Origin of the sequence: Clostridium intestinale DSM 6191 (assembly GCF_900130055.1) — a bacterium.
GTDB classification, from domain to species: domain Bacteria; phylum Bacillota; class Clostridia; order Clostridiales; family Clostridiaceae; genus Clostridium_T; species Clostridium_T intestinale.
Genome location: NZ_FQXU01000004.1, coordinates 519,042 through 576,712, shown reverse-complemented (window position 1 = coordinate 576,712; position 57,671 = coordinate 519,042). Strand labels below are relative to the sequence as shown.

Sequence of the window (57,671 nt, the reverse complement as noted above, 5' to 3'; positions counted from 1 at the left end):
AATTTCTGCTTGTTGAAGATTATAGGCTTTGGCTCTAGCTTCTTGATCTTTTTTTCTAAGTTCTAAAAACTTAGTATAGGATGCATTATAGCAATATATAGTGCCCTGAATTACTTCAAAGGTGGAAGCAGTTACTTTATCTAAAAAGAATCTATCATGGGATATAACTAAAATAGTGCCTTTATATGTAGATAGGTATTCTTCTAACCATTCTATTGCATCTAAATCTAAATGATTTGTAGGTTCATCTAAGAGTAATATGTCTGGGTTTCTTAAAAGCAGTTTTACTAAAGCAATTCTAGTCTTTTGTCCCCCACTTAAAGTAGATATATATTTATTAAAATCATTTTCTGTAAAGCCTAATCCTTTTAAAATTCTCGAGATTTCACCCTTGTATGTATATCCACCTCTGTGAGAATAAATATCTTGTAGAGTTGTATAGTCATTAATTAATTTGTCATGATAAGAAGAGTTAGATTCATCATAGGGTTCTTTTAGCCTTTCTTCTAAGGTTAAAAGTCTTTCTTCTATATTTAATAGTTCTTGAAAAACTGTTAAAGTCTCATCATAAATTGTGTTTTCTTCAGAAAGTTCTAGATGCTGAGAGAGATAACCAAGGGTTTTATTTTTATCTAAAAACACATCACCTGAATCGGCAGAAAGTTGACCAGTTAAAATCTTAAATAGAGTAGATTTACCTTCACCATTTCCACCTATAATACCTATTTTATCCCCTTCATTTATAGAAAAACTTATTTTTTTTAAAACAACCTTCGTTCCATAACTTTTTTCAAGATTTTTACAACCTAAAATAATCATAGTTAATACTCCTTTATGGAAAATAAAAATACTTATACCATTATACTATCCTCACATGATTTAATCAAACAACACAATATTAGTAGATAAAAAAATTAAGCATCCAATAAAAAGAATATTGGGTGCTTAATTTATAAAAAACTTTATTATGTTCTTAGAAGTTTATTTCTATGTTTATTTTTCTTCAAAATAATTAATAAGTGATTTATTATGATGTTCTAATGTTATTGAAATTATTTTTTTAGTAAATAACTTAATCATATGATCAGGCATTTTATAGGATCTAAAATTAGAAATAATACTTTGATAGTCATTTTCTATTATATCAAAAACTGTATCAGTTTCTTTTGAGTTATCTTGACGGAAATCTAAGTCATCATCTTCATCTAAACTTCTTATTAATGAAAAAGTATTAGGAATATCAGTTACTATAGTATTTGGGGCAGAGCTTGAGAATACTTTGCCATTAAACTCTCCTATTAAATCTTTAGATTTTGTTATGGTAGAAGAAAACCCTTTGGAAAACATCATTAAACTTAATGGATCTCTAAACACTTCAAAAACAAGGTCATCACTCATATATTTATCTGCTGGAACCATTGTATACCTCCTTAGAAACTTATTTTATTATTAAAGATTATGAAATTAATTTATTTATTAGAACTTTTAATTCAACAAAAGTTTTTCATAAGAATATGATGTTTATAAGGAGGTAATGAGCATGTATCCTGAAGATAAAAGAATAAGAGAAACCTTTATTGGTATAGAGGAAACTGTAAGAATAAACAATGGAAAATTCACAAAATCAATAAATTTTGATAATGCAGCTACCACTCCTGCTTTTAAAAAAGTTCTAGAAAGTGTAAATAATTTTATACCTTATTACGGAAGCGTTTCTAGAGGGGAAGGGTTTAAATCTAAAGTAAGCACAGATATATATGAAAAGTCTCGAGAAAAAATTCTTGAATTATTTTCTTTATCAGGTAGGACAGATTATGAAGTAATATATGTAAAAAATGCAACAGAAGGACTAAATAAGTTATCAAATAGATTGATAACTTCCCCAAATGATTTAGTTATAAGCACTAGAATGGAACATCATTCAAATGATTTGCCATGGAGAGGAAAATGCAGATTAGATTATATTGAGGTGGATGAATACGGAAGATTATCAGTAGATGATATAGAAAAAAAGCTTAAAGAAAATGAAGGACAATTTAAATATTTAACTATTACTGGAGCATCAAATGTAACTGGATATGTAAATCCGGTTAATAAGATAGCTAAATTAGTTCACAAATACGGTGGAAAAATTATAGTTGATGGAGCTCAACTTATTCCGCATGAAAAAGTTAATATGGCAGGGTTAGAGCCTGGGGAAGAGATAGATTACTTGGTATTTTCAGCTCATAAAATGTATGCACCTTTTGGAATAGGCGTTATTGTAGCTTTGAAGGAAGGGCTTATACATGGAGAGCCTGATTATAAGGGTGGTGGAACTGTAAATTTTGTAACTGATGATAATGTTATTTGGGGGGAAGGATCTAGTAGAGATGAAGCTGGAACTCCAAATCTTTTAGGTGTAATAGCTTTACTTGCTGCAATTGATGAAATTAATAAAATCAGTTACAGGACAATAGAAAAAAGAGAAGAGTGGCTAACAAGAGAACTATTAAGAGGATTAAATAATATTGGTAATATTGATATATATGGATATCCATATTATGATGGCAATAGATTAGGAATAGGGGCTTTTAATGTAAGAGGTTTATGGCATGGGCACGTAGCTAGTCTTTTATCTGAGCTTGGAGGAATTAGTGTCAGAAATGGATGTTTTTGCGCTCAGCCATATGTTCAAAGATTATTAAATATAGATAATGAAACTATTGAAGAACATTTTAGAAATCCTCATAGAATAAAGGAAGGTATGGTAAGAGTAAGCTTTGGAGTTTATAATACCTTAGATGAAGTATGGAGGTTTTTAAATACACTAGAGTATATTGCAAAAAATTATAGGTAAAGGTGATGGATTAATCCATCACCTTTTAAAGTGGGTTTATTTGTTAAAAGCTTTATACTTTGGAAGACTATTCTCAAAGTGTAAAGAAGGATTACCTGAAATCAAAGGATTTAAATAATCTAGGGCTTTTTCAGTTACATGATTTCCAGCCTCATTGATCCATTCACTTGGGAAATACTTAACTTTATTAGCAACTTTAGTAGTCTCTATAGGGAAAGTTGAGTATTCGTAAGGAGTATTAGACTCTCTTTTTATAGCAACCATCATACCTGTTAAGCCCTCTAGAGCATACTTTAATGCATCATAGCCTACTTGGTAAGCTTCGTCAATATCAAGGTCAGAAGCTGAATGCATAGAACATCTTTGAAGTATTCCAAGCTCTAATGCTTTAACTCTAGTTGTTATACCAGCATCAACAATGGTGGATTTTAAGTAATTTCCTACACCACCTAACTGAGCATGTCCAAAGTTATCATGTAAGCCAAGTGGGTTAATTTGAGCTAAAAAGTCACCTTGTTCATTTATTAAACCTTCGGATGCAACCACATAAACTCTGTTCTTTTCCTTAAAACGAGTGTTAACATCTTCTAGAAATTTTCCTACAACGAAAGGTTTTTCAGGTAAATATATAAAATCAGCAGCTGAAGAACCATTCTCTTTAGCTAAAGCAGCAGAAGCAGCTAGCCATCCAGTATCTCTTCCCATAGTTTCTAAAATGAATATTCCGTTATTCATATAAACAGAAGCATCATAATTAGTTTCTAAAACTGTAGTAGAAATAAATTTTGCAGCAGAACCAAATCCAGGGGTATGATCAGTATACATTAAATCATTATCTATAGTTTTAGGAATACCTATAAACTTTATATCTATATTATATTCTTTTCCATAGGCACTTAATTTTGAAATTGTGTCCATAGAATCATTTCCACCTACGTAGAAAAAGGCCTTTATATCTAATTCTTTAAATATTTCCATTAATTTTTCATATTCTTCAAGGGATTCTGTGTGACTTTTTAATTTATATCTACAAGAACCTAAGCCAGAAGATGGGGTGTACTTAAATATATCTAATTTACTTTGTGATACATCACTTAAGTTAATAAATTTTTTATTTAAGATACCTTCAATTCCATGTAGTCCTCCATAAACAGTATCAAATGCATTTAAATTATGGTTTGCTTCAACTAAACCTACAACACTAGAATTTATTACTGACGTTGGTCCGCCAGATTGTGCAATAATACAATTAGCCATTTTTTCCTCCCTATATTAAATGGTATATCACTCTAAATGTGCTATACTATTTCTTTTAAATGTTATCCTATTATATGATATATGTATTATTATAATATGTCAAAGGAATTTTGTTGAAAAAACTCAGAATTTACATAGTTAATATAAGAAAAAGAACTAAATGTGCTATACTATATAAAATTAATAGAAATTAAAAATATTAAAAATTTCGAGAATAATTATGTTAATGTGAAATATTATATAAAGATAGTATTAATGAGGAGATTAGACGGAAATGGAGAAGGTTTTAATTATTGCATTAGCTTTAGCAATGGATGCGTTTGGAGTTTCTCTTAGTATAGGTATAAATTGCGCAGTAAAAAGAAAAAATAAATTTTATTTTGCATTATCATTTGGAGTGTTTCAGTTTTTATTATCATTAATGGGAGCTGTAGGGGGATACTTCTTCAATAATTATGTAGCAGACATACCTAATATATTAGGAGGAGGGGTTATCGCAATAGTTGGTGTTATGATGATAAAGGAGGGAATGGAAAGTAAGGATGAGTGTATTTTATTAAATCCTAAAATGTATATAATATTAGGACTGTCTGTAAGTATAGATGCATTAGTAGTAGGATTCACAGCACTACATGATATAATAAATCCTGTGCTTATACTTATGGATACACTAGTTATAGGTGGGGTAACATTAATACTTTGTCTCTTTTCTTTTTACTTATCTAGATATGCTAAAAGGATAAGCTTTGTAGCTAAATATGCAGATTATTTAGGTGGAATAATATTAATGTTTTTTGGAATGAAAATGATGTTTAATATGTAATCATAATAATAAAAATTTGAATACAATGACATATACTTATGATATAATGAAAAGAAAAGTAACAATAGAGGGAACGTATGAATTGGGAGAATTTGTTAAAAGATAAAAAAATAAAAGTTACTAGAGCTAGAATAGATATTTTAAAAATACTACAAGAATGCCAAAAAAGTATGACAGCAGAACATATCTACTCTATATTTTGTGAGCATAATAAAGATGTAAACATATCGACTATATATAGAAGTCTAGAATTATTTGAGGAAAAAAATATTGTAGACAAAGTGTTCCTTCCAGAAGGTGTTAATGGTTTTTCATTAAAGAAGGATGATCACAAACATAGATTAAAATGTGAAATTTGTAATAAGGAAATATTAGTTCATTGCCCATTTAAACAAATAGAAGAACTAATTAACTCAGAAGCCAATTTTAAGATAACAGATCATTCTATAACCCTAAAAGGAATATGTGAAGACTGTAATGATAAAAACAATAAAGGAAAACATAACTAAAGGCACAAAATTATTTTGTGCCTTTAACTATTATATAAGTACTTGTTGAGTATATATTGTATTTTTAAAATCATTTATAGTATAAAGATTAGCACAGCAGTCTTTAACGTTTATTATATGAGTAGAATAAGCTAAAGCTTTAGAAATATTATGTTCAACAGAAAGAATTGTAATCCCTTTTTCTTTATTCAAAGTTCTAAGTAGTTCATAAAGTTCTTGTTGAGTTTTAGCATCTAATCCTGAAGAAAGCTCATCTAGTGCAAGTAGTCCTGGATTACCTAATAAAGCTCTTCCTATAAAAATTCTTTGTTGCTGTCCTCCAGATAAGGAACCTATGAGACTATTTTTAAAAGCGGTCATATTAACATATCTTAAAACTTCATCTATGGCTTTATTATCTTTAATACCTAGAGTTTTAGCGTGAACTTTTAATAGTTCTTTTACAGTAATAGGGAAACTGCTATTAAAGCTGTCCATTCGCTGAGGAACATAACCTACAGAGTAATTAGAAGTATTTATAATACCTTTAATAGGTTTTAGTAGTCCTAATACTAACTTGAGTAAAGTAGTTTTTGCACTACCGTTTTCACCTATTATAGATAAAAATCCACCTTGGGGAATATTAAGATTAACGTTATTTAATATATAAGGATCTTTTCCAGTATAAGAAAAGAAAAGTTCTTTAACTTCTAGCAAAATTTATCAGCTCCTGTATTTATAATTATATATTAAATTATATAACTAAATGCGAATTGTTTGCAACAATAAAAAGTTAATCCACAGAAGCAATATTTTCTAATTTCCAGTATTTTTTTTCAGTTTTAGATAAAGAGACTCGATAAGTTAAATATTTATGAGGTGATTTATCATCTAAACCTGAGGCAATAACAACAGCAGTTTTATCATCTGAATAAAGTACATTCATTTCCTTAACTCGTAGGAGCCTGTTATCTTTAGAGTAAGAGGATGTCATATAGTAATCTATAGAATAATAGATGTCCTTGCATTTACTTCTTATATATAAAGCTTTAAATGTAACAAATAGAGTAATTAACATTATTGAAGTTATTAATATTTTTAATAATCTTCTTTGAAGTCTAATTTTTTTATATTTATGAAACTTATAAATCCTTTTTTTCTTTCTAAGTTTTTTTGAATATTTTCTTTGGACTTGAACCTGAGAATTTAACATAATATCCACCTCCTTTTAATATATTACCAAATAATGGAATAAAAATAAATGAATAAATCTTAAATATTCCAAAAAATGTAAAATAAAAATACAGTTGTTGCATAGAAGTGGCAAAAAACAATATAATAGAATCATAACATTTGTGAAAGGTAGGTATTTGAAGATGGATTTTTCGGCATTAGTATTAATGGAAAAAGATAAAGATACAGGTCACCTTATAAAAGAGATAGGAAGTTATGCGGTTAATGAAGGTGCTGTGTATGTTAATAAACTATATGTAATAGATGGAGAAGTAAACTTATATTTTCAGGTAAATAAAGATGTAGAGGATTGGGAATACTCAGCAGTATATGATCTTTTTGATGTTGAGGCTTTTGAAACCTTAGGATATGACATTGAAGAAGTTGATGATGAGTTTAATCCAACTTGGATGATATCATTTCCTTTTGATGAGGAGCATGAAGAAGTAAGAGCTATATTAAATGAATTGTGTACTTTAATTAAGGATAATATAGAAAAAGTTTTTGAAAATATACAAGATAAAAAAGCAGAATATGAAGAATAATAACTAAGAGGTGAAATTTATGAGTGAAACAAAAAAAGTTAAACTTAGAGAAGAAATTCCTAGTGAATATAAATGGAAAATAGAAAAGGTCTATGAAGATACCACTGCTTGGGAAAATGACTTCAAATCTTTAAAGGAAGAGGGAATTAAACTTAAAGATTTTTCTGGGAAGTTAACTACGGGAGAAAAGATATTAGAATATTTAAAATTAAATGAAGTAATATCTAGAAAAGCAGAGAAATTATTAATTTATGCTCACTTAAGAAGTGATGAAAATACAGCTAATTCGGAGTTTCAAGTTTTAAAAGATAAGATAGATACATATCTTTCAGAACTTGGTAGTTATGGAGCTTTTTTTGTACCAGAGATATTAGAATTATCAGAAGAGTTTTTAATGGGAGAAATAAATAAAATCCCAGAACTAAAAGTATATGAGTTTTTATTTAAAGATATACTTAAGGAGAAACCACATACTCTTACAAAGGAAATGGAAGAGTTAATGGCTTCAGTTTCAGATTGTTTAGATGCGCCATATAATATCCACAATATGCTTACAAATGCAGATATGACCTTTGGAAATATAAAAGATGAGGATGGTCATGATGTTGAGTTAACAGAAGGTAACTATTCTTCTTTCGTTAGAAGTAAAAATAGGGAAGTAAGGGAAAGTGCTTTTAAAACTCTATATACTTCATATAAAGGACTTCAAAACACTTTAGCAACAAGTTTAAGTGCATCATTAAAAAACTTTATATTTGGAGCTAAAACTAGAAACTATAAAAATTCTTTAGAATATGCTCTAAAACCTAACGACATTCCATTAGAGGTTTATCATAATGCACTAAATACAATCAATAAGAACTTACCATTACTTCATAGATATATAGGACTTAAAAAGAAGTTACTTGGATTAGATGAAATGCATATGTATGATTTATATGTTCCTGCTATAGAGGTTCCAAAGGAACACATAGAATATAAGGCTGGAATAGATATAATATTAGAAGGATTAAAACCATTAGGTGAAGAATACTTAAGCATTTTTAAAGAAGGAATAAATAATGGCTGGATTGATGTATATGAGAATAAAGGAAAAAGAGGCGGAGCTTACTCTTGGGGTGCATATGATACAATGCCTTATGTACTTTTAAACTATAACTATGACATTAACGATGTATCAACTTTAGCTCATGAGATGGGTCACTCTATACATTCATATTATTCAAGAAAATATCAACCACACTTTTACTCCTCATATACAATTTTTTGTGCAGAGGTTGCTTCAACTACCAATGAAGCTTTACTAATACATCATCTTATAAACAAAGAAACTGATAAAAATAAAAAATTATATCTAATTAATCAAGAACTTGAGCAAATAAGAACAACAGTGTTTAGACAATTGATGTTTGGAGAATTTGAGCTTATAACTCATGAAAGTATAGAAAAAGGAGAACCTTTATCTTCAGAAAGTCTTAATAAGATATGGTTAGATTTAAATAAGAAATATCACGGAGAGCATATGGTGGTTGACAATGAAATAGAAAGTGAATGGAGTAGAATTCCGCACTTCTATACTGATTTCTACGTATATCAATATGCTACAGGTTATGCAGCGGCATCTGCTTTTGCTAATTCTATACTAGATGGAGAAAAGGATGCAGTAGAAAAGTATATAGGCTTCTTAAAGAGCGGTGGCTCAGATTATCCAATTAATATACTTAAAAAAGCTGGAGTTGATATGACTACACCAGAACCTATAGATGCTACTATGGAAAGATTTAAAGAATTATTAGATATGCTTGAAAATGAAATCAAATAAGAATTTTAGGTGCTGCATAATTTGCAGCACTTGTTTTTTATAAAAAATATCTATAAACTTAATTTAATGATAGAATGGGGTTAAGTAAAAACAGTCTATAAGAAGTTGAAAGGAATTTATTAGATGAAGAATTTTGAAAAAAGATTATTTGATACTTTAGTAAACCAATATAATTTCTACATAAAAGAGATTGAAAATGAACACTTAAAGTGGGTAGCGAAATTAAAAATTGATAATGGGGAACTTGCTGTAGGAGTAGTAGATAAAACTTATAAGGATTTAGAAATAGCTGTAGAGGAAGGTTTTTTTATTAGAGTTATATATGGTAGTTATGATGGAGAACCTTTAAAACAAGGAGATATATATTTTTCTCCAGAAGAAAAGAGAGTAGTAGCTGCTTGGAATAATGAGACTCCGTTTATACAGATGATAGATTCTATTTATAAAAAAACATCTCGAGATTCAGAAGATAAAAATTCTACTATAACCTTTGGACTTATAGCAATTAATGTTATAGTGTTTTTAATATCAGCTTATTTTTCAAAAAGTATAGTTAATATAGATTATAGTGTTCTTTATATAATGGGGGCCAAATTTAATTATGCAATATTAAACTATGGAGAGTATTGGAGACTTATAACATCAGCTTTTTTACATGGAGGGATTGTACACATAGCTGTGAATATGTATTCTCTATATTATGCTGGAAACCAAGTAAGTAGGATATATGGTAATAAAAAGTATTTACTTATGTATTTATTAAGTGCTGTAGGCGCTTCAACTTTATCTATGGTAAATAGCCAGTCACTTTCAGTAGGGGCTTCTGGTGCTATTTTTGGGTTGCTTGGAGCAATAGCTGCTTTTGCATTTAAAGAGAGAAGTAGAATAGGTAAAGGGTATTTAACGAATCTGATATCTGTTATAGCAACCAATCTAGTAATAGGATTTATGCTTCCTAATATAGACAACTTAGGACATTTAGGCGGATTAATTGTTGGTGTTTTATTAGGGTTTGCATTATATAAAAATCAAACAAGGAAGTAAAGAATTTAAGCACCAAAGAAGCAAGGAACTTAAGAAGTAAACAAGTAAAGAACTTAAGTTCCGAAGAAGTAAAGAATTAAAGAATTCTCCTAAGAAACATGCAAAGACTTGGTAGAAAAGTAAAAAATGCAGAAGAACTCTCTGTACAAAAATTCTTCTGCATTTTATTTAAGCCATAGCAACTAAATCATCGTAGTAAATAGTTTCTTCTTTTAGTAGCATTCTAGCTATCTTATCAAGCTGATCCATGTTTTCATTAAGTAAAAGTTTTGTATCCTCGTAAAGCTCTTCTAAAAGGGTTTTAGCTTCTTCAATTACTACATTTCCATAGGAAGTAGAAAGTGAACCTAAAGAGGACATTTTTAATAAGCCTAAGTTTTGTCCCATTCCATACTCAGATATCATAGACATAACTATCTCAGTTGATGAATTTAAATCTCCATATGCTCCTGTAGTAATATTATCTTTCCCAAAGATTAATTCTTCAGCAGCACGTCCAGCTAGTAAAACCATTATTTTATTTTTTAAATTTGTAATAGTTTGATAAGCTTTATCCTTAGGAACTGTTAAAGTATATCCTCCGGCACCTTTTGTGGTGGGGATAATAGTAACCTTTGATACCTTATCTTCAGGCGTTTTTAATAAAGAACAAAGAGCATGTCCAGCTTCGTGATAAGCTGTTATTTTTTTCTCTAAATCAGTTATATGAGATCTATTTTTTTTCTCATAACCTGCAATTACTATATCGTAAGCTGAATTTATATGCTCATTAGTTAAAAATTCTGTTTCTTCCTTTGCTGCTAATATAGCTGCTTCGTTAGTTAAACTTTCAAGTTTAGCACCAGAAAAATAAGCTGTTTTTTCAGCTATATCCTTAATATTTAAATCTTTATAAGGTTTATTTTTTAGATGTAGATTAAGTATATGCTCTCTGGCAGTTATATCTGGAAGAGAGACTTCTATATGTCTATCAAATCTTCCAGGTCTTAATAGTGCAGGATCTAATATATCTAATCTGTTCGTTGCAGCGATAACTACAATACCTTCTTTTTCAGTAAATCCAGACATCTCAGTTAATAAGGCGTTTAATGTTTGATCTCTTTCATCTGTACCAGAAGAGTTTTTAGAACCATCTCTTTTTTTACCGATAGCATCAATCTCATCTATAAATATTAAAGCTTTTCCTTTATCCCTTGCTTTTTTAAATACAGAACGTACTCTTGAAGCGCCCACACCTACATACATTTGCATAAAGTCTGAACCGCTCATAGCATAAAAAGGAACATTACTTTCTCCAGCAACTGCTTTTGCAAGTAGTGTTTTGCCTGTTCCGGGTTCGCCATATAAAATGACTCCTTTAGGAATTCTAGCTCCATAACGTGCATATTTGTCAGGGTTTTTTAGAAAATCTACCACATCTTGAAGACTTTCTTTAGCTTCATCGTTTCCAGCAACTTTTGAAAAATCATATTTTGTCTTCATATCAGTTGAAACATCTTCAGGAGAAAATGAAGATCCTATAGGTAATCTCTTAGTATTAACAGAATATAATACTATAAAAAGTATTGAAGCAACTAAAGTTAAAGCAGGGATAGTCTTAACCAAGGGGGTGCTACTTTGTCTTTTTACTATAACTCCGTTACTTAGAAGTTCTTCCTGAAAATCAGGACTTTGAGGGTTAGTTGTTATATATTTTTCACCAGAGTTTAAAATTACAAGGATATTATCTGTGTTATTTAATTCAACTTTTTGAATATTTCTACTTTGAAAGTCTTCCTTAAAGTTTAAATAGGATTTTTTTTCATAAGAGTTAAAGCCTAAATCTACATATATAAGAGAAACTATAGAAAGTAAGGCTGTTATTAATGGTATTATAAGTATTTTCTTCTTTAGTTTATTCATAATTGCCCCCCAGTTTTTAGAATATTAACGATTATATACTTTAAATTATATATTTTTAATAGATATTGTCTAATGAATTACATAAGTTTTGGTAATGTAAGTTATGGATAATTGACCAAATATGAGTTATACTTAATTAAGTTAAAATGTGTAATTGTAGGGGGAACCATGAACATATCAGAAGTAAAAGTAAAACTTACAAAAGAGGATTTGTTAGATTTATTAAGAGAGGTAATTGATTTAAAAGGATTGATTATAAACTCAATAGAGCTAGATAATAAAATAGGAATAAAAGGTACATATAAAAAATTATTTAATATAAAATTTTCGATTTTCTTTAATATAGTGGAAGTAAGGGAGCAGGATTTAGTTATAAAGTTATCAGAATTAAAAGCTCTTGGAATTCCAGCAATAAAGCCAGTAAGAAAGTTGATCCTTAGAAAAATACTTACTGATTTTAAAAAGTTAGGAATCGAAGTTGAAAATGATACTGTAATTATACACTTAAATGAGTTAATTAAAGATTTTAAATTCTTAAGATTAGGTTCATTAAATATAGTTCAAGATAAAGATAGCTTAGCAGTAAATTTATATAACTCAAAAATTGAAGTAAAGAAGTTAATGGATAAAAGTCTTGTAGTGAAATCAGAAGTTATAGAGGAAATATCTGAAGTAAGAGAAGAAGTAACAACTTTAGAAGAGATTGAGAAAATTGAAGAGAAAGTGGAAGTTGTTTCTACTGAAGTTATAGTAGAAAAGACAAAGGATTACTATAGTGATGGAAGAGATTATGTAGAGAATAAGATTCCTGAAAGGTTTAAGTCTGTTGAGGATTACATATTATTAGTTCCAGATATACTTGCATTAATAGTAAGGCTTATGAAAGACAACAGAATTAATAATCAAACAAAGATAGCAGTTGCAGCATCAATTGGTTATATTGTTGTTCCTAAAGATATTATTTTTGATAAAATACCTATAGTGGGAAGTATAGATGATATGGCTGTAGTATTATTTGCATTAAATAAGTTAATAAATGATGTTCCACTAGAGATTATATTAGAGAATTGGGCAGGTAATGAAAAGAATATAATAGTTTTGAAAAATGCTTTAGAGTACGTAAAGAGATTTACTAAAGCAAATAACTTGGATAAATTTTATTCAGTAGTTGAGGCTTTGACTTAGTAAGGAGGATAAAATGGGAAAGTTTTATGCTGTAGCACAAGGTAAGAGTAATTTACCTCTTATTCTTGAGAGCTGGGATGAATGTAAAAAAGAAGTTATAGGTTGTAAAGGGGCTATATATAAAAGTTTTGGAAATAGAAAAGAAGCAGAAAATTTTATAGCACTTCATCTAGGGGATAAGGTTGAGGGTGAGGAGCCTGAAAATGGAGTTTTTATATATGTTGATGGTAGCTTTATGGAAGCTAAAAATAATTATTCTTATGGATTAGTAGTTGTAAAAGATGGTGAAGTAATTCATAAGGATAAGGGTGTAGGTTATAAAAAAGAAGATATTTCTCTAAGAAATGTTGCGGGAGAAGTTATGGGTTCCATGAAGGCAGTTGAATATGCCATTAACAATGATTATAAGGAAATTACAATATGCTATGATTATCAAGGAATCGAATGTTGGGCTAAAGGAACTTGGCAGAGGAATAAGGATTTAACTAAATATTATCATGAATTTATGAAAAAAAATATGCACCTTATACAGGTGAACTTTAAAAAAATCAAAGGGCACAGTGGCGATAAATATAATGATTTAGCAGATAAACTTGCAAAGGAAGCACTAGATAATACCAACAATTAATCCAAAATTTTCAGTGAGTATTAAATTTATTACTGCATATACTATAATCGACAAAAAAAAATAAAATATTACAGTGAGGTGCAGTAGTATGGGAAAATTTGTGAGCGGAATAACTACAGGGGCAATAGTAGGAGCAGCTTTCGGTATGATGGTCCTACCACAACTAGATAGAAAAACACAAAAAGCTTTTAGAAAAGCTGGCAAAAAAGTCATGAATGCGGCAGGCGATACCTACGGAGACATGATGGGATGGATGAAATAGTTCGAGAGATTCTCTCGAACTTTTTTTTTGACAGAATTAAATCTTTTTCATAGAATTTTGTAGAAAATTTAAATTTTAACAGGTAATTTTTTTATAAAATATATTAAAAAATAAGGTTATATGGTATAATTTAAATAAATTTTTAGAATAAATTTAATATTTTCGTAATGCTATAGCAATGATATAAGAGAAGGAAGAGTGATTTATGGAAATTCTTTCATTAGGGGAAAAAATTAAAAGAAAAAGAAAAGAGTTAAATATGACTCTAAAAGATTTGGCAGGGGATAGAATAACTCCAGGACAGATATCTTTAGTTGAATCTGGGCGTTCAAATCCATCAATGGATCTTTTAGAATATTTAGCAGATGCTTTAAAAACCTCTGTAGAGTACTTAATGGAATCTGAGGAAACTCAAGCAGAGAAGATATGTATGTATTATGAGCAGGTAGCTGAAGCATATATACTATCTGGAGATTATTTTATGGGAGAGAAGTATATAGAAAATGGATTATACTATTCTGAAAAGTATAATCTTGAATATAGAAAAGCTAGAATATTGTTTTTAACAGGCAAAATTCATATGTTGAAAGATGAACTGGTTGCAGCTCAACAATACTTCTTGTCTTCTAATGTAATCTTCATAAAAAATAATAATTTTGAAGAGGTAGTTAAGACATTTCTTTGTTTAGGAAAAATAACACTAAAGTTAAAAGCATACCATTCTACAAGCTCCTATTTAAAACAAGCAGAAAAAGTTTATATAGATAATAATATAGGTAATGATCAGTTGCTTGGAGAAATATATTATTATATGGCAAATTCGTTTTTTAAGACGGATAATATTAAGCAGTCAATAGATTACGCTTTTTTAGCTAAGGAAAAATTCCAAAAGATATATAATAAAAAAGATTATGCTAGAACACTTTTATTGCTTTCAGATGAATATAGTGAAAGTGGGGACCTTATTAATGCTATTAAATATTCTAAAAAAGCTTTAGAAGTATATCAAGAGTTAGAAGACATATCCAGTATAGCAGAAATAGAAAATAGCTTGGGAAGGTTATTTTATGAATTCGAAAATATTGAAGAATCCTTTATTCATTATAACTTGGCTAAAGGCATCAGACTTAGTAATAATGATGAGAAACTTGTTAATACACTTCTTAACATATGCGAAAACTATTTAAAGATAAAAGATGTGGAGAAATGTGAAGAGGGTATAAAAGAGATATATAAACATATTAGAGATGATGACCATGAAAATAGAATAGAATGTAATTTATTACAGTATAGAGTTAACTTAATTAAAGACATTCAAAATGAAGCTGAAAACATACTTATAGATACATATAAATATGCAATTAATAATGATTGCAATAAGAGAGCAGGACAAATTGCTATAATGTTAGGGAAATTCTATATGGATAGTAAAAGGGAAAAGGAAGCTGCTAAATATTTGGATTATGGGATTGATATATTTAATAGTATTGGGTTATTAAGAAATTAATGGCAGATGGGTGGTAAGTAATGGAGATACTTTCAACAGGAGAAAAAATAAAACGTGCTAGGATATATAAGGGGATTACCTTAAAGGAACTTTGCGGAGATAAAATATCTATATCAAAGATGAGTTGTATTGAGAATGAGAAGATAAAAGCATAAATTGAAATCCTAGAATATGTTTCATCTAAACTCTTAATTGATGTAGATTATTTATTAAAAGATGTTAGGGAGCAGTTAATTTCTAATTTAGAATTATTGAAGGATGGTCTTTTCTCAGATAAGGACATAGAAAGTAAGATAAAGTATAATCTGGATTTTGCGCAAGCATATAAATATTATGATCTTGCTTTCGATTTAATGCACTTATTATTTAATTATTACTTGGAAGAAGGGAAATATGAAAATATACAAATAATAGTATCTCAATATTATTTCCTTCATCAAAATAATAAAAATTCTGAGAAAGTAATTGAGTATTTTTATGATATGGCTAAATATTTCTTTAATAACAAAGAGTATATGGAAGCTTTATCATACTATTCAAGGCTTAAAGAAATTCTAAAAGAGAATGGATTAAATGATAAAGGTGAATATGCATATGCACTTTACAGTGAAGGATTATGCTACTATAAACTAAAAGATAATAATCAAGCCTTTGAAAATATGAAAGAAGTAGTTCAATATATAGATTATGTTGAAGACAATATAAGTAAAGGGAAAATATATAATCTGCTAGCAACACTTTGTATTAAATTAAGAAAACCAGAAGCTGGAGAGTTTATAGAAAAAGCTTATGAATATCAAAAGGATAATCCAGTTTATTTAGCTTTGTCTAAAGGTAATTATGGAGAATGTTATTTTGAAATAGGTGAAAAAGAGAAAGCTAAAGCTGAGTTTAATGAAGGTTTAAATATTTTTCCTAAATTCAACAAGGTTAGATATGTGGAATTTATGAATAATTTCATCAAGCTTTTTATAGAGAATGGTGAATATGATGAAGCTTATAAGGTTTCAGATGAATCTTTAAATTTAGCAATAGATTGTAATAATATAAGATTAATTGAGCAATCATATTACTTAAAGGGAAGTATTTTACAAAAGCAAGGTAAATATAAAGAAGCTGAAATGTATATGAATCTTTCTTTGGACTCATTATTTAAGTTTGGAAGTAAAGAAGAAAGATATAATAGATATATAGATATGGCGAATATGTATTATCATTTGGGAGATATAAGAGATGCATTAAAATATTTCTCATTAGCATTTGCATTAGAAAAAAATTTATAGAATATTTAAAAGGGAGCATATTAGGTGTACTGATTAGCTCCCTTTTGGGCAAGTATTAAAATATAAACGTTATAGAGAAGAGGAAGGAATTTGAATAAAAAGATGATGTTTTTAGTTGTGGCAGCAATGCTTATTGTGTATACATTACTGAACTATTACATAGGAATAAGAGGTTTAGAATTAGTAGGGATTTTTAATAAAGACATTAATAGGGTAATATATTGGGTTATATTTTACTTATTTGCTTTTAGTTACATTGTTAGTAAGCTTTTAGAGAGATATATGCCTAATAAGATTTCAGGGGTGTTTAATTATTTAGGTTCCTATTATATGGCTGTACTTTTATATTCAATTATAATAATTGTAATAGTAGATTTATTTAGGTTGGTTAATTGGAAATTTAATATTTTAGGAGTAAATGATACCTTTAAAACCTATATGGGGATAGTAATAGTTTGTATATTAGCCTTTGTACTTATATATGGAACTTGGAGTGGATCAAGTACAGTGATAAATAAATATACCTTAAGTGTTGATAAAACTGCAGGAGACATGAAAAAGTTAAATATAATAATGGCTTCAGATATACATATAGGAAGTGTAGGTTATAGAAATAGAATGGAGAAGTTAGTTGAATTAACTAATTCAGTTAAGCCAGATATTGTTTTATTAGCTGGAGATATTATAGATGACAGAGTAGAGCCCTTTATAGAAGGAAATGTTGGAGAATATTTCAAACAAATTGAAGCTCCATTAGGGATTTATGCTGTAACTGGTAATCACGAATATATAAGTGGAAAAGTTGATGAGTTTGTAAAAATTTTAGAAGAGAATAATGTTAAAGTTCTTAGAGATGATTATTCAGAGATTAACGGAAGTTTTTATGTTGTTGGAAGAGATGATGTTTCTGGAGGAAGTTATCAGGAAACAAAGAGAAAAGATTTAAGTGACATAACAAAAAACATCAATAAAGACTTACCTATAATAGTTATGGATCATCAACCGAAGTATCTTCAGGAGGCTGTAGATGCAGGGGTAGATTTGCAAGTATCAGGACATACTCATAGAGGACAGTTATCTCCTAGTAATCTAATAACTAAAAGATTATTTGAAATAGACTGGGGATATCTTAAAAAAGAAAATTTAAATGTTATAGTTTCATCAGGATTTGGAACTTGGGGGCCACCAATAAGGATTGGAAGTAGATCTGAATTAGTAAATATAATACTTGAATTTAAATAAAAAAAGCCTTAGCTACGTTAGTGGCTAGGCTTTTTTATAAAATATATAATTTAAGTTTAACTAATATCTTTTGCTAATTAAGTCAAAGGTTAATTGGAATAAACTTAACTTAGGACTAAATGAAGTTAATTTAACTGATTTAAACATGTTTTTTAGTGTTTTCATAAATCCACACTCGCTTTCTTACTTCTTGTCTATATTATATTTCTAATTATTATAAAAATCATTGATAGTTATGATGAATTATAGGTACAATTAAGGGGTTTTAATTTATTTATAATTAATAAAAAAACAAAAAAACACCTTATTTAAGGTGTTTCTGTACTTTTTTTATTAAAATAAGTTGAGCTCCATAACCTTTTAGTTTTGGTAATAGGTTTAATATTGTACTTTTATTGTTATATATAAAATTTATACCTGGGAAAGATGCTTTATGAAGTATCTCACGTTCTTCTTTATTTATTCTATTTGGTTTTCCCATACCAAGCCAATAGTTATAAGAAGAGCCTATTTTTTCATTAATCATATAAGTGGTAACTTGGTTAGCACTATTTATATTAACTATATTTAAAGATATCTTTTTCTCAGTAGTGTTTTTTATTCCTCTTCTTTTTTCTAGGGTTTCAGAGCTTATTAAATAATCAAGTTCTTCTCCATAGTTATATAACAATATTTGGAATTCATCATCGCTTTTAGTCACTATATAACCATCACCTTTTTGAACTAAAACATCTCCAAGTTTACTTAGAAGATAAAAGGCATAATAAGAAGGTTTCTTTATTCCCATATCATTAACTAAACCAGAAGAGCCAAAAAATACTTCGTTTGTAAGCATAACCTCTTTCTCTAAAACATCAAAAGCTCTTATAAAGTTTAGAGGAGTTTTGTAATTTATCACTTGATGAATAATATAAGGTATCATATAGGCTGTATCATATATTTTATTTATCTCTAAATGATTGCCTTCATAATCATCGCTAAAATAATCTAAACCAGCATCTTCTAAAATCTCAATTATAGAAGATTTGAATGTTTTATCAAGAGTATTTTTAAATTGATATTTAGTATTATAAAAGTCTACAGTTTCTATTTCAGAGAAATATTCTATATAACTTTTAAGTGCACTTATAAACTCTTCTTGAGACAAATCACCTTGATCAATAAGGATAAGTGCTTTAAGTTCTATATACTGCATAAACTCTAGAACTGTTTTAGTCTTATTCCAGTTGTAGAATTGACTACCAGGGAAAATACCCATATCTCTATGAAATAAATTAAATATTCTTCCATACTCAAAAGAGATTTCTTCTTGAAGTTCTTCTAAATTATCCTTATTTTCTTCTATAAGTAAATCAAAAGCATCTCCAACGTTTATTACTTCTTTAAACCTATGAGTCCATTCAGAGGATTCCTCATCCATATTTATATTAATTTTATGAATTTTATTTTCATAATTAAATCTGTCGTAATCCTCTAAATAAGGATATAAATATTTTAAAGAATCATTAATATCTAACTGGGTAACTTTTTTAGCTTTTTCATAAGCTTTTTCATCTAATTTAAATCTCTTTCTGTATTGAAGAGGAGTTAGTTTATAGTAAAATTTAAAGTTTTTATTATAATATCTAGCATGAGAAAAGCCAACCTCATCTGATATTTCAGAAATACTTAAATCGCTATCCAAAAGTAATTTTATTGATTCTTCAACCCTTGTAAGATTAAGGAGATCAGTAAAACTATAACCAGTAGCATTTTTTATCTCATGAGAAAGATAATCTGCACTTAAGAATTCCTTTTTAGCAATTTCCTGAAGACTTATCTTGTTATTATAGTTATTGAAGATATATTTTGCAATTCTGTGATAACGCTCTAATTGCTCTTCATTTTCCCTAAGTTCTTCCTTTTCATATATTAAGTAATGGAAGTTATTTATTAAGTGATATAACAAATCGATTAAGTTATCTTCAATTTCCTCATCGTAATCTTCTCTTTTTTGAATTGCCTCGCAAAGAATTATTGATAAAAATATTCTAAAGTCATCGTATTCTTCGCTTTCTTGAGCACCTTCATCTGATGTATTTACATAGAAAAACATGTTTTCTATATCGCTATAGTACTTTTCGAAAAAGCTAGGGTCAATATGAAACATAAGAACCCTGTTATCTGGATCATCAGAATAAATTCTGTGAGCTTCATCTATATTTATTATCTCAAGTTCTTTTTCCTCAATTTCATAGGTATCTGAATCTATAGTAATGTTTACTGTACCTTTAAGTACAAAGATTATCTCTATAGCATTATGCCAGTGGATAGGGTATTCCTTAATGGAACTGTAGGAAATAGAAACTGGCATATCTAAGGGATAACTAATGTGTTCTCTTCTCAAAATCTCACCTCATTCTCATATCTCCTAATATATATTATATCATATAATATATAATTAAATAAAAAGAAAAAATACACTTTGACTTTCTTTGACCTTTGTATTATTATTTTAGTAGAGTAAAAAATAAGAAAAAAGCTAAGAGGTGGTTATATGAATATTGATAAAATGACTAAAAGAGTGCAGCAAAGCTTAAATGATGCCCATGTAGCTGCTGTTAAATTTAATCATCAAAATTTAGATGTTATTCATCTATTTTATGCGCTTGTAAATGACAATGATGGATTAGTTCCTAACTTATTTGAAAAAATGAATGTAAATATTAATTTATTAAGAAATGAGTTAGAAAAAGTAATAGAAAAAATGCCTAAAGTTTTAGGTAGTGGAGCGTCTACATCAGGAGTATATGCAACAAGAAAAATAGAAGAGGTTCTTATTAAAGCAGAAGAGTATGCTGATGAATTTAAGGATTCTTATATAAGTGTTGAACATGTTATACTGGGTATTATGCAGATAGAAGCTAAAGGACAAATAGGAGAAATTCTTAGGAAGTTTAATATAGATAAAAATAGCTTTTTAAAGGTATTAAAAGAAATACGTGGAAGCCAAAGGGTAGAATCACAAGATCCTGAGGGAACTTATGATGCCTTATCAAAATATGGAACTAACTTAGTAGACTTAGCTAAAAAACATAAGTTAGATCCTGTAATAGGAAGAGATGAAGAAATAAGAAGAACAGTGAGGATTTTATCTAGAAGAACAAAAAATAATCCTGTACTTATAGGTGAACCAGGTGTAGGTAAAACTGCCATAGTAGAAGGATTAGCAGACAGAATCGTTAAGGGAGATGTTCCAGAAGGATTAAAAGATAAAATAATATTCTCTCTAGATATGGGTGCATTAATTGCTGGAGCAAAGTACAGAGGTGAATTTGAAGAAAGACTAAAAGCTGTTCTAAAAGAAGTTCAAACTTCAGAAGGAAGAATAATATTATTTATAGATGAAATTCATACCATTGTAGGTGCAGGTAAAACAGAAGGGGCTATGGATGCTGGGAACTTGATTAAGCCTTTATTAGCAAGAGGAGAGCTGCATTGTATTGGAGCCACTACTTTTGATGAATATAGACAGTATATTGAAAAAGATAAGGCCTTGGAGAGAAGATTCCAACCTGTAATTATTGATGAACCTACAGTTGAAGATACTATTTCAATTCTTAGAGGATTAAAGGAAAGATTTGAAATACATCATGGAATTAGAATACATGATTCAGCTATAGTTGCAGCAGCTAAGCTATCTCATAGATATATCCAAGATAGATTTCTTCCAGACAAAGCAATTGACCTAATAGATGAAGCTGGAGCTATGATAAGAAGTGAAATAGATTCTCTGCCAACAGAACTAGATATGATAAGAAGAAAGATATTTTTATTAGAAACAGAAAAAGAGGCATTAGGTAGAGAAAAAGATGCGGCATCACAAGCTAGGGCAAAATCTATAGAGGATGAGCTTAAAGAATTAAAAAGTAAAAATGACGAAATGACTGCTAAATATGAAAAGGAAAAAGATCATATTACTGAAATAAGAAACTTAAAGAAAGAACTTGAGGATGTAAGAGGGAAAATTGAAAAATATGAAAGAGAATATGATTTAAATAAGGTTGCAGAATTAAGATATGGATTAGTTCCAAATCTTGAAAAGAGAATAGAAGAAAAAGAAGCTCAGATGAAAGAAAACTATAAGGGAGCCTTATTAAAAGAAGAGGTTACTGAAAATGAGATTTCAGATATTGTTTCGAAGTGGACTGGAATACCTGTAACTAGATTAGTTGAAGGGGAAAAACAAAAACTGTTGAGACTTGAAGAGGAGCTTGGAACTAGAGTAGTAGGTCAAGAAGAAGCAATAAAATCAGTTACAAATGCCGTAATAAGGGCAAGGGCTGGTTTAAAAGATGAAAATAAGCCAATAGGTTCATTTATATTTTTAGGACCAACAGGAGTAGGTAAAACTGAGTTAGCTAAAACATTAGCAAGAACTTTATTTGATTCTGAGGAGAATATAATAAGAATAGATATGTCAGAGTATATGGAGAAGTATTCAGTATCTAGATTAATAGGAGCCCCTCCAGGATATGTAGGTTATGATGAAGGAGGACAGTTAACAGAAGCTGTAAGAAGAAAACCTTATTCAGTTATATTATTTGATGAAATAGAAAAGGCTCATGAGGAGGTATTTAATATATTTCTTCAAATTCTAGATGATGGAAGACTTACAGATAATAAAGGAAAAACTGTAGATTTTAAAAACACCATAATAATAATGACATCTAATATAGGAAGTTCTTATATCCTTGAAAATGGAGACAACATTGTAACTAAAGAAGCAAAAGAGAAAGTTATGATGGAAATGAAGGCTAGGTTTAAACCAGAGTTTTTAAATAGGGTTGATGATATAATAACCTTTAATCCATTATCATCAGATAGCATAAAGCATATAATAGATATCTTCTTAGAAAAGGTTAGAAACAAGTTAACAGAAAGAAATATACACCTAGAAATAACTGATAAAGGAAAAGAGATTATAGCTAATGAAGGATATGATCCTATATATGGTGCTAGACCTCTAAAAAGATATATAGAAAATACTCTTGAAACGAATTTAGCTAGAAAGATAATAAGTGGAGAAGTATATGACGGAGTTAAAGTTGTTATCGATGGAGAAGATGATAATTTAAAGTTCACAGTAGTTTAAAGAAACAGGGTTAATTATTTTATTAAAATAATTAACCCTGTTTAAGTATGTCAGACATATAATAGAATTTTTTTGCTTTTTCCTCATTTTCTTGAAGTTCAGATATTCTCCCAATCAGATGATATATTTCCCAATTTTGATTATCTATAGTTAAAGCTTTATTTAAAACTTCCTCAGCTTTTGGGTAATCCTCTTCTTCTATGAGTTTTTTAGCCAAAGTTATATAAGAATTTAAATCTTTTTTTAATGTATCTTTTCTTAATACTTCTTCTAAAACTGCTTTGACTCTTTTAGTTGTAAATGGTTTTTGTAAGTAAGCAGCAGCACCGTATTTAGTACATTCTACAGCATTTTTTATAGTTCCAAAGGCAGTCATAACTATAATTGTCACAAAGCGATTATTTTTCTTTATTTGCTTTAATAACTCTGTTCCTGATACATTTGGTAGTTTAATATCTGTAAATATTAAATCTATATTTTCAGTGTTAAATATATTTAAAGCTTCTTCAGCATTTTTTGCCTCAAAAACGGTAAAACCCTCCATCTCCAAAAATGTCTTTAACATTTCTCTAATATTTTTTGTATCATCTACTACTAAAATCTTTTTCATAAATTTCCTCCTGTAATTGGCATGTTTACCTCAAATATACTACCTTCTCCTAGCTTACTTTCACATGAAATAGTTCCGCTATGCAATTCAATTATTTGTTTTGATAATGGGAGACCGAGCCCAGTTCCATTAGAAAGTTCATTTTCTCTATAAAACTTATCAAATATTTTCGGTATACTTTCAGGGTTAATTCCTATACCAAAGTCCTTTATTGTAAGAATTACAACTTTTTTTCTATATTTTAATTTTATAATAATCTCTCCATATTGAAGAGAATATTTGATGGCATTGGAAAGTAAGTTATTTATAACCCAAAAGAACTTTTCCCTATCAATATTTAATAGAGGAATATTTTTATCTTTTTCAAAAACTATCTTTATATTTTTTGAAAGTGCAATAGTTATAAAGTTTCTTATAGAATTATTTATTATTTCGGATATGTCGGTTGCTTCTAAGTTTAAGTAATTTTGTTCATTTTCAAGTTCAGTTAATCTTAGAAGATTATCAATCATATCTAAAAGCTTCTGCGAGTCTTCTTGTAATGTTTCAATTATTTTTCCGCTTTCTTCTTTGTTTTTTATAATACTATCTTCTTCTAACATGGAAGCTCCCATCATAATAGAAGTAAGTGGTGTTTTAAGTTCATGAGATAAAGTGCTTATAAAATCAAATTTAACATGGTCAAGTTTTTTGATTTTAGTTATGTCTTGAAAATATATAATGATTCCGTTTAAATCAGAATTCATGCTTATAATTGTAGATATTGATATGTTAAAGACATATTTTTCTTCATCAAAACTCATGATCTTAGTTTTTCCTTGAACCCTTTCTTTTTTTGATTCATATATAAAATCATATAAATCCTTATTAGGGATAAAATTTAAAATGTGCTGTCCAAGTATATTTTGTTCCTCAATATTAAAATAATTTTCACATGAGTTATTTACTAAAATACATTTAAAATTACTATCTAATACTATTAAAGGGTTTGATATACTTTTAACAATTGAAAGAGATTTGTTTTTCTCTTCAACTAATTGTCCTAAGGTTGAATTTTTAAATTCAACTATTTTATCGGACATATTTTTGAATTCCTTATATAATTCACCTATTTCATCTTCTGAATATACTTGTGATTCAAAGGAAAAGTTACCATCTTTAAAACTCTTTATAGCTTTATGCAAAGTGGATAAAGGAAGTAAAAGCTTGTTTAAATATCTGTTTGACACTATTAAACTAAAAACAACTGTAAATAAACATATAAAAAGTAATAAATTAAATGACAAACGAATTTCTTCTTGTGCATGAGTCATTTTAATAGTAAGAGCATCTTTATTAATATCATATAAAGCTTTTAAATGATCTTTTAACTTTATGTAATTAACTTGTATTTTATCATAATAATCTGTTAAATGTACACTAACGATTTCAGAAGTTTCTTTAGAGAAAATATCATCACATGAATTTAAATAAATTCTATAACTATTATATATTTCTTTTGTTATTTCTGGCTCTCCAGTTTCTTTTGCTCTACTTATTTGAAATTCATAGCTATTAATAAAAGAATCCTCCATATTATAAAAATCCATTTTGTAGGAAGGATTTTGAGTAGCTATGTAATTTAATAAAGCTATATTTTGTTTTTCACTATAGTTTATCATATCGTTTATAGCAATTATGCTTTCAAAGTTATAAGTCATAAGTTCATCCACAGATTTTCTTATATTAAATAATTTAAATATAGATAGAAAAATCATTAATCCATTTATTGCAATTAATGAAAATAAGAGAATTTTAAATTTATATTTTAAATTCTTCTTCAATATAACAGCTCCTTAAGGAAAGATTATTTCTATACTATTATAAGATAGAAAGATAAAATAAAAAAGGTGTTTTCCAATAGGAAAACACCTTAAAATTTATTATTGGATTGATTTTTCGTATTGTTCAACCATTCTCTTAACCATTTCTCCACCGATTGATCCGGCTTGTTTTGAAGTTAAGTCTCCGTTGTAGTCTTTTAATTGAACACCTAATTCACTTGCTACCTCATTTTTGAACTTAGAAAGTCCGTTTCTTGCCTCTGGTATTAAAGTTTTATTGTTTCTTGCCATAATAGTTTCCTCCTTTTATCCTTTATAGGATTTATAAATTTTTTGTTTTTGCTAAGCTTTATTTGCTTTGCACTATTATTGTGTGCACAGATTAAATAAATAATCTATATAACTAAAGGCAATAGAGGAAAAGTGTACATGTATACCCAAAAAACTGGAAAGTTCTTTTTAATTAATAATTTCTATTAATAATTTTTTGTTTTTAAATCTTTAAAAGAAGATATTCCGTGTAGTGTATCAGCTTCTTTTATAGCTCTAACTATAGCTTTCTCCATAACTTTTGCAGCAAGTAAACCAACAACATTAATATCAGCTTCAATCTTATTTGTGCATAGTGAGAAGATTGTATCACCATCAAACATAGTGTGAGCAGGTCTTATAGCTCTACCAAAACCATTTTGAGCCATTGTAGCTATTTTATTAGCTTGAGCTTTATTTAATTTAGCATTTGTAACTATAGCTCCAATAGTAGTATTACCTGAAAAAACATTTTTTTGATTATCATATTGTGAAATCATAATATTCTCTGTATTGTCTAAACTTAATTTATCATCAGCTAAAACCCCTGCTATAAAGGAGTTTTTTTCGTTATCTAAAATATCACCTAAAGCATTAACTGCGACTATTGCTCCTACTTGAAGCTCTCCAACTTGAAGAGCATAGGTTCCAAGCCCACCTTTCATGGAAAATGAAGGTCCTTTAATCTTACCTACAGTAGCACCCATACCAGCACCTATATTACCATTTATATCATCAAGATTTTGTTCAGAGTTTATACAAGCTTCATATCCCATAGTTTTGTCAGGGCGAATACTAGAATCACCTATAACTAAATCAAAAAGTACGGCGCTGCAGACTATTGGAACTTTTGTAACACCTACATCAAACCCAATATTATTTTCCTCTAAATATTTCATCACACCAGCAGAAGCATCTAAACCAAAAGCACTGCCGCCAGATAAAACAACCCCATGAACCTTATCCACAAATTCAACAGGATTTAAAAGGTCAGTTTCTCTAGTTCCAGGTGAGCCTCCACGTACATCTACACCACCAGAAGCACCTTCAGGACATATAATTACTGAACAACCAGTAGCAGCATCTTTATTGTGAGCGTGACCTAATTTAATACCATCTATATCATTGAATTTAATCTCAAACATAATAAATCTCCTTATTACAAAGGCATCCAAGTATACATAACCTTGGATGCCATAAATTTTATATTAAATTTATATTCTAATTTTTTTTAAGGTAGTTATTACAGGGATAGCTATTAATGCAGAAATTATAGCTTCTGGAATACCATTAATAAATCCTGTTGTTAATAATACTTTTCCAACTGTATCAGGATTTACGCCAATTGCCTCAGCAAATTTTGCTGCATATAATATATAGGCTAGTCCTAAAACTAATATAGTGTTAGTTAAAGTTCCAGCTAAAGCGGCAACACCTACACCAAGCTTAGGAAATTTCTTTTTAACTAAAGTATATACATAATAAGCAACTAAGCCAATTAATACTCTAGGTACTATTGCAATAATAGGATTCCAAAATAAAAATGATGTTGGAAGTGGATTTGCAAAAGCTTGATACATAGAAAATAATCCAAAACATAGTCCAACAGCAGCACCAACAAGTGGTCCTTCAATAATTGCACCTATTATTACTGGTATGTGCATGATAGTTGCTTTTACAGGCGGAATAGCTATAAAGCCAAGTCCTGTAAGTCCCATAAAGATAGTAATGCCTGTTAGCATTCCTGTTACTACAAGCTTTCTTACACTCATAGTAGTAGTTTTTCCTCTTTCCATTGATAAACCTCCGTTCTTATTCCTTTTATAGATATAATTCGGTTAAAGGAATTGAAATAAATTTAGTTCAGTTTCAAAATGAATACCGACAATTAAATTTTATCATCTTTATTCAGAAGTTCAAGAGAAAAATTGTTAAAAATTTATCTAAGTTATTATTTTTCTGCTAAAACCTAGTAAATAAGAGATATAGAAGCAATAAAGAATATATATTCTGAAAATTTAAATATTATAAAATATCCTAGTTAAGTAATTGCTTTTTACATAAGGTTGGAATAAAATATTTAAGATGAATGATTTTAGTAGGTGAAAAGATGAAAGAAGAATTAGTTCCAATATATAAAAAAATAGCCTTAGACATTGCAAGTAAAATAGTAAGGGGAGAAATCCAAACAGATAAGAAAATTAGTGGGCGTTCTACCTTAGCTGGACTATACAATGTATCTCCAGAAACAATCAGAAGAGCAATAGCACTTTTGGAGGGAATGGAAGTAGTTAAAGCTAACCCAGGAAGCGGAATTCAGATATTATCAGTTACAAATGCAGAAAGGTTTATTTCTTCAAACCAAGATAGAAAGTACATATCCTCAATAAGAGAAGATATAGTTGAAATAATAAATACAAAAAATGATTTAGATAGAAGATTAGAAGAAAACTTAAATGAAATATATGACTATTTAGAAAGATTTAAAAGTATATCTCCATTTTTACTTATTGAGATACCTATAAAGAATACATGTAAGTTTTTAGAAAGAAGCGTTAATGATAGTAGGTTTTGGCAAAATACTGGGGCAACAATAGTAGCCTATAGAAGAAATAAAGAAATAATAGTATCTCCTGGTCCAAATTACACTTTTATAGAAGGGGATATTATAGTAGTAATAGGAAAAGATGATGTTTTTGAAAAGGTAAATGAATTCCTGTATGAGTAAAAATAACATAGTGATGTAAGGCAAAAAAGCTGTTAGATTTTATGTAAAAAATAAAATTTAACAGCTTTTTACATTTTGAAACTGACATAGTAATTTGCAAAAGAAACAACTTTGTGATATGATAGAGTTGTTAGCTAGAGACAACTTATTTTTGGAAATGAGTTGTCAGCTTAAAAGGGGGAAGAATATATGCTAGAATTTAAAAATGTTTCCAAAAGCTACGGGAAAACAAAAGTACTAAAGAATATAGATCTAACCATAAACACAGGCGAGTTGATGGTGCTAATTGGTCCTAGTGGATGTGGAAAAACAACTTTATTAAAGATGATTAATAAATTAATACCAACATCTGAAGGAGAAATATTGCTAAATAGTACAGCAATTAAGGATATAGATACTATAGCTTTAAGAAGGAATATGGGGTATGTAATACAGCAGACCGGATTATTTCCTCATATGACAGTAGGTGAAAATATAGCTTTAGTTCCAAAGTTATTAAAATGGGATGAAGAAAAAATAAAATCTAGAACTGAAGAGTTATTAAATATGGTAGGACTAGAGCCACAAAAATATATAGATAGATATCCAAGAGATTTAAGTGGTGGTCAGCAGCAAAGGGTAGGAGTAGCAAGAGCCTTTGCAACAAATCCAGAAGTAATACTTATGGACGAACCATTTAGTGCACTTGACCCTATTACAAGAGCACAATTACAGGAAGAGCTTTTTAATATACAACAAGAGTTTAAAAAGACAATAGTGTTTGTTACTCATGATATGGATGAGGCAATAAAAATAGGAGATAGAATCTGCATAATGAAGGATGGAGACATACTGCAGTTAGATAAACCAGAAAATATTATTAAAAATCCAGCAGAAGGATTTGTAGAAGAGTTTATAGGAAAAAGCAGAATATGGAACAATCCTGAAATGATAAAGGCTACAGATATAATGATAGAAGAGCCTGTAGTATCTAATAAAGCAAGAACTCTATTCCAAGCGCTTGAGTTAATGAGAGGTAAAAAAGTAGATTCTCTACTACTAGTAAATAAAGAGAGAGAGCTTGAAGGTATAATAACCATGAAATCCATAAGAATAAATCAAGATAAACAATTTGTGGAAGAAGTTATGGAAAAGGATATAATATCAGTATCTAAGGATGCCTCAATAATAGAGATATTAGAAACTATGAATGAAAAATCTATTGGGTATGTACCAGTAGTTGAAAATAAAAAGTTATTAGGATTAATAACTAAATCAACATTGGTATCAGTACTTTCGAATCAATATTTAGAGTAGGGGGAATATCTTATGAAGGCATTTATAGATTTTGTAATAAGTAGAAAAGATCAAATTATAAGTTTAGTAATTGAGCATATACAGCTTACTTTTATAGCAGTTCTTTTAGCTATAATAATAGGTGTACCATTAGGAATTTTTATAACTAGAAAGCGTTCTTTGGCAAAGCCTATAATTGGATTTGCTAATTTAGTTCAAGCAGTACCAAGCTTAGCACTATTAGGATTTTTAATTCCTATACTTGGAATTGGTTCTAAACCAGCTATATTAATGGTACTACTATATTCACTTTTACCAATACTTAAAAACACCTATGCAGCAATAAATAACTTAAACAAAGATACTATGGAAGCTGCAAGAGCAATGGGAATGACCAAAACAGAAATGTTATTAAAGGTTGAATTACCACTATCACTTCCCTTAATAATGGCAGGTATAAGAATATCAGCAGTTACAGCTGTAGGGTTAATGACTATAGCAGCCTTTGTTGGAGGTGGAGGTCTTGGATACCTAGTATTCTCAGGTGTACAAACTGTTAATTCAAATATGATTTTAGCAGGTGCAATTCCAGCATGTATACTTGCTTTAGTCATAGATTTCATAATAGGTAAGATAGAAGATGTTGTTACTCCAGAAGGAATAGCTGTAGATAATACTATTAAAAATAGAAAAATAACTAAAAGAATATTGGCTGTTACATGCGGAGTATTGACTTTAGTTATATTATTTAATTTTTCAAAAACAATGTTTGTAAATAAAGATAAAATTGTAATAGGTTCTAAAAACTTTAATGAGCAGTTAATATTAGGTAACATGGTAGCAACTCTTATTGAAGAGAATACAGATATAGAAGTAGAAAGAAAAATGAATTTAGGAGGTTCATCTATAGCATTTAATGCCTTAAAAGCTGGTGGAATTGATATGTATGTAGAATATACAGGAACAGCCTTAGTTAACATACTTGGAATGGAAAGTACAAGCGATAAGGATATAGCTTATAATACAGTTAAAGATGAATTTGAGAAGAACTATGGGTCAACTTGGCTTGAACCATTAGGGTTTAATAATACTTATACACTTGCAGTTAAACAAGAAACAGCAGATAAATATAATCTTAATTCCTTCTCTGATTTAGCCAAAGTAAGTGGTGAACTTAGGTTAGGTTCAACTATGGAATTCTTAAATAGAGAAGATGGATATTTAGGACTTCAAAAGACATATAACATGAACTTTAAAGATACAAAAGGAATAGATGGAGGTTTAAGATATACCTCTATACAATCAAATGAATCAGACGTAATAGATGCTTTCTCCACTGATGGATTACTGGAAGGCTTTAAGTTAAAAGTTTTAGAAGATGATAAACACTTTTTCCCACCATATGATGCAGTTCCAGTTGTAAGAGAAGATACTTTAGAAAAATACCCAGAGCTAAAACCATTAATAAATAAGTTAGCAGGGGTGTTAACTGAGGAAAAAATGAGAAGTTTAAATTATAAAGTTGATGAAGAGAATATGGATCCAGATGCAGTTGCAAGAGAGTTCTTAAAAGAAAATAATTTAATTTAGATGAAAAGTTGTAGAACTAGTTATATAATAGTTCTGCAACTTTTTTTTGCTTTTTGAGCCATTGAATACAGCTAAAGAGCTTAGGTAATAATAAGAATAAAGAATATTAAATTAGTGAGAGGTAAATATGGACAATAAAGAAGTGTTTAATAAAATTGAAAAATATCTTTTGGAAGAAGAAAAACCATCAAATAAGCTTAATGAATTAATTGCATCTAAAGAAACAGATGACACATCATTTAGTATAATACGAGAACTAATGGATATACCTCAAGAGCCTAAATATCATCCAGAGGGAAATGTGTGGAACCATGTTATGTTGGTTGTAGATGAGGCGGCTCTGCTTAGAGAAAAGAGTACAGATAAAAGAGCCTTTATGTGGGGAGCTTTGTTACATGATATAGGAAAGGTTAAAACAACAGTCAAGAGAAAAGGGAGATGGACGTCTTATGACCATGATACAGTAGGTGCAGAGATGGTTATAAGATTATTAAGAGAAGTTGAGGATGACCAGGATTTTATAGATAAAGTTAGTAAGTTAGTAAAATATCATATGCATTATCTTTATGTTGAAAAAAATCTTCCTTTTGGGAACCCAAGAAAACTTGTTGAAGAAACTTCTGTAGAAGAAATTGCTCTATTATCTTATGCAGATAGATGCGGTAGAGGAAACTTATCAAAGAAAGATAGAGAAGAAACTAAAGAGGCTATAGGGAGGTTTAGAGATAAACTAAACAACATGTGGAGTTTATGTTAATATATTAAATTATAAAACAAGCATTTACATATAAAGTTATAAGATGTATAATGTACCAAAATAGAATAATTTTTTGCTAGGGGTGCCTTTTGGCTGAGAGGAATTGATATTCTAACTCTAAGAACCTGACGTGGTTAGTACCACCGTAGGGAAGCAGATTTATCAGTGTATACGCATAGTATCTACTTTTAGAGAACTTTAGGCTTCCTTCGGGAAGTCTTTTTTTTATGATAATTTGGCTGGTTGACTACTTAACCGGTTGACTACTTGACAAGTTGACCGGTCAAGCAGTCAACCGGTCAGGTTCAAGATATATAAATAAAGTTAGGGGAGGTGATAAAATGCAGGTTAATGGAAAAGAATACGCACTCAAAGAGAGTAGAAGTTTAGTTGAATTACTTAAAGATCTTAAAGTTGATCCAAATAGAATTGTAGTAGAAATTAATTATGAAATAGTTAATAGGGAAGACATTGAAGGCAGACTATTAAATGAGGATGATTCTATAGAAATAATTAGTTTTATGGGTGGAGGTTCAAAATAAAATTATTAAATGAGGAGTTTTAAAATGGATAAGTTAGTTATAGCAGGTAAAGAATTAGATAGCAGATTATTAATTGGAACAGGAAAATATTCATCAAACAAATTGATACCAGAAGTAGTTAAAGCATCAGGTGCAGAGGTTATTACATTAGCTATAAGAAGAGTAGATTTTGATAACAAAGAGGAAAACATACTAGAACATATTCCTAAAGATATGGTGTTACTTCCTAACACTTCAGGAGCAAGAAATGCTGAGGAGGCAATAAGAATAGCTAGGATAGCTAAGGCTATGGGCTGTGGAAATTGGATAAAAATCGAAGTTATATCAGATTCAAAATATTTAATGCCAGATAACCTTGAAACCTTAAAGGCTACAGAAGTTTTAGCTAAAGAGGGGTTTGTAGTTTTACCATACATGAATCCAGATATATATTTTGGAAAAATGATGATTGAAGCAGGTGCAGCAGCTGTAATGCCTCTAGGTGCACCAATAGGATCAAATAGAGGGATTAAGACAAAAGAAATAATAAAAATAATGATAGAAGAAATAAATGCCCCAATTATAGTAGATGCTGGTATAGGGAAGCCATCTCATGCAGCAGAAGCAATGGAAATGGGAGCTGCAGCCTGTTTAGTTAATACAGGAATAGCTTCGTCAGATGACCCAGTACTTATGGGAGAAGCTTTTAAGTTAGCTATTAAAGCAGGAAGATTATCCTACTTAGCTGGAGCTGGACATGTATCAGATTTTGCAAAGGCATCATCACCATTAACAGGTTTTTTAAAGGTAGGCGATAGAAATGAATAATTATAGTAGCTATGAAGAGGTAGTAGATAGTTATAAAGATTTTGATTTTGATGAATACTTTTCTAAGGTGACTATAGAAGATGTTAGAAAAAGCATTTATAAGGATAATTTATTACCAAAGGATCTTTTAAATCTTCTTTCACCTAAGGCTGTGGAAGTCTTAGAAGAAATAGCTCAAAGAGCTAATAAATTGACTAAACAGTATTTTGGAGGGGCAGTTTTACTTTACACTCCTTTATACCTAGCTAACTACTGTGTTAATTTATGTGCTTACTGTGGCTATAGTGCTAAAAACAAAATAAAAAGAAGAAAGCTAACTATGGAAGAAATAGAGGTTGAAGCTAAAGCTATATCAAGTCAAGGGTTTAAGCATATATTGATTCTTACTGGGGAAAGTGAGTATCATAATCCAACTGAATATATAGTAGAGGCTACAAAGATTTTAAAGAAATACTTCCCGTCTGTATCTATAGAAATATATCCAATGAATGAAGAGAGTTACAGAAAAGTAGTAGAAGCAGGAGTAGATGGACTTACAGTATATCAAGAAGTTTATAATAAAGAAATTTATAAAAAGGTTCATATAAAAGGACCTAAAAGTAATTACAGCTTTAGAATAGATGCTCCAGAAAGAGGGGCAAAAGCAGGCATGAGAACCTTAGGAATAGGTGCACTGCTTGGACTAGAAGATTTTAGAAAAGAAGCGTTTTTTACAGGATTACACGGAGATTATTTACTTAAAAAATATCCAGAGGTAGACATAGCTTATTCCTTTCCTAGGATAAGACCTTGTGTTGGAGGATATGATGATATTCTTCCTTTAAGTGATATGGATTTAGTACAAGCTATATTAGCCATGAGAATATTTAAACCTACAGCTTCTTTAAATATATCTACAAGAGAAAGCGGAGAGCTAAGGGAACACTTAATACCTTTAGGGGTTAATAAGATATCAGCAGGAGTTTCTACTCATGTCGGGGGACATTCCTCTGATGTAGAAGTTGGTGAAGAACAGTTTGAGATATCGGATGGAAGATCTGCAGTAGAAATAAAAAATATGCTTATAAATAAAGGTTATCAACCAATATTTAAGGATTGGGAAACTATATAAATTTCTAGGAGGGCGTATATATGAATTACACTACTCAAATGGATGCAGCAAAAAAAGGAATAATAACAAAAGAGATGGAAATAGTAGCGGAAAAAGAGAAAATGAATGTTGAGGAGCTAAGAGGATTAGTTTCTGAAGGTAAGGTAGCAATACCAGCTAATAAAAATCATAAGAACATATCTCCAGAAGGTGTAGGACAAGGGCTTAGAACTAAGATAAATGTTAACTTAGGTATATCAAAGGATTGTTGCGATTTTGATCAAGAGTTAGAAAAGGTTAGAATTGCAATTGATATGAAGGCTGAAGCTATAATGGATCTTTCTAACTATGGAAAAACAGAGGGGCTTAGAAGAAGAATAGTAGAAATGTCTCCAGCTATGATAGGAACAGTGCCTATTTATGATGCAGTAGGATTTTATGACAAAGAACTTAAGGATATAACAGTTGATGAATTTTTTAGGGTTGTAGAAAAACATGGAGAGGATGGAGTTGACTTTATTACAATTCATGCTGGATTAAATAGAGAATCAGCTAATACTTTTAAAAGGAATAAAAGATTAACCCATATAGTTTCAAGAGGAGGTTCTTTATTATTTGCATGGATGGAACTAAATAATAAAGAAAATCCCTTCTATGAACATTATGATAGGTTATTAGATATATGTGAAAAATATGATATGACCATATCCCTAGGCGATGCATTAAGGCCAGGTTCAATAAATGATGCTACAGATGCTTCTCAAATTAAAGAATTAATAACTTTAGGAGAATTAACAAAAAGGGCTTGGGAGAGAAATGTTCAAATCATTGTAGAAGGTCCAGGACACATGGCTATTAATGAAATCGAAGCTAACATGCTACTACAGAAAAAATTATGCCACGGAGCTCCATTTTATGTTTTAGGTCCATTGGTTACTGATGTAGCGCCAGGATATGATCATATAACTTCAGCTATAGGAGGAGCTATTGCAGCAACCTATGGAGCAGACTTTTTATGTTATGTAACTCCAGCAGAACATCTAAGACTTCCAAATCTTGAAGATATGAAAGAAGGAATTGTAGCTTCAAAAATAGCTGCGCATGCGGCAGATATAGCAAAAGGTATAAAAGGGGCTAGTGAATGGGATAACAAAATGAGTAAGGCAAGAGCTGATATAGATTGGGAAGAGATGTTCAATTTAGCTTTAGAGCCAGAAAAGCCTAGGAGATACAGAGAAGAATCTATGCCAGAACATTCAGATTCCTGTACAATGTGTGGAAAGATGTGTTCTATGAGAAATATGAAAAGAATTCTTGAAGGTAAGGATATAAATATCTTGAGAGAAGATGCTTAAATTATGAAAATATATTTAATAACTAATAGAAAACTCGTAAGTAATGAAGAGGAGTTCTTACAAGTAATTAAAGAATGCTCAGAAAATGGAGTAGATAATATAATACTAAGAGAAAAAGATTTAGGTTTTGATGATTTAGTTAAGTTAGGGAATAAGGTAAAAGAAGTTATAGATGAAAATAAGACAAAACTTATCTTAAACTCAAATATAGAGGGTGGAATAAAACTTAAGGCTTACGGAATACAGCTACCATTTCAAGTGTTTATGGAGCAGGATAATAAGCAGATTTATAGTTTTAAAGAAGTAGGTGTTTCAGTTCATAGTTTAGAAGAGGCTATTGAAGCTGATAAAAAAGGGGCTAGTTATGTTTTGGTTTCTCATATATTTAACACTGAATGTAAAAAGGGATTAGAACCAAAAGGAGTAGACTTTATTAGTAAGGTTAAAAAAGAGGTTTCTTGTAAAGTTGTAGCTTTAGGAGGAATATTGCCAAGCAATGTTAAAGAAGTTAAAAATACAGGGTGCGAGGGAATAGCTGTAATGAGTACTTTGATGAAGAGTAAAGATATAAAAAGTACTTTAAAAGAATATAGAGTATAGATACAAAACAACCTGGAATTGTTGATAAAGATAACAATCCTAGGTTGTTTTGTTTAAGGCTTCTAAATAAAATAGGCTGTAATTACTTTTTAATACCAAACATATTTCTTAAAAAAGACACTTTTCTAAAAACTTCATAAGTAATCATTGTTAATATAAAGCTTCCTAAAATTATAAAAATAACTTGCGTAGAGATAGGGGTAAATAATTTTAGGGAGTAATAACCTACTAATATTACATAAGATTGATGAAAAACATAAATAGGAAAAGAAGCTTTAGAAAAATACTTAGTAATGTTATTTGAGAAATTTAAATAATGTTTTCCCATACCGATAATTCCTAAGATTCCAATCCAAGCAATAATTCTAATATAAACATCATGAAATATTCCAATATTAACCTTCCAAAGGTATATAATTAATAGATTTAATGTTGTTAATATAATAAAGCTTATAAATAAAATAAACCTATTGTTTTCAAGTTTTTCTTGAATAATATCCTCAGATAATACCACATACCCTAACATAAATAGAGCAAAAAATTCGCCTATACTTTTACCACCTATATCTAAGATTAGTGACATAAATAAAGGAAATATAAATAAAGGAATCAATCCAATAACTGATAGATTATTAACTTTCAAGCTAATATTACTTTTATCATATTTAGTCACAATAGGAATAGCTAAAAGTGAAATGATAAATAAATAGAAAATAAACCATAGATGAGCAGGAGTAAAACCTCCAGTGTATCCACTTAGGTCAGTTGACTTTGTGAAAAATAATATATATTGGTAAAAATAACTTCCTGTATATTCATTATGAAATTTCTCAGCAAAAAAGGTTTGAATAGGAACTATAAATAAAATTCCATAAAGAAGAGGATTTAATAATTTTGCTCTTCTTTCGTTTATAAACTCTTTAGGAGTTCTTTTCTTAAGTGCATAGTTAGAACTTATTCCCGCTATAACAAATAAAAAAGGCATAAACCAAGGAGAAGTACCTTGGATAAAGGCACTTAAAATAGATACACCAGAACTTTTAACATAAAAGTTTTCACCCCAGTTATTATAAATCATGCAAGTGTGATAGGGAAAAAGTAATAGAATACTTATCCATCTAATATTATCTAAAAAGTATTTTCTCATGTATTTCCTCCTTGTTATGTGAATAAGTTTTATCCAGGTAGATTGTTTTTTGATAGATTATCTTTGTTTTTTAACTTAGTACCAAGATAAATTGCATAAGCTGCATATAGTATATCTAGGACTATAAGAGTAGGGGTTTCATCGATATTAGTATTTGTCATCATAGCTAATGCATCATATATAAAGTGGAAGGCGATAAGTGGAATAATATTAAACTCAATAGCTATAAGTTCTGATAAAATAAGACCAATTAGAAATGCATTTATTACTTGAAGTATAACATTTAGTATATTAACATTGCTAAATGCATTTGCCATGTGAAGAATTCCAAAAAGTACTGAAGAGAAAACTATATAAAAGCTTGTACTTTTTGATTTCAAATTTTCTTTAATAATGCCTCTAAATAAGGATTCTTCAGTAAATCCAACAAAAAAAGTAAAGACTATTATAGTTAGTATGTCCATAAAAGTTAATTTAAAATTAAGTCCACCCATTATTGGTTGAACTAATGCAATAATTAATAAAGGGATGTAATATAGTACCTTTCCTGTGTTAGAAATATTGAGTTTCTTAAATCCAAACAATTTTAAAGACTTTTCTTTACTTGTCATATTAATTATAAGTATAATACCCATTACTAAATATGCGCTTGTTTGAGTAATTCTTGTAGCAATATCACTAAGTTCAAGAATTACTGATATTGCTGACGCAACACTAACTAGGAAGGTTAATGCGACTCCCCATATAATTGAAGATAGGATAGGTTTTCCTGCAGATTTTTTTTGTTTCATAAAATTAAGTCTCCTTTTAATATATATTTTTTTATAATTTAACTATATAATTTAGTGCTTACTTATTTGAAAATCTTCCCATTATAACTGTATTATGATATCTTCCATCCTTATGTATACGGTCATTTATAAGCAATCCTTCTATAGTAAAACCAAATTGTTTATACATTTGAATTGCTTTTTCATTTGATTCAACAACAGTTAGGTTGATTTTCCTAACTTCCGAAGCGTCCATACATTTAAGCATATTTTCCATTAATATTTTACCTATCCCATGACCCCAGTAATTTTTTAATATACATATTCCAAACTCAGCTTTATGTCTAAACCTTGATAAGGTATTACCAGCGCATCTTAAAAAACCTACAATTTGTCCTTCAACTTCTGCAAGTAGAAACAAGCTTGTATTAGAAGCGTTATCTTCATCAATTATTTTTTCAAAGTCATCTTTAGTAAGTAAGTTTTCACCCTCTTCTCTATCCAGGAATTCAGTTTCGCCATCTATTTTAACTCTTAAAGTGGATAGCTTTTCGGCATCTGATATTCTTGGACAACGAAGAGTCCAAGTAAGATTCTTGTGAGTAATTGCTTTATTTTCTATAAACATTATTAGCTCCCTAAATTATTAGAAAATGTTGTCTAGTTTATCTGAATAGAATGATATGGCTTTTTTATAATTTTTTATATTTTCATCAGAAGAAGTTTCAGCCAAGTTTTCTAACAAAATTTTCATAGCTTCTGAATGTTCATTTAAATTATATAAAGTCATAGAGTAAAAGATTTGAATACTTCTGTCATGAGGGAATTTATCTAAACCGATCTTAAGAATAGCTTTAGATTTTTCATACTCTCCTATAGTTCTATAAGTACTACCCAAACCTAAAATTGCACCTTGCAAATCTTCACCTTCAAGTCCTAGTGAAATAGCATTTTCGTAATATTTTACAGCTTCTTTTTCTAGTTCTAAAACATCGAAGCTCCAAGCACATTGATAATTTATAGTAGGATTATCTGGATAAGAATTAACAAGAAGAATTAAAAGTTCGTTTGACTCTTGTAGTTTACCTTGTCTTCTTAATTCTATTGCAATATCTAAATCGCTCATATGCATCATACCTTTCTAGTATTTATGCTAACAAATCAATTATAAATAATCTGTTAGTTCATTTAAGTTTGTTACCATATCTATTCCCTGAAATTCTAATTTGAGATTATTTCTATTCAGCCATATACCTTTCATACCAGCTTGTTTGCTAGATAGTATATCAGTTTTTAAGTCATCACCAACATACATGCAATCCCTTGGATAAATACCAGCTTTTTTACAAGCAACTTTAAAAATATCAATATTAGGTTTGGATATTCCAATATCTCCTGCGGCAATAACCATTTCAAAGTAAGTACCTATTTTATTTGTTTTATATAATTGCTGAGATAAATCACCATTTGTTATGATACCTAATCTCTTATTTTTAAGTTTATCTAGGCAGGGAATAACATCGTCATAAGGAAACAAATTAGATTCATAGATGTTTTTATAGTCTTTAAATATTAAGGAAGCCTCTTTATCGGGTAAAGTAACATGAGATAATAAAAATAGATTTTTAATTCTTTCAATTTGTTGCTGAGAAAAAGAGAAATCTCCATTCAAATATTTCAAAAAGTATTTACGAGATAATCTAATCCAGTGTTCATAAAAGACAGTTTCATTCATATCGAAATAATTTTTATATTTATAAAAGAAACCATTAACTCCTAGAATTTCTGCTTTATTATGATTTATTAAAGTACCATCTAAATCAAAGAAAATCATTTTTAAATCTGAATTCATTTTTTATAACTCAGCAAATATCTCATGAATATTTCCATCAGGATCTGCAAATAATGCTGTTCTTTGATTCCAAGGCATATTCTCTGGTTCATGTATAGGTGTTGCGCCAAGAGAAATTAATTTCTTAAAAGATTCATCAACATCAGTAGGGTTATCACATGGAAAAGCTAACTCAAAAGACTGACCAGTAGCTTTTTCTTTATACCTGCTGCTATGACTAAACATAACCTCTCTAGTACAAATAGCAAATCTTGCTCCTGGATTTTCAAATTCTACATAGCTATCAAGTTCATTTTTAATTTTAAAACCAAGAACTTCGTTGTAAAAATTTTTCATTTCTTTAAAGTTATCTGTCCAAATTGTAATAAGATTAATTTCTGATTTCATAACAGACCTCCTATATTAATTAATATACAAATTGTACCATACACTGCGATACTGTAGAAGAATTTTTAAGTTTCATTAAAATTATTTTAAAATCTACTTTCATATATAAAACTATATATCTATATAACTATATATAGTTTTCATGCGGGTTAAGCCACATTTATCTAGATTTTTAGTAAATCTCATTGAGAAAATTTTGGTAGAATGATATAAGTAGCTATGACAATTTCGTATATAGGGTAAAAGGAGGGGATAGTGTGGAGAATAAGGAAATAGTTCAAAAGATTATTGAAAAAGACCCTAAGGCTATAGAAGATTTAATAAATAAATATGGGAAACTAATTTTTGGTGTAATTAATAAAATTCTAAACTCTTCTAATGAAAGATGGGAGATTGAAGAATGTTTTAATGATATTCTTATGACTTTGTGGAAGAATATGTATCTTTATAAAGAGGAAAAAGGTAAACTTATTAACTTTATTATTTCAGTTGCTAAGTTTAAAGCTATAGATTATAAAAGAAAGATTCAGAAAAAAAATAATGTTATTGAACTTAAAGAAGAGGTATTAAGGAAAGAAGAGTTTCAAGATGAGATTGATATAAATGATCAAGAGGGATTTTATAACTTAATAAAAGAGTTAAAGGAAAAGGATAAAGAGATATTTATAAGAAGATATCTTTTAGATGAATCTATGGAAAAGATATCAAAAGATTTAAACCTATCTAAAGAGTATATTTATAATAAACTTTCTAGAGGAAGAAAGAAAATCAAAGAAAGATTGGAGGGATTTAGATGTTAGAAGCGGAATTAATAAATGAACTCAATGGAATAGAGTATAGCAATGAAGAAATAGCTGATTATTTAAATTGGGCGGAAATAAGTGAAGATGAACTTAATAAAATAAGTGGAGATATACAGACTAAACTTGCTAGAAAAGCGCTTAGAGAATGTGGTGAATTTATTGAAAGCACTATGGAAAAAGATGAATATACAGAAGCTGTAATAAAGGGAACAGATAGAGATGCTATAGTGTACTCTGCTTTTTTAGGTATGTTTATGCCAGGAGCTTTCTTGCTTTCAGGTGACTATTCTTTTGGATATATTATGTTTATTACTAATAAAAGATTAATAGTAGTAAATTCTAATTATTTTAACAAAGCTTTGGGAACTAGAATTTATACAAGGGAAGAAATGAAAAATATAAGATTTAAAAGAGTTTTGGATAGATCAAAGAAAGGTTTGATTAAAAATTTCTTTAAAAATATAGTCTCAACGCCTGGAGGATTTGTTTCTATGGCATTTGGTCTTGGAGTATTTTCAAATAGATTTTTTGAGGCATATGATTTTGATATAGCTTTTGAGGGAAAGATTATTTTTAGAGTTGTTGCATTAATAGCACTAATAATAAGTGGAATAGAACCAGATTTAGAAACAGAAGCTATAATAACAATGAAAGATGGAAAAAAATATGATTTTCTTGTAAGAAACGCAAATTATAAAGAGATTTTACGATATCTTAAAAAACTTTCTAACAATATAAGAATGTAGAATGTTTACAATTAAAAAACACTTGTATTCTATGAGGGGACAGGGTATAATTTTTTTAACGTAATTGTTATATCATGTAAACTTGGGGTGATTAAATGTTATTTAAAAGTACAAGAGGATTAGAAAGTAATTTATCCTCGTCAGAGGCTATATTAAAAGGAATTGCAAGGGATGGAGGGCTATTTGTTCCTGAGAGTTTTCCAGAGGTTTATTCAAAGTTAAAGGGGAAAACAAATTATAATTATGAAGAATTAGCTGAAATAATTATAGGGCAATATTTTACTGACATAAAGAGTGAAGATTTAAAAGAGGCTATCAAAGATGCGTATACTGGTAGATTTAATGTGGAGGTTAAAAACGGGTTTTTAGAATTATATCATGGACCAACTTCTGCTTTTAAGGATGCAGCACTTTTGTTTCTTCCTCAAATAATGAAAAAAGCTAAAAAAGTAATTAATTTCAATAAGGATATAGTAATTTTAACTGCTACATCAGGAGATACTGGTAAAGCTGCTTTAGAAGGCTTTAAGGATGTAGAAGGTTTTAAAGTAGTTGTATATTATCCAAAAGATGGAGTCTCAGAGGTTCAAGAAAAGCAAATGAGAACTCAAAAAGGGGATAATGTTTATGTAGTAGCTATAGAAGGTAATTTTGATGATGCACAAAGAGGAGTAAAAACTATATTCAGTAATAGTGAATTAAAGGAAGAATTAGATATAAATAATATAGCGCTTTCTTCTGCAAACTCTATAAATATAGGTAGACTAGTACCACAAATAGTTTATTACTTTTATGGGTATTTTAAACTTATAGAGCAGGGCGAGATAAAAGAAGGAGAAAAAATTAATGTAGTTGTGCCTACAGGAAACTTCGGAAATATTTTAGCTGCTTATTATGGAAAACAGATGGGACTTCCTATAGATAAGTTTATATGTGCATCTAACGAAAATAATGTATTAACTGACTTCTTTAATGAAGGGGTTTATGATAAAAACAGGGAACTTGTATTAACAGAATCTCCTTCAATGGATATTTTAGTGTCTTCAAATCTTGAGAGGCTTTTATTTGAAATAGCTGATAGAGATAGCAGCTTAGTTAAAGACTTAATGGATTCACTTCAGAAGGATGGAAAGTATTCTATAACTAATTCTATGGAAGAAAAGTTAAAAGATTTTTATGGGGACTTTTCTGATATAGAAGAGGTATATGAAGTTATAAAAGATGTTTATGAAAAAGAAAATTATCTAATGGACACACATACAGCAGTTGCTTATAGTGTTTATAAAAAATACTCGCAAAAAACAGGTGACGATAAAAAAGTATTAATTGCATCAACTGCAAGTCCATTTAAGTTTAATAGAAGTATAATCAATGCCTTAGGAATAGATGCTGGGAATAAGGATGATTTAGAATTATTAAATACTTTATCAGAAAAAACCTCACTAGAGATACCAAAGGCTTTAAGGGAATTAAAAGATCTTAAGCTAGTGCATAACTTAGAGTGTGATGCTGATAAAATGGAAGATATCCTTAAGAAGATATTAAAAGTAGGTGAGTAGTATGGTTAGGGTTAAAGTACCTGCTACTTCAGCAAATCTTGGTGCTGGTTTTGATTGTATGGGATTAGCTTTTGAACTTTTTAATTTGTTTGAATTTGAAGAGATTAAAGAAGGTTTAGAGTTTGAAGGTGTAAAAGAAGAGTATTGCAATAAAGATAATATCATATATGAAGCTATGATGTTATGTTTTAATAGAGCAGATTATAAGCCTACTGGACTTAAGATAAGTATTTTAGAAGAGAATATTCCCATTTCGAGAGGTCTTGGAAGTAGCTCTAGTTGCATAGTTGGAGGTCTTTTAGGGGCAAATGAACTTATGGGTTCTCCCTTTAGATTAGAGGAACTTTTTAATATGTCAGTTGAAATAGAAGGGCATCCAGATAATGTAGCTCCAGCTTTTTTTGGCGGGATTGTAGTTTCTTCTATGGAAGATGGGAAAGCTTATTATAATAAGGTGGATATAAAAGAAGGAATAGAATTTTTATCATTTATTCCAAGTTTTACTTTATCTACAGAGAAGGCAAGAAAAGCACTTCCAGCTACAATACCATTTAAGGATGGGGTTTATAATATTGGAAAAGCTGCTCTTACTTTAAGTTGTTTCTATTTAGGCAATTATGATATGCTAAGATATGCATGTAAGGATAAACTGCATGAACCATATAGAAGCAAGCTTATACCAAACTTTGAGGAGATAACTAGTGAAGTTTTGGATTTGGGAGCATTATGTGTTTTTTTAAGCGGAGCAGGTCCAACTATTATGAGTATAGTTAAGAAAGAGGATAATACCGCTAAAGATAAAATAAAGGCTCATATGATTAAGTTTGAAAAAGAGTGGTCAGTTGTAACACTTAAGGAAAACAATATAGGGGCCGAAATAATTAAAGGGTGAGTTAATATGAATAGTAATTATATACTTGTGGATAAAAGGGTTTTGCCAGAAGTATTTGAAAAGGTATTAAAGGCAAAGAGATTATTAAAAGATGGTAAGGTTAAGGAAATAACTGAGGCTACTAAGATAGTTGGAATTAGTAGAAGTGTATATTATAAATATAAAGAGTATGTTTTTGAATTTGCGGAAAGTAGTCATGGAAGAAAGTTTACTTTTAATATGATTATTTCTCATAAAAAAGGAGTTCTTTCAAGCCTATTAAACTTTTTAACTGAAAAAGGTGGAAATATACTAACAATAGATCAAGGAATTCCTATAAACAATCTAGCAAATGTAAGTATTACCATGGATATAAGTTCTTTAGAAGGGGATGCAACAGACCTTTTAGAAGATTTATACTTGGTAGATGGAGTAGAAAAGGTAGATTTTGTCGCAATGGAGTAAAGTGAAACTTAGCTTCAGAGGGAGTTTTAATCTCCCGCTGAAGGTTAGTTGAACTTATCTAGGGTCGTGCCACTGTTATCTCCAACTTTAATAGGGGTTGGAGAGTTACAGTGGCTAGACATCAGATAAATTTAAGAAGTAATTAAGAATTTAAGAAGATATATTTAAGAAAAGTACGATATGATATAATCATCAACTAAAAACGGAGGACTATCAATGAAAAATATATTAAAAAATCATTGGGGAAAACTTCTTACAGCTATGATTGTTATTGTACTTTCTTTTTATGGATTTATTTATAGAGAGAGTTTAGTTCAAGCAATAAACTTAATGAAAGATCCTAAAGCAATTAGTTTATATATAGAGAGTTATGGTCACTTTGGAGTGTTAATGTTTATTTTACTTCAAGTAACTCAAGTAGTTATATTCTTTATACCAGGGGAGGTAACCCAGGCAGCTGGAGGATATATTTTTGGAACCTTTCTAGGAACACTATATTCTATTATAGGAATAAATTTAGGTTCAGCAGTATTATTTTATGGAACAAGAAAGTTTGGGAATTCTTTAGTGGATAAAGTTGTACCTGAAAAGTTAAAAAGACCATTTGAAAAGCTTTTAAATGCTAAGAAGATAAACTTAATAGTATTTTTAATATATTTGATTCCTGGAATACCTAAGGATAGTTCAATATTTTTATGTGCTCTGTCTAGAATCAATTTTAAAGATTTTCTAATATACTCAACACTTGGAAGAATGCCAGCATTAGTTATATCGTCTTTTTATGGAGCTAATATTGCTACAGGTAACATGCACATTATAATAATTTTATCTGTTATAATGGTAGTAGGTTTAGGAATATGTATGATGTTAAAGAAATTTTTTATGGAAAAACTAGCAAAAATAAGTTAAATAGATTAACTAAAAATCCATTATGATATATTCATAGTGGATTTTACCTATTTTAAATGAAACTTACCTTTGACATAATGAAGGTTTTTAATTAATCTTGTATTAGAGTCTTTTTAAGGAAGAGAGTAATATAGAGAAAGGGTGATAGGAGTGAGTATATATTTTGATAACGCAGCAACTACTCCACCTACAGAAGAAGTTATAGAATCAGTAGTAGTAGGAATGAAAGAATATTATGGCAATCCATCTTCTCTTCATAAGTTAGGGTTAAATGCAGAAAGAATGCTATTAACTAGTAGAGAAGAATTAGCCAAAACTATAAATGCAACCTCAGATGAAATATTTTTTACTTCAGGAGGAAGTGAAGGAAATAATTTTATACTAAAAGGAATCGGAAAGTCAGGAAACAATATTATTACAACTAAGTTTGAACATCCTTCAGTTTTAAATGCTTTAAATGAGTTAAGGGAGCAGGGAATAACTGTACATGAATTATCTCTTAATGAAAATGGTGAAGTTGATTTAGGAGAACTAAAAGGCTTTATAGATAAAAATACTGTATTAGTATCCATAATGCATGTTAATAATGAAATCGGAACTATTCAGCCTATTGAAGAAATAGGCAAAATAATTAAAGAGAATTCTACTAGAGCAAAATTTCATGTAGACGGAGTTCAAAGTTATGGTAAAATAGCTATTGATGTTAAAAAAGCTAACATAGATTATTTAACTGTAAGTTCTCATAAATTTCATGGACCTAAGGGCGTAGGTTTTTGTTATATAAGAAAAGGTCTAAGACTAAAACCATTGATTTCAGGTGGTGGACAAGAGTCTGGTTTTAGAAGTGGTACAGAGAACTTACCTGGAGTAATGGGAATGGTTGTAGCAGCAAAGATGGCACAAGCCTCAATTAAAGAAAGTTATAAAAAGGTTTGGGAAATAAAAGAACATTTTATAGAAAAACTTAAAGGAATAGAAAATATAAAAATAAATTCTCCTCAAAAGGAAAACATAAGTCCATACATATTAAATGTTTCTTTTACTGGTATAAGAGGAGAGGTTCTTTTACATGCCCTTGAGGAAAATGGTATATTTGTATCCACAGGTTCTGCTTGTTCGTCAAGAGGTGGTAAAGAGAGTCATGTATTAAAAGCTTTAGGGTTAGACTATAAAGATATAGATGGTGCTATAAGATTTTCTTTTTCAAGATTTAATACATTAGAAGAAGTGGATTTATCCAACGAAGCACTTAAGAAATCATTGTTATTTTTAAGGAGAGTTAGAAAATGAAAAAATTATTACTTATAAAAAGTGCCCCAGAGATATTCTTAAAGGGACTAAACAGAAATAAATTCGAGAGACTATTAAAAAAGAATATAGCTAAAAAACTTGAAGGAATAGAATATGAATTCATCACAGATATGGGAAGATGGTTCGTATATTCAGAGGATTTAGAAGAAGCTTGTAGTAGAGTTAGAAAAGTATTTGGAGTAACTCAGGTTTGTATAGTAACTCAAATAGAAAGAGATTATGAAGAAATTAAAAAACTTGCTTTAAGTAAGGTAATAGAAGCTAAAGCATCAAACTTCAAAATAGAAACTAATAGAGCAAACAAGGAGTTCCCTAAAAACTCTATGGAAGTTTCAAGAGAAGTTGGAGGATATGTTTTAACTAACTATGAAGGCGAGCTTTCAGTTAAAATAAATAATCCTGAATGTTTAGTTAAGGTTGAAATAAGAGATAAGGCTTATCTATATACTAAGTTAGACATAGTAAAAGGAGAAGGTGGTCTTCCTTACGGAGTTAATGGAAGCACTATGCTTATGTTATCTGGTGGAATAGATTCACCTGTAGCTGGATATATGATGGCAAGAAGAGGGGTAGAACTTCACTGTGTATATTATCACTCTCACCCATATACTTCAGAAAGAGCTAAAGATAAGGTTAAGGATTTAGCAAAAGTATTGGCAAGTTATACAGAAAAAGTTAATTTATATGTAGTTCCATTTACAGAGATTCAAATGGGCATAATAGAGAAATGTAGAGAAGATGAGCTTACAATAATCATGAGAAGATTTATGATGAGAGTAGCTTGTGAATTGGCTGAACAAAAAGGAATTCAATCAGTATCTACAGGTGAAAGTATAGGTCAAGTAGCATCTCAAACTATGGAAGGTTTAATAGTTTCAACAGATGTAGCAGATAGACCAGTATTTAGACCATTAATATCTATGGATAAAGAAGACATAATGGATATATCAAGAAGAATAGGAACTTACGATATATCTATAAGACCATATGAAGATTGCTGTACAATATTTGTACCTAAACATCCTAAAACAAAACCACAAGTAGAGCCAATAAGAAAATCAGAAGAAGCTTTAGATATCGAAGCTTTAGTTAAAGAAGCTGTAGATAATGTTGAAGTGTATAGATTCTAGAATTTAATATAATAGTGAATAGTCCTGCTTTTGTAGGGCTATTTTTATTTACTTTAAAGGAAATTAAAATTACATGTAGAAATACTAATATAATAGTGTAAATGGGATTGGTGGAATGCTTATGAAGAGATTTATAGCTTGTATGTTTACAATAGGTTTAATTTTTATTATAGGTTTTAATTTATATAAACTATATTCTAAATCTGATGTACCCTATGAAATACCCAAAGTTCATTTTAAATATAATAATAAAAAAATAACCTCATCTCAAGGTGAGCATAATTGGATAAACGGAGAAGGTGGAAATAGTTATCTAGCAGGATCTTCATATGAGATTGGTGAAAAGTTAGAAGCTATAAAGTGTACTGCAAGTGGTTATATGGATATAACTTTTAAGACTAAGCCTATAAATTGTCCACCTCAAAAACTTATAGTTTCAATATGGAAAGATAAGGATAATAGAGAGGTGTATCAAGAAATTAGAGGTGATATCTCAAATTTAGTAACAATATTGCTTCCTGAAAAAGAAGGAGAATATATTTTTGAGATTAATGCTTACTGGGATGATAAGCATAACACCTCAAATATCTTAAAGATATTAATAGAATAGTATAAGAATAGGTAAGGAAATAAGTACTAGGTATCATATAAAGTGCTTATTTCCTTTTATAATTAGTTATTTGAATCTATTATCTCTTTCAAGGTAACATGTTCATTTATAAATCTAGAATCACTTTTTTGATTTTTTAGTTTAATAGCTTTTTTAGGGCAGTTTTGAATACAAGCTAAACAATGTTGACAGTTACCATTAAATTTAGGTTTAGTGGCAACCGTTATGTTGTTAACTGGGCATACTTTTTCACAAATCTTGCAACTTATACAACTGTCATCAACTATAAATTTTTTATCAAAATTCGGGTCATATAATTTTTCATTAAGAGATCTTAAAAATTCAGAAACCTTGGAGTGTTTTTTCAAGTAAATTTTATTTGAAGCTACATCTTCAATAATTTTATTAAGATTGCCTTCGATATTTTTTTTGGATTGAGTTTTTATCTGTTTGTCCATGTCAAATCCAGGAATATAGTTATCTACCATTATTAATTCATTTACGTAAGAAAATTTTATCCCGTTTCTTTCACCTATTTTTAATAGATGTATTGTAGATGCCCCTGCATACATTCCGTAAGTAGCTATTCCAAAAAAATAATTACTTTTAAGTTTAGCTTTATCCAAAAACTCTTCAACTATCTTCGGTACGCCGCTATGATATACTGGGAAAACTATACCTATTTTATCATCTTCAAAATTAAGGTTATTTTCTTTTAATAGTTTTGGGATAGAGTAATACTCAGCTTCAAAGCTTTTTGCTACATATAAATTATTACCTGTTGCTGTAAAATAAAAAATTTTCATAGGTTCCTCCTCTTAGTAGTGTTACAATTGTAACGCTATGTTGGATATAGTATAATATAAGAAAATAGCGAAAATCAATATCTTAAGATGGAAGTGTTACAAAAGAGAGGGATTTGTTTATGGGAAATAATAATTCACAAAATCTAATTACAAAAGAGAGTATTTTCACAGCTTTAATGATTTTAATGGAGAAAAAGAATTTTAAGGAAATATCAATAACGGAATTAACTAAAAAAGCTGGGGTATCACGAATGGCTTTTTATAGAAATTATAATAATTTAGAAGATATTATAACTGACTATTTAGATGAATTTTTTGAGGAGTCATATAAAGAGTTAGTTATATGCGAAAAAAATGATAATAATGAAATTCTAATAAGATTTTTTTCATATTTTAGAGAACATAAAAAATTAATCGACAACTTAATTAAAGCTAATCTAGCTAACTTAATACTAGAAAGATGTACTAACATATTCTATTCCTTATCCAAAGAAGTAGTATGTTCTAATCCTCATCCAGAAGAAGTTCAAAGATTTATAATTGAATTTGTTTCAGGAGGACTATACAAAATTTTAATAGAATGGGCTAAAAGTGGAATGAAAGAAAGTGATGAAAAAATGGGAGGAATTATACATTCATTAATGATTGGAGCTTCGGTAAAGACCATAATATCATATTAAGTAAATACCAGATTATTTAAAACAAGAAGTATCTTAATTTTAAGAACTTCTTTTTATTTTACAAAAAATCTCAAGAACATATTGACAGAAGATTGAATAAGATGTACTATAAATACATATTAACAAGTTGATAATATCAAAAAGAAAATAAGTATTAAGATTTAGGAGGTATGCAAAATGATTTATTTTAATAATGAAAAAATAGATATAAAAAAGTTTCCTAATGGTGAGGCACTTATTCATAGTGGTGATTTAAATATAAAAGATAATAATGAGATTAAGGTTAAGTTTGAAAATAATGAAGATATAACTAATTTAATATTTTTAAAGGGACATTTAGATGAGTTAAGAGTGAAGTGTAGTTTAGTACTTCCATACATGCCTTACAGCAGAATGGATAGAACTGAAGGTTTGACAGTATTTACTTTAAAGTATTTGTGTAAGTTAATTAATAGTTTAGATTTTGAAAATGTAACAATTTATGAACCACATTCTGAAGTATCTGTTGCTCTAATAGATAGAGTTAAAGTAGTAAATATGTCTAAGAAACTTACAGAGCAATTGATGGAAGAATTAAATGATGAAAATGTATATTTAGTTTATCCGGATGCTGGAGCCTCAAAGAGATATGCTCATCAGATAGCTTATGAAAAGATATTAACTGCAAATAAGGAACGTGATTTTAAAACAGGATTTATAAACAAGTTAGAAATCAATGGGGATGTAAAAAGTAAAAACTTTAAGGCTATTATAGTTGATGATTTATGTTCAAAAGGAGGAACCTTTGAACTTACCGCTTCTAAACTTAAAGATATGGGAGCAGGAGAAATATATCTTGTAGTTACCCATTGTGAAGATACAATATTTGAAGGTAAGCTATTAGATAGCGATTTAATAACAGGAATATATACAACAAATAGTATTTTGAGTAAAGAGCATAAAAAAATTAAGGTATATGAGATTTAAAATAAGGGAGGAAATTAAGATGAAAAAGTTATTAGTAGTTATTGATTATCAAAAGGATTTTGTAGATGGAACTTTAGGGTTTAAAAAGGCTGAAACTCTAGAAGAAGGAATATATGATAAGGTTAAAAAGTATTTGAAAAATGGAGATAGGGTTTTATTTACCTATGACACTCATTATGAGGAATATTTAGAAACTAGAGAAGGTAAAAACTTACCTGTAGTTCACTGTATTAAAGGAACTAATGGGCATGAACTTTATGGAAGACTTAATGAATTTTTAGGGAAAGAAAATACCCTACATTATGAAAAAGAAGGTTTTGGTTTGTCTCCAAAAGATGTGATTAGACTCTCAGAAGAATTAGGAGAGGAAATTAATGAGATAGAGCTTGTAGGTGTTGTTACTAATATATGTGTAATAAGTAATGTGGTAATGCTTCAATCACAATATAGAAATGCAGAGATTCTAATAGACGCAAGTCTTTGTGCAAGTTTTGATGATTCACTTCATGATAAAGCATTAGATGTAGCAGAAGGAATACAAGTAAAAGTAGTAAATAGGGGGAATTAAGCATGATAAGTCCATTTTTATTAACAGATTTTTATAAAACAATACATCATATGTGTTATGCAGAAGGAATGACAAAGCTAGTAAGCTACTGGACACCAAGAATGTCTAGAAAAGAAGATATGCACAAGGTAGTTATGTTTGGCCTTCAACCATTTTTAAAGAAGTATTTAATTGAGTATTTTAATGATAATTTCTTTTCAAGAGATAAAGAAGAAGTTATATCAGAGTATAAGAGAGTAATATCCAAAACCATGGGAGATATAGCTTCTGATACAAAGCATATTGAAGCACTTCACGATTTAGGATATCTTCCTATACAAATTAAAGCTGTTGAAGAAGGCTTTAGGGTAAATATCAAAACTCCTATGATTGAGATAACTAATACTCATGAAGATTTTCCTTGGCTTGTAAATTATCTAGAAACTTTTATGAGTTGTAATATATGGCAGCCTATGACTAGTGCAACCATTGCCTATAGATATAGAGAGATAGTAGAGAAATATTTTGAATTAACCGTAGATAATGGAGATGTTAAAAGAGCTTGTGGAGACTTTAGTATGAGAGGTTTCAGCTCAATAGAAAGTGCAGAAATAAGTGCCTCAGCCCATCTTTTATCTTTCGTAGGTACGGCTACAATACCTGCTATAACTTATTTAGAGGAGTATTATAATGCTAACTTAGATAAAGAGATAGTAGGAGTTGGAACGCCATCTACAGAGCACAGCGTAATGTGCAGCTATGGAGAAGATGAGTTCTCAGCTTATAAGAGATTAATAACTGAAGTTTTTCCAAAAGGACCGTTAAGCATAGTATCTGATACCTATGACTACTGGAATGTTATAACCTCAATACTTCCAAGACTTAAAGAAGAAATTTTAAATAGGGATGGAAAGGTAATTATAAGAGGGGATAGCGGAGATCCAGTGAAAATAATCTGTGGAGACAAAAATGCAGAAAAAGGCAGTGATGAGTATAAAGGAACTGTGGAACTTCTATGGGATATATTTGGAGGAGAAGTTAATTCAAAGGGATATAAGGTTTTAAACTCTAAAATAGGAACAATATATGGTGACAGCATAACGGTAGAAAGATGTGAAGATATTTGCAAAGGCTTAGAGGAAAAAGGTTTTGCAGTAAATAATTGTACCTTTGGAATAGGTTCTTATACCTACCAGTACAATACAAGAGATACTTTTGGATTTGCATTAAAAGCAACTCATGCAGTAATAAATAATGAGGAAAAATTTATATTTAAAGCACCTAAGACTGATAAAGATGACTTCAAAAAATCTCAAAAAGGTATGTGTTACGTTTATAAAGAAGGGGAAGATATTTTATATAAAGATGAATTAACTATAGAAGAGCAGGCCTCATATGAAGATAATTTATTAGAACTTGTATTTAAGGATGGAAAGTTAATAAAAGATTATTCATTAGAGGAAATAAGAAATAGGCTACATGGAAATTTTTAAATAAGGAGGGGTAGAAGTATGAGAGAAATTTTTAAGGTGGAAAAGGTATGTGAAGAAATTAAAAATTGGATTAGAGAATATTTTGAAAAACAACCTAATGCTAAAGGTGCAGTTATTGGAATCAGTGGAGGAAAAGACAGCACCATAACCTCAAAACTTTTAGTTGAAGCTTTAGGAAAGGAAAGAGTATTTGGTGTTTTAATGCCAAATGGGGAGCAAAAAGATATAGAAGATAGCTTGAAGATTGTAGAGATGTTAGGAATTAATTATAAGGTAGTAAATATAGAGAAGGCATATAAGGGATTATTAGAGGAAATCAATGAAGAGAGCTTATCAAAAGATGGAAAAATAAATATTCCACCAAGACTTAGAATGACTACTTTGTATGCTATAGGTTCCTCCATGCACTACAGAGTATGTGGTACAGGAAATAAGTCAGAAGGTTTTGTGGGATATACTACAAAGTGGGGAGACAATGCCTATGACTTTAATCCTATTGGCGACTTAACAACAGAGGAGGTAATAGCTATAGGTGATTATTTAGGATTGCCTTATGAGTTAGTTCATAAAACTCCAAGTGATGGATTGACAGGAGAATCTGATGAGGAGAAATTAGGTTTTACCTACAAACAAATTAATGATTATATGGAAAAAGGAACTAGCGGAGATAAAGAAGTAGATGATAAAATAAAAGCTAAACATGATTATAATAAGCACAAAGGGATTTTGCCGCCTAAATATGAGCTGCAATAGGTAGAGACTATGGAAGAGATTAAAAATAAGCAAGGATTAACAGAAGAAGAGTTTTTAAAAAAATATAATGATGATATATATAAGAAGCCATCTTTTACAGTGGATATGCTTATATTTACTGTAATGGATAAAGAAAAAGAAAATTATAGAAAGCTTCCTGAAAAAGCATTAAAAGTTCTATTAGTAAAAAGAGGAGATCATCCTTATATAGGTAAATGGGCTCTTCCTGGAGGTTTTGTAGGAATTGAAGAAGGTCTAGATGAAGCTGCTTTACGTGTATTAGAAGCAGAAACAGGAATAGAAGATATCTATATGGAACAGTTATACACTTGGGGAGAAGTAAGTAGAGATCCAAGAACAAGAGTGGTAAGTTCTTCTTATATGGCACTAGTTGATAGCAAATCTTTAAATATTACAGCTGGTGAAGATGAAACAGACGCCAGTTGGTTTAATGTTAGTTATGATATATTAGAAGAAAAGAAAACTTCAGTAGAAAATGGATATATATACGAGCAATTAGTAGAAATAAAACTTTGGAATGAAGTAGAGACATTATCAGCTAAAATAAAAACTACAGAAAATCTAGAGGGAAAAATAAAAAGAGAACTTATTGAAAATGAAGGATTAGCCTTTGATCATGGAAAGTTTATAGAATATGCTGTTGAGAGATTAAGAAATAAAATAGAATATACCAGCCTAGCTTTTAATCTTATGCCAGAATTATTTACATTAACAGAACTTCAACGAGTTTATGAAATAATTCAAGGAAAAGAACTTTTAGCAGCTGCCTTTAGAAGAAAAATAGCAAACATGGTAGTTGAAACAAATGAATACACAAAAGATGCTGGACATAGACCTTCAAAACTTTTTAGATATAACTCAGGGTGGAAAAGGGGAAAGAGTATATGAAAAGAAACAAATTGGATTTTATGTTATTTCTAAAACTAAGTTATTTAAATTTAATATTGTATCTAATAGCTGCAATTATAATTATTCTTCCTATCTCTATTGTGATGGTTTCAGATATAACTTTAAGTAAAACTTTTACTAAAGCGCTTATTAGTATATCTTTTATATTGATATCAGCAGGGAAATTTATTACTTTCTTTAAGAAAAATAAGGGTGATAAAACTAAAATTAATGATTTAGCAGTGATTGTTGGTTTTTTAATAGTATTTATATCGTATCTATTAAAATAAGACTATTGTTTTATTGGTAAAAATGCCCTGAAGCCGCATAAACACTATATATAGTTATATAGCTATATAGATATATAGAAAAAAATATATATTCTTGGTAATGCTAGTATAATTTTATGGGTGGAGGAGCGACAGTATTAAGTTAGAATGATTTGATGAGACTTTAAAAGAAGCCTCTACAGTATTAAGGGGTATAAAGCATGAGATTAGATAAATTTTTAGCACAATCAGGTATTGGAAATAGTAAAACTGTAAGAATATATATACAAGATGGAAAAGTAAAAGTTAATGGACAGGTTGTCATAAAGCCTGCAATAACAATTAATGAAAATGAGGACTTAGTTGAATACCTTGATGAAAAAATTTCTTATATGGGAAAAATCTATTATATGTTTAATAAACCTTCGGGGTGCGTTACTGCAAGAAGAGATGATAAATGCAAAACAGTATTTGATTTCTTTAAAGAGGAGAATATGAATGGTGTATCTCATGTTGGAAGATTAGATAAAGATACAGAAGGGTTACTATTACTTACAAATGACGGTGAGCTTAATAATAAGTTGATGAGCCCACTAAAACATGTTGATAAAAAATATTTTTTTATAGCATTAGGATCTTTAGATGAAGAGTGTATTAATAGATTAGAGCAAGGTGTATCTATAGGAGTTGATGAAGAGATAACAAAACCATCAAAGCTAGAAAAGGTGACTAATGGTATTTATAAAGATTTTGAGAATGAAAGTGAACTTATAAAAGTTTATAATGATTCATCAAATTACTATAAACATCCAGCAGTATCAGGATATCTCACAATTTCAGAAGGACGTAAGCATCAAGTAAAACGAATGCTTAAAGCAGTAGGTTGCCATGTTATATATTTAAAAAGAATTTCAATCGGAGAGCTAGTGCTTGATGAATCATTGGGAAAAGGGCAATACAGAAGTTTAGAAAAAGATGAGATAAAAAAATTATTAGGGAAATTCGGTGTGAGTTAGATTAATTATCTAGCTCATTTTTTTAGCATTTTGCTTATAATAAAAAGTGGTGCTTCGAGAGAAGCTAGAGGAAGAAAATAAGGGATAACCTTTGAGAATATGGCTTTATATAAATATTTTATTATGCTAAAATTATCATAAATATAAAATGTACAAGAGCATTGATTATATGAAATGGGAAGAAGTAATAAAGACTTACCCTATTCAGTTTATAAAGCCTATATTGAAGAGGATGAGGAGAGGGTATTTTGGCAGCAAAGGGAATAACATATCAAGCTAAGGACGTGCTTTTTAAATCAATGAGTTCCATATATAAAGACAAGGCACTAAACGTATATGGATTAAATTATCCAAAGATAGTTGAAATGATACCATCAGACTTACCAGAGGTTAAGGCGGATGAAAAGCGAGCTGACAGTATATTTTTACTAGAAGATGGATCTATATTATTGCTAGAATATGAAAGTAATAAGAGAGTAGAAGAAAATATGTTTAAGTATCTAGACTATACTGTAAGGATCTTAAGAAGGTATTTTGAAGAAACTAAAGACTTTCCGCGAATTCATATAGCTGTAGTTTATACTGCAGAAGTAAAGGAAGCTAAATCAACAGTTACTTTTGGAGATATCATAATAAACTCACAAAGTGTATTTATGAGTAACTTTGATGGAGATAGTATTTTTGAAGAGGTAAAGAAAAGGATACAAAATAAAGAGAAGCTAACTTCAGAAGATAAAATGAAGATTGTACTGTTGCCTCTTATGAACACTAGTAGGCATAAACAGAATATAATAGAAGAAAGCATAGAGCTAGTTAAATTTATAGATAGCGAAGAAGAACAATTAGCATTAATAGCAGGAATACTTACTGCTACTGACAAGTTTATCGAAAAAAATTATGCTAAGAAAGTGAGGGAATGGTTAACTATGACTAAGGTAGATAAAATTTATCAAGAGGAAAAAGAAAAAGCTATAGAAGAGGCAAAAAAAGAA

60 protein-coding genes and 1 riboswitch (2 of these 61 cut by a window edge) are annotated in these 57,671 nt (G+C 29.4%); of the genes, 41 read left to right on the top strand and 19 right to left on the bottom strand.

Annotated features, from left to right (window positions below):
* Nucleotides 1-819, bottom strand: the 5' end (the start) of a protein-coding gene (locus BUA92_RS06670) for an ABC-F family ATP-binding cassette domain-containing protein (RefSeq protein ID WP_073017970.1). The gene continues 1,104 nt to the left of window position 1, outside the view; the window shows 819 of its 1,923 coding nt (coding positions 1-819); the start codon lies at nucleotides 817-819; the stop codon falls past the left edge of the window.
* Between the two features lie 174 nt (nucleotides 820-993).
* Nucleotides 994-1,419 carry a hypothetical protein gene (locus BUA92_RS06665; RefSeq protein WP_073017967.1) on the bottom strand — a complete coding sequence of 142 codons (426 nt, stop codon included), beginning with the start codon at nucleotides 1,417-1,419 and terminating at the stop codon, nucleotides 994-996.
* 121 nt (nucleotides 1,420-1,540) lie between these two features.
* Here BUA92_RS06665 and BUA92_RS06660 point away from each other — a divergent pair, with 121 nt between their 5' ends.
* Nucleotides 1,541-2,839, top strand: a complete 1,299-nt coding sequence (locus BUA92_RS06660; protein ID WP_242950083.1) for an aminotransferase class V-fold PLP-dependent enzyme — start codon at nucleotides 1,541-1,543, stop codon at nucleotides 2,837-2,839.
* A 36-nt stretch (nucleotides 2,840-2,875) separates the two neighbouring features.
* Here the strand turns inward: BUA92_RS06660 and BUA92_RS06655 are convergent, their stop codons facing one another.
* Nucleotides 2,876-4,096: a 6-phosphofructokinase gene (locus tag BUA92_RS06655; protein ID WP_021802954.1), complete on the bottom strand. Its 1,221-nt coding sequence runs from the start codon at nucleotides 4,094-4,096 to the stop codon at nucleotides 2,876-2,878.
* Nucleotides 4,097-4,370: 274 nt separating this feature from the next.
* On the opposite strand from BUA92_RS06655, the gene BUA92_RS06650 reads away from it, so the two are divergent.
* A complete protein-coding gene (locus BUA92_RS06650; RefSeq protein WP_073017963.1) occupies nucleotides 4,371-4,919 on the top strand; it encodes a manganese efflux pump MntP in 549 nt (182 codons plus the stop codon).
* Nucleotides 4,920-4,996: 77 nt separating this feature from the next.
* Nucleotides 4,997-5,428, top strand: coding sequence for a Fur family transcriptional regulator (locus BUA92_RS06645; RefSeq protein ID WP_073017961.1), 432 nt, complete (start codon nucleotides 4,997-4,999; stop codon nucleotides 5,426-5,428).
* 30 nt (nucleotides 5,429-5,458) lie between these two features.
* Here the strand turns inward: BUA92_RS06645 and BUA92_RS06640 are convergent, their stop codons facing one another.
* On the bottom strand, nucleotides 5,459-6,124 hold the full coding sequence (locus BUA92_RS06640; protein ID WP_073017958.1) for a metal ABC transporter ATP-binding protein: 666 nt from the start codon (nucleotides 6,122-6,124) through the stop codon (nucleotides 5,459-5,461).
* Nucleotides 6,125-6,200: 76 nt separating this feature from the next.
* The gene (locus BUA92_RS06635) at nucleotides 6,201-6,620 is read right to left on the bottom strand and encodes a hypothetical protein (protein ID WP_073017956.1); all 420 of its coding nucleotides are present in this window, start codon (nucleotides 6,618-6,620) and stop codon (nucleotides 6,201-6,203) included.
* Nucleotides 6,621-6,783: 163 nt separating this feature from the next.
* Between BUA92_RS06635 and BUA92_RS06630 the strand changes: the two genes are divergently transcribed.
* The 3 genes from BUA92_RS06630 to BUA92_RS06620 all read left to right on the top strand — a co-directional run bounded on the left by BUA92_RS06630 (nucleotide 6,784) and on the right by BUA92_RS06620 (nucleotide 10,051).
* Nucleotides 6,784-7,185 carry a DUF6762 family protein gene (locus BUA92_RS06630; protein ID WP_073017955.1) on the top strand — a complete coding sequence of 134 codons (402 nt, stop codon included), beginning with the start codon at nucleotides 6,784-6,786 and terminating at the stop codon, nucleotides 7,183-7,185.
* A gap of 19 nt (nucleotides 7,186-7,204) precedes the next feature.
* Nucleotides 7,205-9,007, top strand: coding sequence for an oligoendopeptidase F (gene pepF, locus BUA92_RS06625; RefSeq protein WP_073017954.1), 1,803 nt, complete (start codon nucleotides 7,205-7,207; stop codon nucleotides 9,005-9,007).
* Between the two features lie 123 nt (nucleotides 9,008-9,130).
* Nucleotides 9,131-10,051: a rhomboid family intramembrane serine protease gene (locus tag BUA92_RS06620; protein WP_073017953.1), complete on the top strand. Its 921-nt coding sequence runs from the start codon at nucleotides 9,131-9,133 to the stop codon at nucleotides 10,049-10,051.
* A 168-nt stretch (nucleotides 10,052-10,219) separates the two neighbouring features.
* Here the strand turns inward: BUA92_RS06620 and BUA92_RS06615 are convergent, their stop codons facing one another.
* Nucleotides 10,220-11,953: an ATP-dependent metallopeptidase FtsH/Yme1/Tma family protein gene (locus tag BUA92_RS06615; protein WP_073017952.1), complete on the bottom strand. Its 1,734-nt coding sequence runs from the start codon at nucleotides 11,951-11,953 to the stop codon at nucleotides 10,220-10,222.
* A 168-nt stretch (nucleotides 11,954-12,121) separates the two neighbouring features.
* On the opposite strand from BUA92_RS06615, the gene BUA92_RS06610 reads away from it, so the two are divergent.
* The 7 genes from BUA92_RS06610 to BUA92_RS06590 all read left to right on the top strand — a co-directional run bounded on the left by BUA92_RS06610 (nucleotide 12,122) and on the right by BUA92_RS06590 (nucleotide 18,060).
* A complete protein-coding gene (locus tag BUA92_RS06610) occupies nucleotides 12,122-13,138 on the top strand; it encodes a YkvA family protein (RefSeq protein ID WP_073017951.1) in 1,017 nt (338 codons plus the stop codon).
* 13 nt (nucleotides 13,139-13,151) lie between these two features.
* On the top strand, nucleotides 13,152-13,766 hold the full coding sequence (locus BUA92_RS06605; protein ID WP_073017950.1) for a ribonuclease H1 domain-containing protein: 615 nt from the start codon (nucleotides 13,152-13,154) through the stop codon (nucleotides 13,764-13,766).
* Nucleotides 13,767-13,854: 88 nt separating this feature from the next.
* Entirely contained in the window at nucleotides 13,855-14,028 is a 174-nt protein-coding gene (locus tag BUA92_RS23230; protein WP_021802943.1) for a hypothetical protein, read from the top strand.
* A 205-nt stretch (nucleotides 14,029-14,233) separates the two neighbouring features.
* Complete coding sequence (locus BUA92_RS06600) at nucleotides 14,234-15,535, top strand: helix-turn-helix transcriptional regulator (protein WP_021802942.1); 1,302 nt, start codon at nucleotides 14,234-14,236, stop codon at nucleotides 15,533-15,535.
* Nucleotides 15,536-15,555: 20 nt separating this feature from the next.
* Entirely contained in the window at nucleotides 15,556-15,690 is a 135-nt protein-coding gene (locus BUA92_RS23835; protein WP_341411687.1) for a RodZ family helix-turn-helix domain-containing protein, read from the top strand.
* A gap of 96 nt (nucleotides 15,691-15,786) precedes the next feature.
* A complete protein-coding gene (locus BUA92_RS06595) occupies nucleotides 15,787-16,818 on the top strand; it encodes a tetratricopeptide repeat protein (protein ID WP_341411685.1) in 1,032 nt (343 codons plus the stop codon).
* 90 nt (nucleotides 16,819-16,908) lie between these two features.
* Nucleotides 16,909-18,060 (top strand): metallophosphoesterase, encoded by a 1,152-nt coding sequence (locus tag BUA92_RS06590; RefSeq protein ID WP_083553431.1) that lies wholly within the window; start codon nucleotides 16,909-16,911, stop codon nucleotides 18,058-18,060.
* Nucleotides 18,061-18,364: 304 nt separating this feature from the next.
* Here BUA92_RS06590 and BUA92_RS06585 read toward each other — a convergent pair whose 3' ends face one another.
* A complete protein-coding gene (locus BUA92_RS06585; RefSeq protein ID WP_073017949.1) occupies nucleotides 18,365-20,446 on the bottom strand; it encodes a helix-turn-helix domain-containing protein in 2,082 nt (693 codons plus the stop codon).
* A 150-nt stretch (nucleotides 20,447-20,596) separates the two neighbouring features.
* Here BUA92_RS06585 and clpB point away from each other — a divergent pair, with 150 nt between their 5' ends.
* Nucleotides 20,597-23,194 (top strand): ATP-dependent chaperone ClpB, encoded by a 2,598-nt coding sequence (gene clpB, locus BUA92_RS06580; protein WP_073017947.1) that lies wholly within the window; start codon nucleotides 20,597-20,599, stop codon nucleotides 23,192-23,194.
* A gap of 31 nt (nucleotides 23,195-23,225) precedes the next feature.
* Here the strand turns inward: clpB and BUA92_RS06575 are convergent, their stop codons facing one another.
* From BUA92_RS06575 to BUA92_RS06555, 5 genes are all read right to left on the bottom strand, one after another.
* Nucleotides 23,226-23,804 carry a response regulator gene (locus tag BUA92_RS06575; protein ID WP_073017945.1) on the bottom strand — a complete coding sequence of 193 codons (579 nt, stop codon included), beginning with the start codon at nucleotides 23,802-23,804 and terminating at the stop codon, nucleotides 23,226-23,228.
* Complete coding sequence (locus BUA92_RS06570) at nucleotides 23,801-25,627, bottom strand: ATP-binding protein (protein ID WP_073017943.1); 1,827 nt, start codon at nucleotides 25,625-25,627, stop codon at nucleotides 23,801-23,803. The genes BUA92_RS06575 and BUA92_RS06570 overlap by 4 nt, the downstream gene beginning before the upstream one ends.
* Before the next feature lie 99 nt (nucleotides 25,628-25,726).
* A complete protein-coding gene (locus BUA92_RS06565) occupies nucleotides 25,727-25,918 on the bottom strand; it encodes an alpha/beta-type small acid-soluble spore protein (protein ID WP_073017941.1) in 192 nt (63 codons plus the stop codon).
* A gap of 185 nt (nucleotides 25,919-26,103) precedes the next feature.
* A complete protein-coding gene (locus tag BUA92_RS06560) occupies nucleotides 26,104-27,081 on the bottom strand; it encodes a P1 family peptidase (protein WP_073017939.1) in 978 nt (325 codons plus the stop codon).
* A gap of 69 nt (nucleotides 27,082-27,150) precedes the next feature.
* Nucleotides 27,151-27,732: an ECF transporter S component gene (locus tag BUA92_RS06555; protein ID WP_073017936.1), complete on the bottom strand. Its 582-nt coding sequence runs from the start codon at nucleotides 27,730-27,732 to the stop codon at nucleotides 27,151-27,153.
* A gap of 293 nt (nucleotides 27,733-28,025) precedes the next feature.
* Here BUA92_RS06555 and BUA92_RS06550 point away from each other — a divergent pair, with 293 nt between their 5' ends.
* The 9 genes from BUA92_RS06550 to BUA92_RS06510 all read left to right on the top strand — a co-directional run bounded on the left by BUA92_RS06550 (nucleotide 28,026) and on the right by BUA92_RS06510 (nucleotide 36,680).
* Complete coding sequence (locus BUA92_RS06550) at nucleotides 28,026-28,664, top strand: GntR family transcriptional regulator (RefSeq protein ID WP_242950081.1); 639 nt, start codon at nucleotides 28,026-28,028, stop codon at nucleotides 28,662-28,664.
* A 189-nt stretch (nucleotides 28,665-28,853) separates the two neighbouring features.
* The gene (locus tag BUA92_RS06545; protein WP_073017932.1) at nucleotides 28,854-29,960 is read left to right on the top strand and encodes an ABC transporter ATP-binding protein; all 1,107 of its coding nucleotides are present in this window, start codon (nucleotides 28,854-28,856) and stop codon (nucleotides 29,958-29,960) included.
* Between the two features lie 12 nt (nucleotides 29,961-29,972).
* Nucleotides 29,973-31,529 carry an ABC transporter permease/substrate-binding protein gene (locus BUA92_RS06540; protein WP_073017929.1) on the top strand — a complete coding sequence of 519 codons (1,557 nt, stop codon included), beginning with the start codon at nucleotides 29,973-29,975 and terminating at the stop codon, nucleotides 31,527-31,529.
* A gap of 127 nt (nucleotides 31,530-31,656) precedes the next feature.
* On the top strand, nucleotides 31,657-32,286 hold the full coding sequence (locus tag BUA92_RS06535) for an HD domain-containing protein (RefSeq protein ID WP_073017927.1): 630 nt from the start codon (nucleotides 31,657-31,659) through the stop codon (nucleotides 32,284-32,286).
* Nucleotides 32,287-32,354: 68 nt separating this feature from the next.
* A riboswitch (TPP riboswitch) is annotated at nucleotides 32,355-32,455 on the top strand.
* Between the two features lie 172 nt (nucleotides 32,456-32,627).
* The gene (gene thiS, locus BUA92_RS06530) at nucleotides 32,628-32,828 is read left to right on the top strand and encodes a sulfur carrier protein ThiS (protein WP_073017925.1); all 201 of its coding nucleotides are present in this window, start codon (nucleotides 32,628-32,630) and stop codon (nucleotides 32,826-32,828) included.
* A gap of 24 nt (nucleotides 32,829-32,852) precedes the next feature.
* On the top strand, nucleotides 32,853-33,635 hold the full coding sequence (locus BUA92_RS06525; RefSeq protein WP_073017923.1) for a thiazole synthase: 783 nt from the start codon (nucleotides 32,853-32,855) through the stop codon (nucleotides 33,633-33,635).
* A complete protein-coding gene (thiH, locus tag BUA92_RS06520; protein WP_073017921.1) occupies nucleotides 33,628-34,746 on the top strand; it encodes a 2-iminoacetate synthase ThiH in 1,119 nt (372 codons plus the stop codon). The genes BUA92_RS06525 and thiH overlap by 8 nt, the downstream gene beginning before the upstream one ends.
* Before the next feature lie 20 nt (nucleotides 34,747-34,766).
* A complete protein-coding gene (gene thiC, locus BUA92_RS06515; RefSeq protein WP_073017919.1) occupies nucleotides 34,767-36,080 on the top strand; it encodes a phosphomethylpyrimidine synthase ThiC in 1,314 nt (437 codons plus the stop codon).
* Nucleotides 36,081-36,083: 3 nt separating this feature from the next.
* Nucleotides 36,084-36,680 carry a thiamine phosphate synthase gene (locus BUA92_RS06510; RefSeq protein ID WP_242950079.1) on the top strand — a complete coding sequence of 199 codons (597 nt, stop codon included), beginning with the start codon at nucleotides 36,084-36,086 and terminating at the stop codon, nucleotides 36,678-36,680.
* 82 nt (nucleotides 36,681-36,762) lie between these two features.
* Here BUA92_RS06510 and BUA92_RS06505 read toward each other — a convergent pair whose 3' ends face one another.
* From BUA92_RS06505 to BUA92_RS06480, 6 genes are read right to left on the bottom strand one after another with little or no spacing between them, the layout of a single operon-like run.
* The gene (locus BUA92_RS06505; RefSeq protein ID WP_073017917.1) at nucleotides 36,763-37,827 is read right to left on the bottom strand and encodes an acyltransferase family protein; all 1,065 of its coding nucleotides are present in this window, start codon (nucleotides 37,825-37,827) and stop codon (nucleotides 36,763-36,765) included.
* A 29-nt stretch (nucleotides 37,828-37,856) separates the two neighbouring features.
* Nucleotides 37,857-38,618 carry a CPBP family intramembrane glutamic endopeptidase gene (locus BUA92_RS06500; protein WP_073017915.1) on the bottom strand — a complete coding sequence of 254 codons (762 nt, stop codon included), beginning with the start codon at nucleotides 38,616-38,618 and terminating at the stop codon, nucleotides 37,857-37,859.
* 58 nt (nucleotides 38,619-38,676) lie between these two features.
* Nucleotides 38,677-39,225, bottom strand: coding sequence for a GNAT family N-acetyltransferase (locus BUA92_RS06495; RefSeq protein ID WP_073017913.1), 549 nt, complete (start codon nucleotides 39,223-39,225; stop codon nucleotides 38,677-38,679).
* Between the two features lie 18 nt (nucleotides 39,226-39,243).
* Nucleotides 39,244-39,723, bottom strand: coding sequence for a tetratricopeptide repeat protein (locus BUA92_RS06490; RefSeq protein ID WP_139259314.1), 480 nt, complete (start codon nucleotides 39,721-39,723; stop codon nucleotides 39,244-39,246).
* Between the two features lie 39 nt (nucleotides 39,724-39,762).
* Nucleotides 39,763-40,449 carry an HAD family hydrolase gene (locus BUA92_RS06485; RefSeq protein WP_242950078.1) on the bottom strand — a complete coding sequence of 229 codons (687 nt, stop codon included), beginning with the start codon at nucleotides 40,447-40,449 and terminating at the stop codon, nucleotides 39,763-39,765.
* Between the two features lie 3 nt (nucleotides 40,450-40,452).
* Entirely contained in the window at nucleotides 40,453-40,836 is a 384-nt protein-coding gene (locus tag BUA92_RS06480) for a VOC family protein (RefSeq protein WP_073017909.1), read from the bottom strand.
* Nucleotides 40,837-41,093: 257 nt separating this feature from the next.
* Between BUA92_RS06480 and BUA92_RS06475 the strand changes: the two genes are divergently transcribed.
* From BUA92_RS06475 to BUA92_RS06435, 9 genes are all read left to right on the top strand, one after another.
* On the top strand, nucleotides 41,094-41,636 hold the full coding sequence (locus BUA92_RS06475) for a sigma-70 family RNA polymerase sigma factor (protein ID WP_073017907.1): 543 nt from the start codon (nucleotides 41,094-41,096) through the stop codon (nucleotides 41,634-41,636).
* On the top strand, nucleotides 41,630-42,385 hold the full coding sequence (locus BUA92_RS06470; RefSeq protein WP_073017905.1) for a hypothetical protein: 756 nt from the start codon (nucleotides 41,630-41,632) through the stop codon (nucleotides 42,383-42,385). The genes BUA92_RS06475 and BUA92_RS06470 overlap by 7 nt, the downstream gene beginning before the upstream one ends.
* Before the next feature lie 95 nt (nucleotides 42,386-42,480).
* Nucleotides 42,481-43,944, top strand: coding sequence for a threonine synthase (gene thrC / locus BUA92_RS06465; protein WP_073017902.1), 1,464 nt, complete (start codon nucleotides 42,481-42,483; stop codon nucleotides 43,942-43,944).
* Between the two features lies 1 nt (nucleotide 43,945).
* Nucleotides 43,946-44,836, top strand: a complete 891-nt coding sequence (thrB, locus tag BUA92_RS06460; RefSeq protein ID WP_073017900.1) for a homoserine kinase — start codon at nucleotides 43,946-43,948, stop codon at nucleotides 44,834-44,836.
* Between the two features lie 6 nt (nucleotides 44,837-44,842).
* The gene (locus BUA92_RS06455; protein ID WP_073017897.1) at nucleotides 44,843-45,280 is read left to right on the top strand and encodes an ACT domain-containing protein; all 438 of its coding nucleotides are present in this window, start codon (nucleotides 44,843-44,845) and stop codon (nucleotides 45,278-45,280) included.
* A 216-nt stretch (nucleotides 45,281-45,496) separates the two neighbouring features.
* The gene (locus BUA92_RS06450) at nucleotides 45,497-46,189 is read left to right on the top strand and encodes a TVP38/TMEM64 family protein (RefSeq protein WP_073017894.1); all 693 of its coding nucleotides are present in this window, start codon (nucleotides 45,497-45,499) and stop codon (nucleotides 46,187-46,189) included.
* A gap of 150 nt (nucleotides 46,190-46,339) precedes the next feature.
* Nucleotides 46,340-47,479, top strand: a complete 1,140-nt coding sequence (locus BUA92_RS06445) for a cysteine desulfurase family protein (RefSeq protein WP_073017892.1) — start codon at nucleotides 46,340-46,342, stop codon at nucleotides 47,477-47,479.
* Entirely contained in the window at nucleotides 47,476-48,630 is a 1,155-nt protein-coding gene (gene thiI / locus BUA92_RS06440) for a tRNA uracil 4-sulfurtransferase ThiI (RefSeq protein ID WP_073017890.1), read from the top strand. Before BUA92_RS06445 ends, thiI begins: the two co-directional genes overlap by 4 nt.
* 121 nt (nucleotides 48,631-48,751) lie before the next feature.
* The gene (locus BUA92_RS06435; RefSeq protein ID WP_073017888.1) at nucleotides 48,752-49,240 is read left to right on the top strand and encodes a hypothetical protein; all 489 of its coding nucleotides are present in this window, start codon (nucleotides 48,752-48,754) and stop codon (nucleotides 49,238-49,240) included.
* Nucleotides 49,241-49,302: 62 nt separating this feature from the next.
* Here the strand turns inward: BUA92_RS06435 and BUA92_RS06430 are convergent, their stop codons facing one another.
* Complete coding sequence (locus tag BUA92_RS06430) at nucleotides 49,303-50,046, bottom strand: EFR1 family ferrodoxin (RefSeq protein WP_073017886.1); 744 nt, start codon at nucleotides 50,044-50,046, stop codon at nucleotides 49,303-49,305.
* A gap of 119 nt (nucleotides 50,047-50,165) precedes the next feature.
* Between BUA92_RS06430 and BUA92_RS06425 the strand changes: the two genes are divergently transcribed.
* The 9 genes from BUA92_RS06425 to BUA92_RS06390 all read left to right on the top strand — a co-directional run.
* The gene (locus BUA92_RS06425) at nucleotides 50,166-50,726 is read left to right on the top strand and encodes a TetR/AcrR family transcriptional regulator (protein WP_073017884.1); all 561 of its coding nucleotides are present in this window, start codon (nucleotides 50,166-50,168) and stop codon (nucleotides 50,724-50,726) included.
* A 177-nt stretch (nucleotides 50,727-50,903) separates the two neighbouring features.
* Complete coding sequence (locus BUA92_RS06420; RefSeq protein ID WP_073017882.1) at nucleotides 50,904-51,692, top strand: ribose-phosphate pyrophosphokinase; 789 nt, start codon at nucleotides 50,904-50,906, stop codon at nucleotides 51,690-51,692.
* Between the two features lie 19 nt (nucleotides 51,693-51,711).
* On the top strand, nucleotides 51,712-52,260 hold the full coding sequence (locus BUA92_RS06415) for a cysteine hydrolase family protein (protein WP_073017880.1): 549 nt from the start codon (nucleotides 51,712-51,714) through the stop codon (nucleotides 52,258-52,260).
* Between the two features lie 2 nt (nucleotides 52,261-52,262).
* Nucleotides 52,263-53,732: a nicotinate phosphoribosyltransferase gene (locus BUA92_RS06410; RefSeq protein WP_073017877.1), complete on the top strand. Its 1,470-nt coding sequence runs from the start codon at nucleotides 52,263-52,265 to the stop codon at nucleotides 53,730-53,732.
* 18 nt (nucleotides 53,733-53,750) lie between these two features.
* The gene (gene nadE / locus BUA92_RS23225; protein WP_175550867.1) at nucleotides 53,751-54,485 is read left to right on the top strand and encodes an NAD(+) synthase; all 735 of its coding nucleotides are present in this window, start codon (nucleotides 53,751-53,753) and stop codon (nucleotides 54,483-54,485) included.
* 9 nt (nucleotides 54,486-54,494) lie between these two features.
* Nucleotides 54,495-55,394 (top strand): NUDIX hydrolase, encoded by a 900-nt coding sequence (locus tag BUA92_RS23220; RefSeq protein WP_175550866.1) that lies wholly within the window; start codon nucleotides 54,495-54,497, stop codon nucleotides 55,392-55,394.
* A complete protein-coding gene (locus BUA92_RS06400; protein WP_083553429.1) occupies nucleotides 55,391-55,684 on the top strand; it encodes a hypothetical protein in 294 nt (97 codons plus the stop codon). Before BUA92_RS23220 ends, BUA92_RS06400 begins: the two co-directional genes overlap by 4 nt.
* Nucleotides 55,685-55,884: 200 nt before the next feature.
* Nucleotides 55,885-56,679, top strand: a complete 795-nt coding sequence (locus BUA92_RS06395; RefSeq protein ID WP_073017875.1) for a pseudouridine synthase — start codon at nucleotides 55,885-55,887, stop codon at nucleotides 56,677-56,679.
* Nucleotides 56,680-56,927: 248 nt separating this feature from the next.
* Nucleotides 56,928-57,671, top strand: the 5' portion of a protein-coding gene (locus tag BUA92_RS06390; protein WP_083553428.1) for an RpnC/YadD family protein. The gene runs 123 nt beyond the window's last position; only the first 744 of its 867 coding nucleotides appear in the window; the start codon lies at nucleotides 56,928-56,930; its stop codon lies beyond the right edge, outside the window.

What these genes read in the sequence shown, in the direction of transcription:
- BUA92_RS06665 (WP_073017967.1), bottom strand. Translation starts at nt 1,419, where the DNA reads ATGGTTCCAGCAGATAAATATATGAGTGATGACCTTGTTTTTGAAGTG.
- BUA92_RS06660 (WP_242950083.1), top strand. Translation starts at nt 1,541, where the DNA reads ATGTATCCTGAAGATAAAAGAATAAGAGAAACCTTTATTGGTATAGAG.
- BUA92_RS06655 (WP_021802954.1), bottom strand. Translation starts at nt 4,096, where the DNA reads ATGGCTAATTGTATTATTGCACAATCTGGCGGACCAACGTCAGTAATA.
- BUA92_RS06650 (WP_073017963.1), top strand. Translation starts at nt 4,371, where the DNA reads ATGGAGAAGGTTTTAATTATTGCATTAGCTTTAGCAATGGATGCGTTT.
- BUA92_RS06645 (WP_073017961.1), top strand. Translation starts at nt 4,997, where the DNA reads ATGAATTGGGAGAATTTGTTAAAAGATAAAAAAATAAAAGTTACTAGA.
- BUA92_RS06635 (WP_073017956.1), bottom strand. Translation starts at nt 6,620, where the DNA reads ATGTTAAATTCTCAGGTTCAAGTCCAAAGAAAATATTCAAAAAAACTT.
- BUA92_RS06630 (WP_073017955.1), top strand. Translation starts at nt 6,784, where the DNA reads ATGGATTTTTCGGCATTAGTATTAATGGAAAAAGATAAAGATACAGGT.
- pepF (WP_073017954.1), top strand. Translation starts at nt 7,205, where the DNA reads ATGAGTGAAACAAAAAAAGTTAAACTTAGAGAAGAAATTCCTAGTGAA.
- BUA92_RS06620 (WP_073017953.1), top strand. Translation starts at nt 9,131, where the DNA reads ATGAAGAATTTTGAAAAAAGATTATTTGATACTTTAGTAAACCAATAT.
- BUA92_RS06615 (WP_073017952.1), bottom strand. Translation starts at nt 11,953, where the DNA reads ATGAATAAACTAAAGAAGAAAATACTTATAATACCATTAATAACAGCC.
- BUA92_RS06610 (WP_073017951.1), top strand. Translation starts at nt 12,122, where the DNA reads ATGAACATATCAGAAGTAAAAGTAAAACTTACAAAAGAGGATTTGTTA.
- BUA92_RS06605 (WP_073017950.1), top strand. Translation starts at nt 13,152, where the DNA reads ATGGGAAAGTTTTATGCTGTAGCACAAGGTAAGAGTAATTTACCTCTT.
- BUA92_RS23230 (WP_021802943.1), top strand. Translation starts at nt 13,855, where the DNA reads ATGGGAAAATTTGTGAGCGGAATAACTACAGGGGCAATAGTAGGAGCA.
- BUA92_RS06600 (WP_021802942.1), top strand. Translation starts at nt 14,234, where the DNA reads ATGGAAATTCTTTCATTAGGGGAAAAAATTAAAAGAAAAAGAAAAGAG.
- BUA92_RS23835 (WP_341411687.1), top strand. Translation starts at nt 15,556, where the DNA reads ATGGAGATACTTTCAACAGGAGAAAAAATAAAACGTGCTAGGATATAT.
- clpB (WP_073017947.1), top strand. Translation starts at nt 20,597, where the DNA reads ATGAATATTGATAAAATGACTAAAAGAGTGCAGCAAAGCTTAAATGAT.
- BUA92_RS06575 (WP_073017945.1), bottom strand. Translation starts at nt 23,804, where the DNA reads ATGAAAAAGATTTTAGTAGTAGATGATACAAAAAATATTAGAGAAATG.
- BUA92_RS06565 (WP_073017941.1), bottom strand. Translation starts at nt 25,918, where the DNA reads ATGGCAAGAAACAATAAAACTTTAATACCAGAGGCAAGAAACGGACTT.
- BUA92_RS06560 (WP_073017939.1), bottom strand. Translation starts at nt 27,081, where the DNA reads ATGTTTGAGATTAAATTCAATGATATAGATGGTATTAAATTAGGTCAC.
- BUA92_RS06555 (WP_073017936.1), bottom strand. Translation starts at nt 27,732, where the DNA reads ATGGAAAGAGGAAAAACTACTACTATGAGTGTAAGAAAGCTTGTAGTA.
- BUA92_RS06550 (WP_242950081.1), top strand. Translation starts at nt 28,026, where the DNA reads ATGATTTTAGTAGGTGAAAAGATGAAAGAAGAATTAGTTCCAATATAT.
- BUA92_RS06545 (WP_073017932.1), top strand. Translation starts at nt 28,854, where the DNA reads ATGCTAGAATTTAAAAATGTTTCCAAAAGCTACGGGAAAACAAAAGTA.
- BUA92_RS06540 (WP_073017929.1), top strand. Translation starts at nt 29,973, where the DNA reads ATGAAGGCATTTATAGATTTTGTAATAAGTAGAAAAGATCAAATTATA.
- BUA92_RS06535 (WP_073017927.1), top strand. Translation starts at nt 31,657, where the DNA reads ATGGACAATAAAGAAGTGTTTAATAAAATTGAAAAATATCTTTTGGAA.
- thiS (WP_073017925.1), top strand. Translation starts at nt 32,628, where the DNA reads ATGCAGGTTAATGGAAAAGAATACGCACTCAAAGAGAGTAGAAGTTTA.
- BUA92_RS06525 (WP_073017923.1), top strand. Translation starts at nt 32,853, where the DNA reads ATGGATAAGTTAGTTATAGCAGGTAAAGAATTAGATAGCAGATTATTA.
- thiH (WP_073017921.1), top strand. Translation starts at nt 33,628, where the DNA reads ATGAATAATTATAGTAGCTATGAAGAGGTAGTAGATAGTTATAAAGAT.
- thiC (WP_073017919.1), top strand. Translation starts at nt 34,767, where the DNA reads ATGAATTACACTACTCAAATGGATGCAGCAAAAAAAGGAATAATAACA.
- BUA92_RS06510 (WP_242950079.1), top strand. Translation starts at nt 36,084, where the DNA reads ATGAAAATATATTTAATAACTAATAGAAAACTCGTAAGTAATGAAGAG.
- BUA92_RS06505 (WP_073017917.1), bottom strand. Translation starts at nt 37,827, where the DNA reads ATGAGAAAATACTTTTTAGATAATATTAGATGGATAAGTATTCTATTA.
- BUA92_RS06500 (WP_073017915.1), bottom strand. Translation starts at nt 38,618, where the DNA reads ATGAAACAAAAAAAATCTGCAGGAAAACCTATCCTATCTTCAATTATA.
- BUA92_RS06495 (WP_073017913.1), bottom strand. Translation starts at nt 39,225, where the DNA reads ATGTTTATAGAAAATAAAGCAATTACTCACAAGAATCTTACTTGGACT.
- BUA92_RS06490 (WP_139259314.1), bottom strand. Translation starts at nt 39,723, where the DNA reads ATGAGCGATTTAGATATTGCAATAGAATTAAGAAGACAAGGTAAACTA.
- BUA92_RS06485 (WP_242950078.1), bottom strand. Translation starts at nt 40,449, where the DNA reads ATGAATTCAGATTTAAAAATGATTTTCTTTGATTTAGATGGTACTTTA.
- BUA92_RS06480 (WP_073017909.1), bottom strand. Translation starts at nt 40,836, where the DNA reads ATGAAATCAGAAATTAATCTTATTACAATTTGGACAGATAACTTTAAA.
- BUA92_RS06470 (WP_073017905.1), top strand. Translation starts at nt 41,630, where the DNA reads ATGTTAGAAGCGGAATTAATAAATGAACTCAATGGAATAGAGTATAGC.
- thrC (WP_073017902.1), top strand. Translation starts at nt 42,481, where the DNA reads ATGTTATTTAAAAGTACAAGAGGATTAGAAAGTAATTTATCCTCGTCA.
- thrB (WP_073017900.1), top strand. Translation starts at nt 43,946, where the DNA reads ATGGTTAGGGTTAAAGTACCTGCTACTTCAGCAAATCTTGGTGCTGGT.
- BUA92_RS06455 (WP_073017897.1), top strand. Translation starts at nt 44,843, where the DNA reads ATGAATAGTAATTATATACTTGTGGATAAAAGGGTTTTGCCAGAAGTA.
- BUA92_RS06450 (WP_073017894.1), top strand. Translation starts at nt 45,497, where the DNA reads ATGAAAAATATATTAAAAAATCATTGGGGAAAACTTCTTACAGCTATG.
- thiI (WP_073017890.1), top strand. Translation starts at nt 47,476, where the DNA reads ATGAAAAAATTATTACTTATAAAAAGTGCCCCAGAGATATTCTTAAAG.
- BUA92_RS06435 (WP_073017888.1), top strand. Translation starts at nt 48,752, where the DNA reads ATGAAGAGATTTATAGCTTGTATGTTTACAATAGGTTTAATTTTTATT.
- BUA92_RS06430 (WP_073017886.1), bottom strand. Translation starts at nt 50,046, where the DNA reads ATGAAAATTTTTTATTTTACAGCAACAGGTAATAATTTATATGTAGCA.
- BUA92_RS06425 (WP_073017884.1), top strand. Translation starts at nt 50,166, where the DNA reads ATGGGAAATAATAATTCACAAAATCTAATTACAAAAGAGAGTATTTTC.
- BUA92_RS06420 (WP_073017882.1), top strand. Translation starts at nt 50,904, where the DNA reads ATGATTTATTTTAATAATGAAAAAATAGATATAAAAAAGTTTCCTAAT.
- BUA92_RS06415 (WP_073017880.1), top strand. Translation starts at nt 51,712, where the DNA reads ATGAAAAAGTTATTAGTAGTTATTGATTATCAAAAGGATTTTGTAGAT.
- BUA92_RS06410 (WP_073017877.1), top strand. Translation starts at nt 52,263, where the DNA reads ATGATAAGTCCATTTTTATTAACAGATTTTTATAAAACAATACATCAT.
- nadE (WP_175550867.1), top strand. Translation starts at nt 53,751, where the DNA reads ATGAGAGAAATTTTTAAGGTGGAAAAGGTATGTGAAGAAATTAAAAAT.
- BUA92_RS23220 (WP_175550866.1), top strand. Translation starts at nt 54,495, where the DNA reads ATGGAAGAGATTAAAAATAAGCAAGGATTAACAGAAGAAGAGTTTTTA.
- BUA92_RS06400 (WP_083553429.1), top strand. Translation starts at nt 55,391, where the DNA reads ATGAAAAGAAACAAATTGGATTTTATGTTATTTCTAAAACTAAGTTAT.
- BUA92_RS06395 (WP_073017875.1), top strand. Translation starts at nt 55,885, where the DNA reads ATGAGATTAGATAAATTTTTAGCACAATCAGGTATTGGAAATAGTAAA.